Origin of the sequence: Billgrantia sulfidoxydans, assembly GCF_017868775.1 — a bacterium.
Lineage (GTDB): Bacteria > Pseudomonadota > Gammaproteobacteria > Pseudomonadales > Halomonadaceae > Halomonas > Halomonas sulfidoxydans.
Map to the genome: position 1 here is coordinate 3,784,928 of NZ_CP053381.1, position 56,936 is coordinate 3,841,863.

The window sequence follows — 56,936 nt, forward strand, 5'->3', positions numbered from 1 at the left end:
CGCGGGGGGAGTCGCCTCACGCCTGACCCGATACGGTCGCAAGGCGCGGGCCGATGGCGGCGCCTAGGGCTGGAACCTCTCGTCGAGAGCCTCTTCCAGGGCCCGCTCGAGCACCTGGCCGTCGGCACGCGGCGAGAAGCGTTGGATGACCCGACCGTCCCGGGCCACCAGGAACTTGGTGAAGTTCCACTTGATCATGCCAGTGCGCATCACCCCCGGCGCCTTGCGCTTGAGCTCGACGAACAGCGGATGTGCGCCGGCACCGTTGACCTTGACCTTCTCCATCACCGGGAAGGTGACGCCGTACTGGCTCGAGCTGAAGGCGCAGAAATCCAGCGCCGTCTCCGGCGACTGGCGGGCGAACTGATTGCAGGGAAAGGCGAGCACGGTGAAGCCGCGGTCGCGATGGCGGCGGTAGAGGCGCTCCAGCTCACCGAGCTGGGGCGTGAAGCCGCAGCGGCTGGCGACGTTCACGATCAACAGCACCTGCCCCTGCAGGGCGCGCAGGTTGAAGGGCTCGCCGCGAAAGGTGCGGCATTCGTGCTCATGGATGGCCATGTCTTGCCTGCCTCGCTGTCCTCTCACCATGCCACGTTTCACACGTAGCACCCCTCAGCGCACCGAGGCAACCTTGCCTCGGGCCTGCCCAAGCCAGGCGTTCTTTGCACGCTGCCCCCAAGCCTACCGAGAAGCGGCAGCGCCGTCACGTTCGCTGCGCATTGACCGCTCCCGGACGACTGCCCATGCTGGGATGACAGCGACATCGAGGAGCGCTGCCATGCGCGACACTGCCCCCCGCCGCCGCCTGGCGACCCACGAAGTGGTCAACCAGCCCGACACCCCCGGCGACCGCGACCTGCTGGCCAGCGACCTGCCGCTGCGCGAGACGCTGGAGCGCGACGCTCCGGCCTGGGTCGCCGAACGCCTGGCGCCGCTGGGTCGGGGCGCCGGCAGCTCCCACGTACAGGAGCTGGGCGAGGCCGCCAACCGCCACCCGCCGGAGCTGCGCCTGTTCGACCGCCACGGCCGCCGCCTGGACGAGGTGCGCTACCACCCCGCCTACCACGAGCTGATGCGCCTGGCCATGGAGGGCGGCTGGCACGCCGTGGCCTGGCGCGAGGAGGGTCGTGGCGGGCACCAGGCGCATGTCGCCGCGCTCTACCTGTTGACCCAGGCCGAGCCGGGCTTCTGCTGCCCGGTGACCATGACCCATGCCGCCATGCCGGTGCTTCGCCGCAGCCCCGAGATCGAGGCCGAGTGGGCGCCGGGGCTGCTGGCCAGCGCCTACGACCCCCGCGCCCTGCCCGCTCGGGAGAAACGCGGCCTCACCTTCGGCATGGCCATGACCGAGAAGCAGGGCGGCAGCGACGTGCGCCGCAACACCACCCGCGCCGAGCGCGACGGCGAGGGCTGGCGGCTGACCGGCCACAAGTGGTTCTGCAGTGCGCCGATGTCCGACGCCTTCCTCACCCTGGCCCAGACCGACGAGGGGCTGACCTGCTTCCTGGCGCCGCGCTTCACGCCCGACGGCGAGCGCAACGCCATCGAGCTCCAGCGGCTCAAGGAGAAGTGCGGCAATCGCGCCAACGCCTCGGCGGAGGTCGAGTACCGTGGCGCCTGGGCCGTGCGCGTCGGCGAGCCCGGCCGCGGCGTGGCCACCATCATCGACATGGTGCAGCAGACCCGACTGGATGCCGCCACCGCGCCGGTGGGCATGATGCGCCAGGCCCTGGCCGAGGCGTGGCGCCACGTTCGCCAGCGCCACGCCTTCGGCCGGCCGCTCGCGGAGCAGCCGTTGATGCAGGCGGTGATCGCCGACCTGGCGCTGGAGGTTGAGGCCGGCCTGGCGCTGGTCATGCGCAGCGCCCGCGCCTTCGACGGCGACGCCCGCGGCGAGGCCCACGAGACGGCCCTGGCACGGGTGCTGCCGACGCTGGCCAAGTACTGGCACAACAAGCGCGCCCCGGGCTTCATGGCCGAAGCCATGGAGTGCCTCGGCGGCATCGGTTATGTCGAAGAGGCACCGCTGGCTCGGCTCTACCGCGAGGCGCCGGTGAATTCCATCTGGGAGGGCTCGGGCAACGTGATCTGCCTGGACCTGCTGCGAGTGCTGGCGCGTCATCCCGAGTCGATCGCCGCCCTGCGCGCAGAGCTCGGCGCCGCTCAGGGCGTGCAGCAGGACCTCGATCTGGCCCTGGCCGGCCTGGAGCACGACCTGGCGCTACCTGCCGAAGCGCTAGAGCCCCGTGCCCGCTGGCTGACCCAGCGCCTGGCCCAGGGCCTGCAGGCCGCGCTGCTGCTGCGCCATGCCCCCAACGAGGTGGCCGAGACCTTCTGCCGCTCGCGCCTCGGCGTCGAGGCAAGCCCGGCTTACGGCGTGCTGCCGGCCGGTTCGCCGCTGGCGACGATCCTGGCGCGAATCGGCGACTGATCGGAGGCCAGCGCGGGAATCTCGTTGGCCGGCACCGGGCGCGACAGGCCGAACCCCTGCACGTGGGTACAGCCGAAGCGAGCCAGGGTGGGCAGGCAGTCGAGCTCCTCGACGCCCTCGGCCACCACGCGGATCCCCAGGCGACGGCCGAGCAGGGCGATGGCCTCGACGATCGCCGCGTCCTGGCTTTCCTGCTGCAGGTGGCGAACGAAGCTGCGGTCGATCTTGAGCTCGCTGATGGGCAGCATCTGCAATCGCGAGAGCGACGAGAAGCCGACACCGAAGTCGTCCACCGCCACCTCCATCCCGCTCAGGTGCAGCCGCGCGGCGATCTCCGAGCCCAGCAGCTCGTCGTCCATGGCCGCCGTCTCGGTGATCTCCAGTATCACCAGCGGTGAACCCTCCGGCGCCAGTTGGCGGCTGAGCGCCGGAAGCTGCGACTCCATCAGATCGTCGGCGGTGACGTTCACCGACAGCGACAGCAGTACGCCCTGCTCGCGCCAGCGCTGGGCATCGATCAGCGCCTGCTCGAGCACGTGGCAGGTCAGGCGCCGGCTCTGCGCGGCAGTGAGCATGGGCAGGAAACTGGCTGGGCCGATCAGGCCGATCTCGGGGTGTGCCCAGCGCACCAGGGCCTCGACCCCGCTCAATCGCCCGCTGGCCAGCTCGAACTGGGGCTGGTAGTGCACGGTGAGCTCGCGCCGCTGGAGCGCCGACTCCAGCTCCTCGGCAGAAAAGAAGGGGCTATCCTCGGGCACGATGGCCGGCTTGCAGCCAGGACGCAGCCGATCGAGGCGCTGGCGGAGCTCGGCCAGTCGCATCGGCTTGTCCAGCGAGCCGAGCATCTGCAGCCCCAGGGTACGGCCGACCCGCTCGGCGATGCGCGAGATCTTGCGCTCGACGCCGCCCAACAGCAGCACCCAGCCGGAAAACTCCCGCTCGGCCAGCAGCCGCAGCAGCTCGATGCCATCCGGGTCGCCGAACTCGAGCCCCATGATCACCAGCTGTGGAGAACACTGCTCGAGCTCTGCCAGCAGCGCATCGGCGCGCCGATAGCAGCGGCTCTCCAGCCCCAGCACATGCAGCTGCAGCGATAGAATCGCCACCACATCGGGATCCTCGTCGAGCACCAGGGCCAGGGCTCGCTCTTCTTCTTCGTCGTATTCCGCCAAAAGGTTCATCCAGGGATCCCGCTCACGAATTATTCTGAGGCTACCATCATCCCTGACGACCAGCCGGCTCAGCTGTCAACGCTCGCCCCTCAGCCGAGAGGACCGACCACCACGCGCAGCGCAAGCGCCAGCAGCATCACGCCGGTAACGCGATGGATCCAGTGCGCCCGCGCCTGCAGCCAGGGCAGCACGCGCGAATGGGTCAAGGATACCGCCACCAGCACGTACCAGCCGCCGTCGATGATCATCGCCGTGGCGACGATGATCGCCTTGGCCGCCAGGCTCATCTCCGGCGTGACGAACTGGCTGAGCAGGGCGATGAAGAACAGGATCAGCTTGGGATTGCCCAATGCCACCAGCATGCCCTCGCGGGCCGCCTGGCCGCGGGTAGTCGCAACGCCGGCCGCTTCCAGCGCCGCCGCCCTGCCGGCACGCAGCGCCTTGATGCCAAGCCAGGCCAGGTAGGCTGCCCCGCACCAGGTAATCACCTGGAACAGCGCGGGAAAGCGCACGATCAGCGCCCCCAGCCCGAGCACCGTGAGCAGGGCATAGAACCCCACGCCCAACGCATGGGACAGCGCCGCCACGATGCCGGGCGCACGCCCGCCGCCCAGCGTGTGGCGCAGTATCAGGGCCAGGCTCGGCCCCGGTGACATCGCGCCCATGGCGCACACCGCCACCAGCGACATCCAGAGTGAAAGCGGCATCTCCGTTCCTCTTCGGTTCTACGCCCGTGCCTCGGTTCAACGGTGGAACTGTCCTTCCCGTTCGGGCTGCCACAGGATCGCATCGATGCGCAGGCGCGCCTCCCCACCGCCAGGTAGCGGCCAGTCGATCTCGTCGCCAATGCGCAGCCCGATGAGCCCGGCCCCGATGGGTGCCATCACCGAGATGCCGTCCTCGGTCGCCGCCAGCGCGTGGGGATAGACCAGCGTACGTATCATCTGGCGGCTGCGTGTCAGGTCGGTGAACTGCACCTGGCTGTTCATGCTGACCACGTCCGCCGGGATCTCCTCGGGATCGATCACCTCGCCGCGCTCGAGCTCCTCTTCCAGGCAGTCGGCGACGAATCGATCCTTCTCGTCCGCCTGGTCGATCAGGCGCTGCAGTCGCTCCGCATCCAGGCGGTTGATGATGATGGGGGGACGAGACGACATACGACCTCCTTGGCGCCGACAGCAGGCAACATGCTGGCGGCCATGCAACGAAAACAGCCCTTCGCCCCGGAGGGGAGAAGGACTGTGACTGTCACTATCATAAGCCCAAGCCTGAAGAATGTCAGGCCCGCCCGTGCTTCCCGGCGGCCTAGCGTTCGGGCCGGTGCCGTGCCGTCGCCAGCAGCACGCCGGCCAGGGCGACCAGCGCGACGCCGACGAATGCACCCGGGCTTTGCTGCTGCCAGCCGAACAGCGCCAGCACCACTCCCAGGACGCCGAGCCCCCAGGCAAACCGCTTCACACCCATACCGCCTCCTCGCATGCGTTTATCGGTCAGCATGCAGCGGCCCGGCAGGCACATCAAGACGCTTGACGTGGCACGGCGCTTGCGCAACGGCGAACGTGGCGACGTGCCATGCTGTCAAAGCGACAGACATGACACCACAGGGTCTCGCATGAAGACACACGACTTCGAACGCGGCGGCGCCGAGCCGAACGCCATCGAGGGCACCCTCGAGGCGAATGCGGCGCACTACTCCGAAGAGAGCTTCTGGGACAAGGTGTCCCATAGCGCCCGGCAGGCGGGCAGAAAGACCCTCGAGCCCGCCCTGAAGATGTACTACTCGGCTCAGGACCCCAGCACCCCGCTGTGGGCCAAGACCGCCATCTATGGCGCGCTGGGCTACTTCATCTCGCCCATCGATGCCATTCCCGACCTTACGCCGCTGCTCGGCTACACCGACGACATGGGCGTACTGGCCGGTGCGCTGGCCATCGTCGCGGCCAAGATCAACGACAAGCACCGCGAGCAGGCCAGGGCCACGCTGGCCAGGTGGTTCGGTTAGGAACGCCAGACGAGGCATACCAGAAACGCAAAACAGCCGCTTATAAGCGCTGTTTTCAGTATTTCTCAAGCTGGTACCGGCGGTCGGACTCGAACCGACAAGCACTTGCGTGCGGCGGATTTTGAATCCGTTTTTCGACAACCACAGGCCGCGCTTGCTACGGGCTTTTGTAGATAAAACAATAACTTGAAATTTTCCATTGGTTACATACAACACGGGGATTCGCTACGATCTGCGACCAAACTGCGACCACTTTGGCCAACCACTGCAGAGGACGAGGGTCCGCTGCGTAGGTGGCAGCGCGAAATCATGGGAGGACACCTACACGCCCCTCCCGAACCAACCTCGACGCGAGAGCCTCAGCAGGCCTGCTCGGCCCAAGGCCAGCGGATACGGCAAGGCTAGGGCGGGTGGAGCCGGTTGGCTTATTTGGATCCGAGGCGTGCGGTCACTCTCAACGTCAATGTGGAGTTCCATCTGCATGAGCTATGGCGAGCTATAATCTAGACGAGATGAGCGAAAAGGCTAGCGTGCGAGTCGACCACGTAGTGTGGTGTGCTTGTCTCATTCTCAAAACCAGCAAAAGATTTCGAAAAAAAGAACCAGAAAAATATACAAAAACGGAAGGTTAACTCGTATGTTCCAAGGCGAAACCGAAAAATTAGAAAACGAAATTTTTACTTCTCAGGAAATCAGAGTAATAGAGCAACATGGAAAGGCCCTGATAAAGCTTGCATTAGGGTTACTTCCACCCACCACAAAAGAGCAAGAAGATTTCGTTAGAATTTTTCAAAACAGAGCATTGCCAACCACTGTCTATGAAAAGGCAATGTTTAAATATTTCAAGAACTGCTCAGAGATTGCCTCTAAGCTCCTGCTATTAAATGATGAAAATGAAAAACTCACAAAGGAAATCAGAAACTTAAAAGAAAGAGTAGGCCATGCTGAAGACAAAAAAAACGAGAATATTGCCGAGTCGGCAGAAGTGATTAAAAAACTACGCGAAGAAAAACGTCGGGCAATAAATAAAAACGAAGCACTAGAGGAAAGAATTTCACAACTGGAAACTGCCATAGATAAAATGAAAAAAAAGCTATCCTTAATTCCTGAAGAGGAAATGTCAAGAATCCTTACAAAAGAAAAAGAAAGCAAGAAAAATGAAAGAAATAAGAAAAAAGAAGAAAGGGTGAAAATTGACTGTCCGTGCTTGGGCGAAGTGGAGAATTGCTCAAGATGTTATGGCTCAGGCTCTTATGAAGCGGATGGCTATGGCAACCCAGTCTAACCATCTTGGATATGGAAAAATATTAGCGAAGATAAAATAGTTGTATGTATTAAAACGAAACCAGGATGCGTATATAAATGAATGCGACTACCGGAACATGCTCAACTTCGGGGGCTTCCCCGAAAGGCCCTCGGCGTCGAGGATACACCAGCAATCCTCAGGCGTCGTACCCGGGCAAAAAAAGAAAAGGCAGCATCAAGTCTCGATTAACGAGTACGAGGCTGTCGGGCGTTTCGGTTTGTTCACCCTTGAGAAACTGTTGCGCGAGACTTCATAAGGCGCTCTAATTGACTCACAAAGAGAGCCGCGTGTGTCCTGCCTACGCCGTCGCAAGCCTTAACTCACTCATGTTAGTTGCCCCTTAGCACTAGGATAAAAAGCAGGGGGCTGATGACTAACTTCATGAGACCGGACGGTCGGCAAATGTTTTATTAAGTAGCTCAACACGGTTTTCATAGTAAGGCCACCCTTCCGACTCGCTTATAACTGCAATATCATCGAAGTAGTCTAGACAACCTGTCAGCTCATCGTAAGCAGCTTTATCTATGAGGCTCAAACGTTCGAGCAGTCTGGCTTCAAGCTGTTCTTTTGTAAACCTTTTCGAGAAATCTACTTCTAAACAGGAGCTGATGATTTCATACCCATCTTGTGAAACATTGTCTGATTCACACTCAATCTTCGCTCCCCTCTTGAGCCATTTTTTCCAGGGTGTTTCTCTTCGCCATTGAGGACTCTTACCCTCACTGGGCTCAGGCCATATGAGTATCGTTTCTTCACCCAATGGGTGTAAACCTCCGGTCAGCATTTCAAAAAGAATCACCCCAACTGCAAAGACGTCTACCTTGGAAAAATCAGGAGAGCCGTCTTCTAGAGATTTCACATATTGCTCCGGAGCCATATACGGTCTACTGCCATAAGGGCGACCAAGAACCAAATAGGCATTGGCTAGCTCGAAGTCAGCGACGAATGATCTCATTTTTATCGGGTAGCCATCACCCGCATCAAAATGCTTAGAAATATAGTCCAAAAAAACATTCTCAGGCTTGAGATCTTGGTGACACAACAGCCCTTTTTTTTCACAATAATTCAAAGCATGTACGATCTGAATAGAAATCGATAATGCCTCAGGCTCAGAAACAGGCCCTTCACATATGAAATCCCGCAATGTAGTGTCACGCTTCCTAGACAATAAAAAGGGAACGCCTGAAATTATATCAATATCAAAAAATCTCTGTATGGATGGATGATGGCAAACCACATGAGCATTATTCACTTCATACAAAGCTTGTGAAAAAAAACTGTGCCTATCAACCAAAGACATGGCTCCTTCGGTTTTGATACCTTTTGCAATGACATAGTTGGTATCACCCCCCTTGAAGGTATAAATCATGGAATGAGGTGTAGACATCTCACCTATTAAATCACCATGCTTGCAAAGTTTGCTCTCAATAACCAATTTCTGAACATCTTCTGGAAATTCCCACAGCATTTTCATATACAAACTCACATTGACTTATAAGTTTTTACTTAGCCAGGAAACCAAACCACTCAGCATTTTCTCCCAGACAAATGTCTTTGCATAAAAATAAGTTTATATAAGAATTGCTTTTTCTTGTTCAGTCATAATTCTTCGACCACGCCGGTACTCACCATTGATTCCAGGTAATCTGCCAACTTCCTAGGATGCTCGTCGCCCCTCAACAACACGCCAGCCTCCATGTTTCTCTCCATGGCATAACCGGTCAGGTTGGCACTGGTGATGAAGGCGAGGCGATCGTCGGCCACGGCGACCTTGGCATGGACACTGCCCCCAGTGAACTCTTCAGACCGTTTCTGCCAGGCGAAGAAGCGTGCTCTGGGAAGGACTTCTCTCATCAGTGAGACCGAGTCCACCGAGAGGTTTCCGCCCTTCCCTTCGGGCGACTCCAGCAGAATCTTGACGTCGACTCCGTGATCGGCAGCCTGATTCAGCGCGGTGACGATGCGATCGACCCTGTAAGCCACGAAGCTGGTCAGGAAGAGGCGCTCCCGGGCACCGCGGATTACCTCGAGCATGACCTGCTCCGTCTGCCGTGTGGCGGTACCAGCGGGAGCTGGCCCCGTCCAGACCAGCTCGGGGCTCAGCTCCTGATAGTGCTCGACGACATAGGAAGCCCCTTCGAGCATCCCGGCAAGTCGAAGAGCCGATATGTGGTGAGCTGCCGCCTCCCGCAGGAGCCGCAAAAGCAGCTCCTTCGAGTGGTGGTGCGTCACGCGACGCTCCAAAACGAAGGCATCGATCTCGCCTTGCTCGATCAACGTATCGACGACGCTGCGCAAGGCGCCCTTGGAGACGGCCGTGGCGAACTCGACCACACCTCGTTGCAGCCCATTCATCCTTTCCACCAGAAGAAGGCGGCATCGCGTGTCTCCAGCGTGGGCATCAGCAGGGCTCGATCCAGATACCTGTTGCCGGCTTCACATGAAGTCTCGGCGACGAACGAGCACGCATGACAGGATGCGCCATGTAGAGACTGGTCTGTGGTGGGGTCGTGCTCCGCACACAGCGGATCGGAGGAGCACACCTCGGCCCGATCCAAGGCTTGGGTCATCAACCTCTCCAGGTTCGCCGGCTTGCCGAGCTCGACGAGACCACCCAGCGTGCCGTCGGAATCCGCCGCGGCGGTGTAGATCAGCACACCGGCTTGATTCTGGTCACCCTCGACATCGGCGTAGATGCGCTCGCGGATGCTTGCGGCATTGTAGCCACACTCCAGAGCCATCTCTCGGATCAGGGTATGAGCCAGTGTGTGGAGCATGGCATAACGAATGCCCGGATAGCCGACTTCTGGATCCAGCTTCCGTTTCCTACGCCAGCCACGGTGGGCCGCTCGCAGCTTCTTGTCCAGCCTATCGACGGCCTCTCGACCGTGCCACTCTTCCAGGTGGTTCAGGTTGAACTCGATGAAGATACCTTCACCGTGCACCTCGGTTGCCGGCACCCACTCAGGCGCTCGCGAGGTAAGCGGTGCGCGCTTCACCGAGCCCTCGCCCGCTTCTTCTTCCGGGGACTCGATTCGCGTGAAGCCGATCAGTGCGTTGACCTCCTTTAGACGCTCCAGGAGGACCACTCGCTTGATCTCATCCCGGAACTGATTCGGGGCGGAGAAGACCTTGCTCTTGAAGCTCGGGTAGTCGTTGGGTGGCTCATCGGCAGTGAGCACCTCCCATTCTGGTGTCTTGATGTCACGATCGTGGACTTCGTCCCCCCCGCCCTGGTGCGCCTGAATGGCGGCCCATATTTCGCCGACCTCATACGCCTCGATGCCTGGCAGCTGGCCGGACTTCTTGAGGGTCTTGACGATCGCCTTCACTTCCGGCTCGTCTTCGGCATCCTCGAAGAAGGTCCAGCCATCCTGGACCAGCTGGCTCAAGGGGGTCGACGACTTGGGCGGAATCGCCAGCACGGAGAGGGTCGACGGAAACCAGCCGTTGGTGGCCCCGAGCAGGACCGTGCGTGCCTCCTGGTCGCACTCCTCGAAACGGGTGAGATGTGGATGTCGGCCTCGACAGCCTGGCAGATTTTCCTTGCTCGCCTTTCCGAATGCGTGGGCCATGTTCCGTGATGCCTCACACTCGTCGCACTTCACCCACAGATTCTCCGTCTGCAAGGAGGCCCCGTTCTCATAGAAGCGCAGACTTCCTTTGCAATCACTCGGTCCACGGTGGACGAACCAGTGCCAAGGAAAGTCGTCCAGGTGCCCTGACTTGCAGGCGATCAGGAAGCGGGCAGGCACGGCATCGGCATCGGTGGCCTTCTTGGTGCCATCCGAGCCCTTACACCCCTTGTGTACGTAACGCGCTCTCTCGATCCTGAACCGATCCTTCAACTCGAACAACCCCGCCTCGACGGGCGAGAGGAGCCCGCATTTCACACATCTGAGCCAGCGGGGAAACGGCTTTACCGGGACACCGATCAGCGCCTCTGAAGAAGTGTTGTCCTTCACCTCCTCCTCGTTGATCGGCGGCATGCGCAGGGACTCGATCTGAGGCCCGAGTACCCGCCTGACGTTCGCCAGTAGACGTGCCTCGTGTATGGTGCGGCATCTGGGCTCGTCCCATCGCTCGGAGGACATGGTGACGACGGACATGTTGGGTAGGTCGATCAAGGCACCGGGCCCATACGACCATAGCAACTGACTGGGGCGGATCTCACCGATTCGCGTCCTGCTCATGACTCTTCCCCCTCTTCACCTGATGTCGCAGGCCGCGCCTGCCAGTCGGGCGCATCACGCATCCAGGCGTCGTCCATGACGATGCCCACGCCGGGCTCCACTTCACGCATCGACATCGGCACCGTCCATTTCGACCATGGATCTGCCCCTGGCTTCCTGAGCAACTCGACGGAGGTGTCCGTCGAGTTCCGCATTTTCTGATACACCAGCGTGCGGCCACCCAAGCTCGCCTCCTTGGCCCAATCGTCGGCTCGTGACTTGAGCTGGTCCATCGCCCACTGCCGCTTCTCCTTGGACTCGGTGACGTTCGCAGCGCGATCTACGATCCGGCTGGTGACGTCTCGTACCTCGCCACGGTCCGGCCGGTCCAGCTCATCGGCGCCCTGGTTGGCGCCGAACGCCTGATATTCGTTTCGAAGCAGGCTGACGAATGTGCCAGTCAGGCCACGATCCAGCGCTCGGGGCGAGAACGGGGTGACCGACTGCGCCTCCACGTGCTGGTAGAAGGTTGCGTGGTAATGCTCGTAGGTCTCGTAATGCGACAGGTCACGAGGCTTCGACCAGGTGAGCACGCTGGCCACCAGACCAGGGAACGCACGCCCCACTCGGGAAGTGGCCTGGATGTACTCGGCCGTCCCCTTGGGCTGGCCATTGACGACCATCAGCCCGAGCCGGTTGACGTCGACCCCCACGGAGAGCATGTTCGTCGCCAGCACCACGTCGAGCGCGCGATGGTCGCGTTCGCCATAGTCGACCACCCACTTACCCGCCTGGTCGTCGTAGCGGCCCTGGAAGCCAATCTCCATCTGATCAAGGTACTTCGGGATCTCGTCGTTACGCACTCGCGAGGTGAGCTCTACCACATCGATCTTGCGGCGCTGAGCCAACCCCGGGCGTTCGACCAGACTCATAGCGACCCGGTAACAGCGCGTGTTGACGTCGTCTTCTGCCAAACGCTTCATGCCACCGAGCTCGCGGAGGGAATTGAAGTAACCGACCAGCGTCATGTAGGGGTCCGCTGCCTTGCCGAAATGATCGAACAGGGCCTGGGCTGCGGTCAGGAAGGCCGTGTAGGTGCGAATCAGGACCGCGGGGCGAGAGCTGCCCGGTGCGCAGATACCCAGATAGCGACGCCCCGATATCACTTCGGTCGGGCGCTGGACGGAAAAGTAGTTGTCCTCAACGTCCAACCCCGAAGGAGGGAAGACGGCAAGTCGCCGCATGAAGACGTTGCGCACCTGATCGGCCGCCTTTCTAACCGTCGCCGTGGAGGCAACGACCTTGGGCCGAATTTTGGTGTCTCCATCATGCCAGCTACAGAGTTCGTCCACGGCCGTCTCGTAGAGACCGACCATGGTGCCCAGCGGTCCGCTTATTAGGTGAAACTCGTCCTGAATGATCAGGTCCGGCGGCCGAATCGCGGGAATGCTCTTCACCTTGGATGCGGGATGCATACCCTGCTTGCGATGCCGTTGACCACAGTCGTGGCCTGGCCAAAGCAAGCCATGGCGTTCACACTCCTGATCTACTTTTCCGAAGAGGGCCCGCACTTCGGGCCGCCAAGCCATCTGAGCGAATTTGTCGACCGTAGCGATCATCATGCTGGGCGGACGGTGATAGATCTCTTCGTCTACCACTTTCACGGGCAGCCCAGGATGCGCGAGACGTGACGACTGGCCTTCGGAGAACTCGCAGTTCCCGTAGGGGTCGCTGCAGAAGAGCGTCGTGCGCAGTGCCGTCTTGTCGACCTTGATGTTTCGCTTGGGATCGATCTCAGAGCCACACCACGGACAGCCGGTGAGCTGGGCCGGTGACGCCAGGCTCGAGGTGTTACGATCGTCGTTGCGCGTCGCCTCGATGGCTTCGTGTGCCTTGGCCGTGGTGCCTGGGGTCACCTTGTTGCCGACCCACAGCCCGATCGTGAACGGCTCCTCCCCCCAAAGAGCTGGCTCACTGCGGCGTATCACCTCCATGGCACAGATCAAAGCGGTGGCACGTTGGAACTGCTGCAACGTGAGCAGGCGCAGGGTATAGCGCATGATGACGGTGAGCCCTCGGGAACCATCCAGCCCCCCTTGCATGCCCATCAGGCGACGTATCCCCATGGCGAAGGCGGCGACACCCAGATAGGCCTCCGTCTTGCCGCCCCCGGTGGGGAACCACAGCAGGTCGGCATGCGCCTCGACGGGATGGGTCCTGTCCTGATGGTGTGGATTCGCAAGAGAGGGAATCGAGAGCAGCAGGAAGGCGAGCTGGAAGGGGCGCCAAGAACGGTTCTTCCGTTCATCCAGTGACTCGGGAGTCACATCGGCACCGCGTCGTGTCTGGAGTGAGTAGATGCTACGGATCCGTTGATCCGCCATCGCCTGGTTGGCGAAGCGAAATGCCTGAAGTGCCTTCGGGTCTTCAGCCAGGGTCGACACCCCCTCGCGAAGCCGGCCGAGGATGGAACGGCAGTCGCCGAGGATGCTCTTCGCTGCCTCCTCGTGCTCGGTGATCTCGTCACCGATCCTGTTCTCCTGCTCCCCGATCCAGGCGGCATAATCCTCGGTGAGGGTGGTCAAGGCCTCTCGCAGCTCTTCGACCTCCATCGCCGCCAGCTCCTTCATGTCCAGCCAGCCACGCTCGATCATGTGCCGTTGCGCCGGGCGGTCATCGGGAGACGAGCCGGGGGTCTCCGTGACGGGGATCTCATGGTGGGGCATGACCTGGGTGCGCACCTCGGTCGCCAACGTCGGCTCCGTCTCGGAGATCGTGGCATGCACCGACACCCCGTGACCGACGGCGAACTCGAGCTTGCGCCTATAGACCAAGGCCAGACGTTCGCGCTCCTCGTCGTCGACGGAGTCGCTACCGGGGCGGCGATGGAAGATCGCCTTGCCGTCGGCCGCTTCCACCGCCGTGACGCGAATCTCGGGCTGGAATACCCAGGCGGCATCCTTGTTCTGTTCTGGCTCCACCTGTCCGTTCACGAGGAAGAGCGTGACCAGCCGCTCCCCCTTGCCATTGGTTCGAATCGTCCCTTGGAGACGCACCTGATCGTCGCTGGGACTGGGGGCCGCGGGAGAGATGGGACCATCCTCGAGGGGCAGACGGACGGAACCGCCACAGGGCACCCGCTTCCACACCTTTATCTTTTTTTCTTCAGTTTCTCCCGTCTTCTTGTTCCTGACGGTACGGGTGAAGTCGTGCTCCCTGCCGGGAAGTTTTTCGTAGCGCCCCCAGGCGGCGGCCACCTCGACGCTGTCGACGTCCGGCGCCACGCAGAACGTCATTCCGATGCTGGAGGGCACCAGCGACTGGTTGTCGGTGGTGTCGATCTCGTCGAGAGCATCGTCGTCGGGATCGACTCGCCCGGTGACCTTGCTGAAGTCCTGGCCCGGCTGGTGGAGCGAGGCATCCTGAGGTTCGTCCGGCTCGTCATCCTCATCCATACCCGCCGCCGGTTCGACCCTGGCGGTGTCGCCATCCGCAGGCTTTCGAGGGGCGAGCTTGCCGACGAGGTAACGATCCTGGACGCTCATGTCCTTGATCAGCTCCTCCGGCCCACCAGCGGGGCCGAGAAGGTCGTCGACGACCGCCAACTGCAACAGCTCACGGATGTACGCATGGGCATGGGGTTTGTGCTCGGGATGCTCGGGGTCGACGAGCGGCACTGCCGTCAGCGAGATCCCCACCCCCTTCGAGACGGACTCCGCGAACTTGGTCCATTCGAGGCGACCGATGCTGCCCGAACAAGGTGGCAGGCCTAGGCTGCCGAGTGACACAGGCTGCTCGATGGGCTTCACGCGGTCCAGGTAGTACGTCGTGGCATCGGCCTGCCAGCGCGCCTTGAGCACACGGCCCACACGGGTGACACGGCCGGCTCGATCGACGATGAGCAGCCAGTCACCATCACGGACTCCCTTGAGGAGCTCCGCGTTGGCCGTGATTCGCAGCGTGAATGGTGACAGCCTCGGATCGGTGACGGCACCCTGGTCGACGGCCATCCATGCGTTGGGAGTTCGACCTTCCATCTTCTCAGCCATCCTTTCCCCCTCAGTTCCCGAATTCGTTGTTCAACAAAGACTCGACCCTGCTTCTCGAATTGTATCCGTTCTTGATCAATATCTCGGCGATGTCCCGGCCCGAGATGAAGATGATGGGATGCCGGTCTTCACGGACCTCTTCATAGGCCTGCTTCGACACCACCGACGTGGTGACCAGCACACCGAACTGCCTGTGTCGAATGCGCGAGATGAGACGAGCGACGTCCTTCACGCCCACCGTGACGGGTGAACTGTCTCCAACGACGGGTGGGCGATAGCACTTCGCCTCCAGTGAGAACTCGGCGTGGACCGGGTCGGACATCAAACCCAGCGAGTAGCGGCCCACGGCATCACGACCCCCATCCACCACACCACGGGTGATCTCGTCGACGACGACGCGCGTGTCGGTCATCTGATAGACACGAGCGGCGAATGCCTCGAAGGCGTGTGGAGTGGCATTGAAGTGGCCCCAGACAGCCGTAAGGATGTCTGCCTTGATCTTGGTGTCGACCGTCTGCTGGGCAACTGAGCGAATGGTCGTGGTGGGCTCGGCGGTGAGGGGCAGATAGTGGCCCTTCGTCACCCACTCCCGCCACGCGTGGGGAGCGTGCTCCGTCAACGCGTCGCCGGTTGCGAGGTCGTTGAGCCAACGACGCTCCACCATAGGCACGTCGAGGATGGTGAAGTGGGCACGGTAATTCTGGAAACGCTGACCCTCGGCCGACTTCCAGATGCCCAAGAGATCCTCAGTGGCGGACAAGCCAGGAAAGCCCGGCACGGCCAAGCCCCGGAACTGCACGGAGCGGGCACCGTGCTCGGTGGGGTGCTTGCGAAACACGAAGAACGGTGGAACGCCAGCGCGCGGTGCCTGGTCGCCGTGTACGAGATCGAAAGCATGCCGCAGCAGCGCATTTCCGCCCTTTCGGGTGTCGTGGAGCTCGTGCCCGGGCCGCTTGTTGTCACCGTAATAGGTGAAGAGCCCGGTACTCGGATCAAGGGTGTCGGGCCAGTCGGAGTCATGCCCCGTGGTGTACAGAACCACCCAATTTCTGACCTGGCCACGCCCCGCCATCCGAAAGCCACCCATGTTGCCCGTGCCGGGTAGCAGCTTGCTGATCGGCTCACCAGCCAGCTGGCCATCGTGGGTGCTTTCGTATACGGCATCCACGATCAAGTCACAGCTCGATAGAACGCCATGAGGAACGACCCGGCTCATGATCCGTTTCTCGCGGCACGGTAACGAGCACCACGGCGCTCCCCATGCCTCTCGACGAGCCCTCGGTCAACGAGGTCTCGTATCGTAGAATTCCAGTGTTTTTCTGCAAGACCGACCGCGGTCAAGATATTTGACTTGGCATGCCAGCCTTCATGAGCACGCAGAAAATCGAGAATGGCTCCACCAGTGTTGTCAAATTGTGGGTCACTACCAACAGAAACATTGAAACCAAGAGCTGACTGAGCTGAGCTCTTCCTTTGCTCTTGATGCCTAACCGTTGCATCCTTTGATGCAGGACTAACTTTATCGTTGCCTTCCACCTCAGCAGCTTTATCCTCGCAATGCTCACGATTCAGCTCTAAAAGCCTATTCAAAATCTCGATCCGGAGCTCCTCAGACAAAGCCCAGCGAGAAGGATACCTGCTTGAACTCTCAGAAGCCTCCCTGAAACCATACTCTATTTCCAGGTCATCCCATTCATATGCTGCCAAGACTTCAGCATCAATCGTGACCATCAGATGTCGCAACTGCTCAACATCTGCACCAGAAACGTCCGGAGAATTAATAGCATTCATAACATCGGTAAGGCCACACTCATTCTTGGCACTGAAAGCAACAACCATATCGTTAAAATGATCGGCAGCGTCAATGCCTTCCTGGGAAACCTCAAACTCTGGAACGGGGTACTTTGCAACAGATTCACTGATGGAAAGAGAAAGCGTCTCTCCAAGATTACCTCCACAAAAGCGCTCTAGCCAGGCACGAAAACCTGTGCTAAGAGAAATGGAGTAAAGATCCTCTCGCTCCATACCAACAAGAAGCACCTTGTTTGTGTAAATCCATTCGGTTGGCGCAATCATGCCTATGGGATACTTTGTATTCTTAGAGTAACCAATAAACTTCTCACGCATCCTTAACCGTCGCATCAAGTCAGCACGATGATTCCAAAACTGCCACCATCGATCAATCAGCCCTTTGTAACTTTTTAACGCTTTTTCCGTGCGAGTAGGCTTCACTTCCTCAATGAGAAACCGGTAAGCGATGGGCCAGTGCTTTTCTACCTGTTCCAAACTAAGGTCACCAATATCCAATGCCCAGCGGTTGATGCAATTCAGAGCAGAGCTCGTGATGTCATCTCCCGTAATATATGGGCGAAGCAGGCTATTGCTTTCTTTTTTTAACGACTCGAACCAAGGACTATCCGGCGTTACAACAAACGACATACCCTTGCTATTGTTAACCCCTTCAAAAGCGAAAGGTGCACTTAATAATTTTTTCGGCACCCACGTATTCGCCACCTCCGGCTCCAGCCGAGGGCCTATCCTCTCGCATTCTCTTCCATCGATTTTACAGCCTCCTCGCCAGTCTCCTTTCATAAAACCTACGACGGCGACAACGACCGCAGCCGTTCCTGGCCAAGGCATGCCTTTATTGGCGAAAAAGATGTCTCCATTGTTGACTATGGCCCCAAGACCGACCTTGAGAGCACTGCCTTCAGCGATATTGCTAGTCGCAAGCAGCCCGTAACAGCCATGATCTCGAAGCAAGTCCACAGCACGGCGATGGAAGACGACGCACAAGTCAATCTTTCCAGGCGAAGCGCCAAGAACCATTTGGCACTGCCATTGTAGCTTTTCCCCCATAGCCCCCTTCCAGAGACGATTCCCTAGAAAAGGTGGATTACCGACAACTGCGTCGAACCCCGGCGCCTCCCTGACAAATACTTCAGGGTACTCTAGAGGCCAATGAAAAGGGTGCTGATCAGACCTCCCTCGGGCAGCATTTGCCAGCGCCTCGCCTGATCTGCAAGTAATAGAACGCAGGGCATCATAGTCTCCAGATACTGCCTCATCGGCTTCAACCGCCAGTGAACCAATGGCATACTCAAGGTCAATTGAACGCCCACCAGATAGCAATACTTCACCAATGAAGGCATCAGCAATGCAATCTGCGACTTCAAGCTTTCGCCGCGCGTCTGCATCCAGCCGTGCCATAGCTTGAATGTCATTGATGTCCCGGATCGGTATATCACGCAGCCGTTGCCGCAACTCGACCGCCTCGTGAACTGCCCGCTCAATGTTCTGCCCAAACAAGCGTTGTTGGCCTTTTCCGGTGGGCCTCATCGAGAGTTCAGTGAGTTGGTCCAACCTATGAATCCCCAGCAAGCTGTCGCCACAGCGCAGGTTGTGGTCCAGGAAACCGAAGGGACGCCCCTCGGCCAGCGTCACCAGCCAGATCGACAGTTTGGCCAGCTCCACCGCCAACGGATTCATGTCCACGCCATAGAGGCAGCGCTCGACTACGATCCGGCGAGCGATCACTGTTCGCTCATCGGTATCCCGTGGCAGCAGCTCACTCTCTCCGGCGCTCGTCAGCACCTCGCCGTCGACGCTGACGACCCCGCCCGAGGCTTCGGCCTGGCTCCAGGCTTCGACGAGCCGCTCACCCAGCCAGCGGCAGGCTTGAACGAGGAAGGCTCCCGACCCCATGGCCGGATCGCAGATCTTCAGGTCCAGCAGCTCTGCCGGGGACTTCAGCCGCCATTCCTCTTTTGGTTTGCCCTCCGCCGGACCGACGTAGGCGACCGGCGTCAGTGTCTCGTGGACGATCTTCTCGGTGAGGCTCTTCGGCGTGTAGTGTGTCCCTGTCTCGCGCCGGTCACTGCCCAACACCACGGCATAAGCCCTCGGGTGATAGAGCCTGGGGTGGTCCCAGGGATCCAGGGCCATCAGGTGCATGTAGGGTTCGACCCGATCATGCAGATCCACCTCTCCTCGACAGGCGGTCATCAGTGCGGCGGACAGGCGATCGTCCCAGGAACGTTGCAGATCATTTCTCAGTGCCGAAATACTGCGACCAGTCCGCTCCTTGAGGAGCTCGATCAGAGCCTCCTGGCCGTCCAGCCCGGCCTCGGCGAGCTCACGTAGCGTCACCTTCGGCGACTTGATCTTGGAGGAACCCCGAAGCTCGAGCGTGACCTCATCGATTTGTCTGACGGTACGCTCAAGCAAGCCCTCGTAGACGTGCCCGATCTGTTCGACGTCTAGGGCGCGATAGGAGAGCGTGCGTCCCTCGAAGCTCTGGATGGCATCGAGCATGAGCAGCACGGTACGATCGTCGATGGGCAGCGGATCCGCGGCGTCGGTGAGCCAGCTGGAGCCCTTGGCTCGGCCCTCGAGAAACGGGTAACGATCGGGATCGAAGAGGGACCCCCCCATGGCGGGCAGCCGGAGGTCCGAGTGTTCGATGCCACCGTAGATGGCCCGGAACAGTGCCAACAGCCGCGACCAGCCGGCGTGTCGCCGTTCCAGGAGCTCGTGGGCATTAGACGACACTCGGCGCAGGCGCTGCCGGAAGGTCGACAGGGCGTAGTTGTTGTCGTAGGTGGTGTTGCCCAGCATGAGAAGTCCTCGCTCCTCCGCCGAGAGGATGAACACCAGCCGCATCATGACGGTGAGGCCGCCTTCGTAGAGCTCCTGCGGCGTCACCCCCTCCAGCAGCTCCCCATTGCGATCCTGGTTGGCCTTGTCGATGGCCTGGATCAGCACCTCGATCGCCGTACGCACCTGGTCCCCCAGGGCCTCGGTGACTTCGTCCTGATGCTTTTCGGACCTGGCAAAGAGGCTGGGCAATTGCCCTTCCTCGGGACCATAGAAACGAGGTACGGCCAGCAGCGAGACGAAGGCACGCAGGGTCTCGGTCTCCTGACTCCAGAGGCGCGCGTACCAGCTGACGAAGCTCGTCACCTGGCCGGCCGGGGCATGGACGAGCATCCAGCGCTCACCGTTGGTGACGAGGCCGATGGGGCAGTCGACACCGCGGAGGTAGTGCACCATGCGCTCGGCCGGGGAGGCCGCCCAACCATCTCGATGGACGACCTCGTCGAGCGGCGCATTGGGGGCCTGGACGAAGATCGGCAGGAGGGGCTTGTCCGGGTCGTTCACATTCACGAGCAGGATGTCCGGCGTCAGGGTCACGCCATGCTCCGGCAGCGACACGTGCAGAGCGTCACCGACCTGGTATCCGCGGCGAAGGTCCCGGTCACCCATCTGTAGCGCCGTCGCCAGCACCTCGTCCACCCAGGCGCGGTGGAGCTCGTCCAGGCTCGGGTCGTCGAGGTCGACAGCCTCACGCCACTCGTCATACGCCTGGCGAAGACGGGCTGCACCGCGCTTGTCGCGTCCTTCCAGCCCCTGTGGGAACGCCTCGTCCAGTACCGGGATGCTCAGGAAGGGGCCGGACACCTCGACCAGGTTCAGCCAATCGTGACGTTCGCTCATGCCTCGACCTCCTTGGCGAGTGACTCGGGGATCAGAAAAACGACGGCGACGGGGAAGGTGCGCTCCGTGGGGTCGGCGTGGTGACGTTTGATGGCTCGGACTTCGTCTTCCAACTCGGAGGGCAGGCGATCGAGGCGCGCCTCCAGCGCAGCGCGGTCGACCTGCAGCTGGCGTTTTTCGGCATCGCTGAAGATGTCCAACTGCTCCGGCTCTCCGTTCCCGTACAGCTCCTTCTCGAGCAACTGGCGGAGCTCGCCCAACACCTGCTGGATGTCGTCGATCTCACGGCGCTTACGCTTCTCAAGGGTATTGGTCAGGTAGCGCAGACGATCGCGAGATCTCGCCTCCACGGTGGCCATCACGGCATCTCGCTGTTGCTCGAAACGCTCCCGGAGGGCCTGGAAGTGATCCTCCGTCACCCTCGCCGGGCGGGACTCATCGAGCCAGGTGCGGATGGTCGTGACCCGCTCCTCGCGTTTGAAGCCATTCGACCTCAGATATCCCCCTGCCTCGGTCAGCTCCTCGTGCAGACGATGGTGCTGCCCTCCGGTGATCACCAGCCGGGACACCACGGCCACGGCGGGAGCCTCGAGGCTATCATCGGGCAGCGCTCGCACTGCCACTCGCTCGAGGCGCTTGACGTCGTCACGCTCCCACACCTGGGCGCGCAGGAGCCGCAACGACAGTTGCACCAGCGGATGGTTGAGGTGCACCAGGACGACGTCGTCACGCCCCTTGGCGAGGTCGTGGTCGAAGGTGATCGGCCGGACCCGTTTGGTGAAGGGGTGCAGCAGACCCTCCAGCCCCTGTGCCCAGCTACCCGAGAGCGGGGGGAGTCTGAACACCTTGCCCTCCGGAACGCCTTCGAGGTACGTCGGTTCCAGATCGGGTTTCTCGGCGATGCGCAGGGCCGTGCGTACCGCTCTCTCGATGTGCTCGGCATCGAAGTGCTGCTCCCGGCGGGTCTCCTCAATGCGTTCGTGCAGCTTGGCGATTCGCTCGCGCAGATCCCGATCCGACTTGATCAGGTGCCGGCTCTTCTTGGCGCGGACCTCGGCCTCTTGGGTGTCGAGTTCATTGATCCGCCCCTCGAGGAGAGCCGGGAGCTGGGGGGCGATGACGGGATTCACACTGCCCATGTCGGCACGCATGGTGTCCAGCTTGTTCAGCGCACGCAGGATGTCGACCCCCACCTCGCCGTTGGCGTCGATCGGGTGCCAGATGCGGACCTCGTCGGCCCTCTGACCATGACGGTCGATGCGCCCGTTGCGCTGCTCCATGACGTTGGGGTTGTAGGGGATCTCGACGTGGATCATCAAGCTGCAGTGATTCTGCAGGTCGATGCCCTCGGATGCGGCGTCCGTGGCCAGAAGGATCCTCAGCGGTGACTCGCTGGGGTGCGCCTGAAACGCTGCCTTGATCTTCTCGCGCTCCTCGGTGTCCATGCCACCGTAGATGAGCTCCATTCGATCGGCGCCGAAGTCGTGACCCGAGAGGATCTGCTGGAGCCAGCGCTGGGTGTCGCGATACTCCGTGAACAGGATGACCCGCTCGTCCGACCAGGCGCCGTCGCGTCGTATGTGACTCTCGAGCCAGTCGATAATGGCCGTCGCCTTGCTGTCCGTGCGGTGGGCGTTGCTCTGAGCCCACTGCATGAGCTCGCGAAGGATCTCCCCCTCCTCGTCATCGAGGGGACGGCTACGACGATCGACCTCGATCAGGGCTTCCGCTTCGGCGGCGTCACGCTGTCCATCATCGGCGTAGTCCTCCTCGGTGCGGGCGATCGCCCGACGGAGGATGCCGACATCCAGCCTGTTCGCACGCTCTTCGCCGGTGCCACCACGCCCCTCCATGGTGTCGACGTGCTTGGCGAGCGTGGAGGCGAAGGCGGCGGTCGACGAGGCGAGACGCTTCTTCAGGAGCTGATGCACGAAGTGCTGCGCAGTGCGATCCTCCGCCTCGCCAGATTCACGACTGGCGATGTAACGGTCCAACAGCTCCCGGATCCGCTGCTCTTCAGGCGTGTAGTGGACCTCCAGTGCCTCGAGACGCCGACGAGCGTAGACGAGACGTCCATCGGGGTGGACGAGTTCCGATTTCAGGCGCCGCACCATGACGCTGGCGAGTCGTGACTCGTCAGGCTCCACGTTGCGGGCGAAGCGCTGGTCGTCCAGCAGTTCGAGCAGCGCGGTGAAGGACTCGGTGAAGCCGTTGTGCGGCGTCGCCGTCAGGAACAGCTTGTGCTGGAAGTGGGGGGTGAGCATGCGCACCAGCCGTGTGCGCAAGCTGTCGACGGCGTAGTGCTTGACCGTGGGAGCCACGTTGTGGGCTTCGTCGACGACGAGAAGGTCGAAGCGGCGCGGGAAGTTGGTGTGTACCGGCAGAACATCACGAAGGTGGCGCAGCCCCTCCCCCTGCTTGACCCAGTCCATGGAGGCGATGAGGCGGGGGAACGAGGTCCAGGGGTTGGCGTGCAGCCCCTGTTCGCGACGCAGCTTCTTGAGGTAGGGCGTGTCGACGATGCGGAACTCGAGTCCGAACTTCTCCTGCATCTCTTGGCGCCACTTCTCCTGAAGCGATGCCGGGCAGAGGACCAGCACGGTCCTGGCACGGTGGCGAAGTAGCAGTTCCTGGATGACGAGACCGGCCTCGATCGTCTTGCCGAGGCCCACGTCGTCGGCGATGAGCAGGTTGACACGCGCCATGTCGATGGCCCGCACCAGGGGATCGAGCTGGAAGTCCTCGATGCTGACGCCGCTTCGGAACGGCGCCTGCAGATAGCCCCTGTCGGCATTGGTCGCAGCTCCCCAGCGGACCGCGTCCAGGAAGGCGTCAAGTGTGTCAGCGTCGTCCAGGCCCGTGATGGACGGCAAACCGGCGCGCTCGATGATGTGGGCCCCGGGCTCGATTTCCCAGATGACCTGGAGCTCGTCACCCAGGGCGTCGTCCTCGATGGACGACAACAGCAACAGATGCTGAGTCCTTTGCTTCCCTGCGATGTCGGAGGGGACGACGTCCGCCACCACCCATTGCCTACGCCTCACCTCCACCAGCTGGCCCGGTTCGGGTACGCCCGCAACCCTCTCGACTTCCTGTGTCGCTTCCACCACTTCCGACATACGAGCTCTCCTCGGTGTCGGGCCCCTGCCCTGTGCACTGAGCAGCTTCGCCCTTCAGTTCGTTCAAAACATGTTCTATTCGATCAGCTGCCTCTCGGGGCGGCTCGTGCTCCCAAATCCTAACCACCGTCCATCCTGCCTCGAGCAAGCGACGGTTTGTGTCGCAGTCCCTGTGACGATTGGCCTCGATCTTGTCCCGCCAGAAATCGGCGTTGTGCTTGGGCCATGTGCCATGCAAAGGGCATCCATGCCAGAAACAGCCGTCGACGAAGACGGCAAGCCGATAACGGGTGAAGACTATATCTGCCACCCGCCTCGGCTTCGATATGACTTTGTATTCAATGCGATAGCGTAAGCCTCTCTGATGAAGCTCACGACGTAAGAGCATCTCCGCCGACGTGTCTTTTCGACGGGTACGCTGCATACGACGCCTGGCTTCAGGAGATGTGGGCTTCGGTATCCCGCGATCCACCATTCCAAACTGCCTTTACCGGTGCCAACCCAAGGGACTCGAGATGTGCCCAAACACTTTTCCCAACTGCTCGACCGAGCTCAACGGGAACGGCATTTCCGATCAGCCTGGCCAACGTCGAGAAACTGACATCCTCATGACAGGCAGCAAATTTGTAGGTTTCGGGGAAGCTCTGCAGGATCGCAGCTTCACGCAGCGAAATGGCTCGATCCTGAGACGGGTGCCCGAATCGGCCGTTGCCATAACCATGGCATTGAGTCGTCATGGTCGGGGCAGGCCTGCCCCACTCCATGCGGCCATACACGCTCGGGTAGGTACTACCTGTCTTAGAGCGATGACAAGCTGCCACCAGATGTTCGGGCCAATCCTTCCAACTCCCACCAGGCTTGGAAGCCCTTATCCTTTTCAGGTTGATGTCGCTAAGGCTGGAAGCGGTGTGCAGTGGGTCGCTCGGCAAGGCCTCTCCCGCCTTGATCCTGGGTAGATGCCCAATGACGTCCTGGACAGTTCGAGGTTCTGGCGTGGTGGGAGGGACCAAACGAATATCACCGTGCCTGGAAGCCAACAGGACAAGGCGTCGACGTGTCTGCGGCACACCATACTTGGAGCAGTCGACGATCTCGTGATGCGTCCGGTAGCCTAGCCGCTCGAGCTCTTCGACGAAGTCCAGGAATACCTTGTTCTTGGCGAGACTCGGCACGTTTTCCATGGTCACGAGATCTGGAGTCGTAGCTTCGGCCAGGCGTGAGAACTCGTACAGCAATCCCCATTTATGGTCGCGCTTGATGTCGTAGCGTTGGGCATAGGTGGAAAAAGGCTGGCATGGAGCGCAGCCTGCCAGTAACCGGACCTCACTTTCACCGAACAAAGAGTTCAGCTCCTCCCCCTCCAGCTCACGCACGTCTCGTTTTAGGAAGCGAGCCCCCTGATTGTTAGTTTCGAATGGATAGCGACAGGCTGGGTCGACGTCGACACCAGCGGTCACGTCTATGCCCTCGAGCACGAGACCATGGGTGAGCCCTCCTGCACCACAGAACAGGTCTATGCAGGCAATGTTAGCCATACAACTTCCTTTTAGATAAAAAACAATAACTTAAGAGCAATAGACGAGACTGGAGCCGGTAAGTGGACTAAACCTATCATACTAGGCGTAGCGCCATGCAATACAGAAGGGGTTTCCAGGCTCGTCAAAGAAGCTCTCTGCCTTGTTTGTTTCACGGAATGATTGGGGTACAGATGCCATCCTGAAAGCTGGCATCTGCGTGCTGAGAGGAAGTCAGACGTATGCCTCCTCTGCAAATGAGACACAGCCTTGACTACCGACCACTATATGGTCGATGACGCGCACCTCGACCAGGCCCAAAGCCTCCTTGAGGCGCTGAGTGATGCGCCGGTCTGCGTCGCTGGGTTCGGGATCGCCACTGGGATGGTTGTGAACGAAGATGACCGCGGCGGCGTTGTGTGCCAGTGCCTGCTTGACAACCTCCCGAGGGTAGACGCTGGCGGAATCGTTGGTACCGCGGAACAGCTCCTCGAAGCAGATCACACGGTGCTGGCTGTCCATGAAGACGGCACTGAACACCTCGTGCTCATAATCCTGCAACAGAACCTGCAGGTACTCGAAGGCCAGCGCTGGCTGGGTGATCTTGCGCCCCCTGGCCAGCCGGCGACGGGCAAAGGCCTTGGCGATGCTTAGCAGCTCTGCTTCGGTCACCGTATCGTTGATCCGGTAGGTGCCGGCGGTTTCGCCGGCACTCAGCTTACGATGGTTCATGATTGTTCACCTCAGGCCGCCATCACTTGCGCCATGCGGCGCTCCATTTCTTCGTAGAACGCCTCTACGCGCTCGGCGATGGTGCGAATCAGCGTCTCGTCCCGATACGCACGCTTCACGAACAGCGGCATGCCAGGCCAATAGCTGACAAAGTCGATCCACTCCCGCTCACTGACCCACAGCCCGCCCTGGCACTGCGCCACGTGCTCCTGGGGCAGCTCGTCGACCAGCAGCAGCTCGATCTGGTACTTGGGCAGCTTGGTCTTGATCTCCACCAGGCCGTTACTGTCCACCAGGCAGTCAGGCGAGTAGCCCACCCCGTGGTTGAGGATGATGCCGACCTGCTCCATGCGAGGCAGGCCGGTGGCCTCGTGATAAAGCTCCCTGGCGATGGGCTCAAGCTCATGACCGCGCTGGGTGTGGGCGTTACCCTGGAAGGCATCCGAGGGCTCGCCGGTTATGCGCTCGCCAATCAGCTGATGCATGTAGCTGATGGCGCCAGTACCGAAGCCTCCCGGCCCCTTGCCCTTGACCAGCAGCGTCTTCAACTCGGACATGGTGACGATACCGAGACGGGCCGCATGCCACTCGGGCGTGCCCTGTTCCAGTGTCAGGATCTGCATGACGAATCTCCTTCGCGACATGACGGCATAGCGGCGAGGGAGAGCCCTCGCCGGTTTATGCAGGTGTCATGGATTGGGTGATGGTAGTAGGGGTGGATGGTTTCGGTGATGGTTCAGTGGCGTTGACGCTGGGGCACGGCGCGTTTCTGCAACGACGCACGCAGCTTGTCGAAGTCGCTGCGCGGCACTTGCGCCACGTCGCCGTACTTGCCGACGAACCACTCCTGGGTAGTGACGGGACAGGCACTGATCAGCTGCAGGAGCTGACTCGCCTGAAAGGGCGTGACCACCTTCATCGGTGGTGCAGCACCCTGGCCGTTGTCATCCTGCCCCCGGGTGGTGATGTTGAGCAGAGCGCACAGCACGTAACGCTTGCCGTAGCTGGTCGATGAGCCGAAGGCCTGCACGGCGTTTTTGCTGCCACTGGTATCGGCTGGCAGCAGCATGCTGGTCTCCTCGCGGTGGCCATCCTTGTGCATCAGCACGCCGGTCACCTGAATACCGCGCTCCTGGGTCTGGATACGGAAGCTCACCGCGAAGCCGTGCTGCTTCATGATCGGACGCACGGTGTCGACGATATCCTCTAGAGTAGCGTAGGCACCGTTGTTGCCCTGGCCACGCTCGGCGATGCTCGGCAGTTCCGTCTGCATCGCCGCCATGGCGGCGCTGTAGGCCATCAGCGCCTGGCGGTCGAGCACGCGCTCCTGCATCTGGAGCAGGCGCTCCATCTTGTCGATGTCGACTTCAGGGTTAAGAGCAGCCCGCTCGATCACCTGAATGATCGCGGTACTCTCCTGAAGCGGCGACGCCGGGACCGGTACCGTCTCAGTGATCGCGGCCTGGCGGGTAGCCGGAGCACGGCCGTTGGTCTTGCTACGCGAGGAATGGCTGGGTGTGGTCATGTGACCTCCTTTTACTGATAGTGCTTGAAGACATCCTGGAGCTGATCGGCAGGGACCGGCTCCAACGACACGACCACGCGAAATACCTGGCCATGAGCCATCACGTGGGTCTGGGTTTGCTTTTGGCCAGCACCAAGCAGTTGGCGGGTCAGCTGCGTCAGCGCCCGACAGGCCTCCAGTGAGAGGGGCAGTGGCATGGGACCTCCAGAATCGAAAACGCCCGACCTGGTGGGGTCGGGCGCTATGCCGTGAAAGGGGAAAAAGTACCTGGTGGACGGGACCGCAAGGGGGACGTCATCTCAGGTGAGACTCAGGCCACCAGGGCCATGGCGGATTCGAGCGCCTTATCCTTGAGGCTCGCCCCCTGGCCGAACCAGGCGGAATCCATGCGGTAGTCATTGCTGCGCGCACGCTTCTCGTGATCTACGTACTCGGTGATGGCGTTGAGCAGGCCCCAGGCGGTGCCCTGCGCCGTGCATAGCTGCGAACCACGCCCTTCATCGTGATAGAGCTTCTGAACGCGGTTCAGTGCCCGGTAGTTGGGCAGCTTGGAAGGGTCGTCCATCGGTACCTCGGCGTTGCAGATCACCGCCTGGAAGTAGGTCTTCACTTCCTCCTGGCTGACCTTGCGCTCGGCCAGGGTCTTCATGCGGTACATGAAGTCGTCCCACTGCGAGACCGAGATGCCTAGCTGTTGCTTGACCCGCTGAGGGTTGAACTCCGTGCTGTGAGGCACCTTTACTCCCTGGCTCATGCCGTCCACGGCGATGGTCAAGGTGTTGTTGCAGACCACCCGCACCGAGGTCGGCATGGCCACCGTGGCCAGCGACCCGTCACAGGACGTGGCCAGCAAGAGGTAGGCGTTGACCTGATCCTGCCCCTTCAGCGCCGTACCCAGGCCACTACGGGCCAGGGCCCAGAACTTGCGCCCGCCCTTGAGCACCCCGGCGGTCTCCAGCTCATAGCCGGCGTACTCGGTCAGGTCGCGGTAGAACTCCAGCACCTCTTCGGGCTGCACCACCTTGTAGCGCTGGGAGACTACCGACAGCGGTGCCCGGTTATCCGAGCGGTAGAGCACTTTCTGCTCGGGGAAGGAGTGGATGCTGCCCCGGTGCCCCGCGCCATCGGCAATGAAGCGCACCGGGGACGATTCGATGTGCCAGTCCATGCCGGCCTGCTGCCGCCAGACCTCCAGCGGTTGATGACGCGATAGCTGCTGCCCCAGGCCGTGCCAGGGGGTCTCTCCGACATAGGCCATGTGTTCGATTTGGTGTGCCATGGGAATGCTCCTTGACGAAAAAAAGCCGGCAGATCGCCGGCGGGTAGAGGAAAGGGTGTACGGGTCAGTCGAGAATGCGGAAAGCGTGGCCGCAGCCCAGGCACAGCCAGGGTGTGCCTTCACCGGGCGGGAAAAGGTACTGCACCATCTGCTGCCCGGCGGCCGCACCGGCAATACCACCCGATGCTGCGGCCACCACTGCTGCAGCGATGCGGGTCATGGGAAAGAAGGAGGATGCTGCCATCAGTCGGCTGGGGGCATAGAGCGAGGTGTAGGCTCCCTTCAGGGAGCCGGCCAGCGCACCAGCAGCAGTACCCAGCTTGCGGGCAGTCTCGAGATTGATGACGCGCTGCGAGGCACAGCGTGAGCAAGGTGGGGTCATATCAGATCTCCTGTGCCGATAAAACGAGCCCGGGGAGGGCTCAGCTCACAGGAGTGATATAGATCTGAAAAATTTTACTGGCCTGCTGAATATTCTGAGCGTGTGCTGAGTCGATTAGACTCGCGACTATCTCATTGAAAAAAATGTGATTATTTTTTTAACTTGTAGATGGGTTTAACCTTCCCCCACCGAGTGACCTCCCGCATGGGAAGCGGGCTCCGCCCTCTGCGACACTATCCTATTCGGGGCTTTTCTTGACGGTTTAGTAATATGCAACAGCAAATAAGTAATAAAATTAAAAAATATAACATAGGGAGGAGGCCACCAAGTCGACGACCGACACCTAGGAGCCAAAAAAAGAATCCACCAGACGAACGAACTGCGAATTTAGTCTGGTTAGTCGGAGACACCACACAAGATGCCTTCCTGAGCCACGCGATAAACCATATGGCTCAATAACGCACCTGAGCGCACGCCGTCATCCGCTTTCCCGCCACTAGGGCAAGTTCCCGCACCGAGACGATGCCCGCGGTTCAAGTGCGCTGCATAGCTTGGCTAAGCCTACCTACATTCCGATTTTCTTTTTCAACAACGACCTGCCCCTGAGGATATCCCCCAGCCTGCGCTCCGTGGGCACACCCTTGGATGGCGGTTAAGGAGAGATGTGATGATCTTGTCTTTCACCGTAGGTAACCGCCTTCGTAAACGCCACCCGAAGTGTCCTGACCTGCTGCTGTACTGGGACAACCATTACCGTAGGATGCCCGTGCAATCCCAGTTAGGACCACTGATTACTAATTATCTGGAAAAGACATACCGCGTCATGACTCAGGCCCGTAACAGCTGCACACGCCTGCTGGCAGTGCGTCTAGACCTGCGCTTCCCCGCCGAAATGCCGGTGGGACCACTCCATGCCGATAACGGCGTCATCAGCCGCTTTCTGTATCTCCTGCGATGCGAGCTTGATGATGCCGGCCTCAAATACCCTCATGACTTGCGATATGTGTGGTGCCGGGAGCAGCACAAGAGCGACAAGCCCCACTACCACTTGCTCCTGCTGCTCAACGGTGATGCGTATTACAGCATCGGCGACATGCGTCCTTCAGCGGGCGGCGGTTATCACGCCCAAAACCTTTTTCACCGGATCGTTCGGGCCTGGTGCCGGGCCATCGGCTGGCCCTCAGATACCATGCAAGGGCTCGTGCATGTGGCCAGGGACACCCTCACCTGCGAACTTTTCGTGCAGCACTTCCATAGTAATGATCACGCGACCTTCGCCGATGTCTTCTATCGGACTAGCTACCTTTCTAAGGCCGCCACCAAACAACTGGGCCAAGGAATACATTGCTTCGATGGCAGTTGCAGGTAACGTCCCCACCATATGAGGTACCAAGTGTCTCGAGCGTGCTGTGTCGTTTGAGATCCCATGCAAATCGATGCTTGCGGCCTATTCGCTTTGTCACTGTGTTGGTAGGGGCCAAGGTTTCCTGCTTCTGGAATCATGTACGTCCTTTGCTCGGCAGGCGAGCAACTCTAGGGGTGTCATTGGCACAACTGCCGGCTGTTAAGAACGTCGCTTCGGTAGCGAGCGTTCCTGCATCGCTATCACAACCGGCGGCTCCGCAGGAGACTCCGAATCATCGTGCTGATCGGCATATCCGCACAATAACCAAAAGTGATTTTCTTTTCCTGATGGTTCCTTTCCTGATGGTCCGGCTTTCGCCGTTGGAGGGGTGAGTGCTGTGAAAGAGTAGGTCAAGCGGCTGGGGTCGATGCCTCGTTTGGATATCAACGTATGGCTGTCGCTCAATTCAATCTGACGGAACCGGGCCAGATCATATGCTAAGGCATACAACAAATTGGCCCAGACAACACGGTAGTCCAATGCTAGGAGAGGTAACCGTGGCTGGTCGTCCTCGGTGGACGTGCTCGTCGTTTCGCCTTGTTCAGCGACCCACTGCGCTTGCAGCGCCTCAGCCCCCAGCGTGATCAAGGGATGATCCAAGGCCTGCTCCAGTTTCTCTATTACTGGAGCCACGGGTGCCTCAGTTGCCGCATGACGGTCCCGGATGTCATCCCATGCCGTATTCAGCAGTTGCGTCATGGCCCAATGCACATGCCCCCGCAGCCAGGCCATGACGCCATAGGTATTGGGCAAAGCGCGAACAACCGCCCACTCTATGGCAGTGTATTGCCGTTCCGGCAGGATGGCTTTGGCCCTTTGATAGCGATCTCGCTGCACAGTATCGCAGTGGGAGTGTGCGGCCAATAACAGGGCCGTCACGGATGCTTCGGTCCGCGACGTATCAGTTTGTATAGGATGCGAAGGCCGAAGAACTACCTGTACCACGGGTTTCGAGGGACGGCTGAGGTATGGGTGACCCAGGTTGAGGTGATGAACCACAGGCAGTGTCTGCCCATTCCATTTAGCAGGGCGTCCGCGTTGGTAGCGTGCCAACATTCCCAGATCATGGAGCTTACGCCGTTGGCTTCTCCACCGATTAGGGCTTAACCCGGTCAGTTTCTGTAAGTGCAGATCGGGCATGTCCATTACCGTGCCATTCTCATTGGCGTGGGCCAACAGCACCATCAGCACCCAGCGATTAGACAGCGTCAGGCGCGAGTGCCGGGTCTCGCCATCGAGAAGGTTGTTGGCAGGTGAGGCGTCATCTTCATTGGCCTCTTGCTCGCCTGCCGGTTCATCGGTCGCTGCGTCATCCATATCGTTCGCAGGATCACCGATACGGTCGATTTCCGCCCCTAGTACTGGCTCGGCATCAGCATTTTCTGCCAGGTATTCAAGCAGCTCGGGTGAAAGGCGGTATTCATAGCTGGGACGCCCCCGCCCGACAGGCTTTGAGTCGCGGATAATAGCGCCTTCCTTATTGAGAAGATTCAGCGCGGGCTGACCTTGCCGTGAGGTCATCGCCAGTCGTTTCAGGAGTTCACGCACTGAGCAATCAACGCTCTGATCAAGACCGATACACCTCGCCCACCGCCAAAGCAGCCAGCGCGCCTCAGGCGTTAGCGTGGAATCTTGGTAACGAAGCAGTGCATACGACATGGCTGCAACCTCTTCGAGCCTCAAATTAATCCCCGATATAACGCAGTTTATATCGGGGATTAATTTGGTGCAACCATCATGCTGCTCCCCTCATGGGTAAGTGCTCAACGGCAACGTTTGGCTGCGCGGGGCCGCAAGACCGTCTCTAACCACCTGCACACCGCTATCATTTGCGTGGCGACATGGTGCACAACGTACCGTCTCCAGACCGATAAGCCACAAGGCAACCATCGACAAGAGCCAGATCAGTCTATACACTTTCGTATAAACGTAGCCATCCCCTAACCCAAAAGGTAACCATGTCTACCCCCACCCCGCTTGGTTCGCGCCTCATTTACTTGATGGCGGCTCATCACCTCTCAGAAAGTGAATTAGCCAGGCGCTCCGGGGTGCCGCAGCCCACGATCCATCGCATTCTCAAAGGCACTAGCCAGTCACCACGCATGAAAAACGTGGAGCAGCTGGCCAGGGCGTTAGGCGTGGATGTGGCATTTCTGGCATATGGGGAGCGTAAATCGACCGACTCTACAGCGCCTCAGGAGCCGCTTGAGGCTCTAAAGAGCGCGTTGACTCATACGCTACAGCAAGCTCAATACCAAAGGCCCGAGTGGGTTTTAGAGCGCATGGAACAGGGCACGGCTTCAACAGCCGCCTCCTCCGTCACCGGGACGGCATGCTCTTTTCCGTTTCTTCAATGGCGTCAGGCGAGCCATCCCGAAACCATTGATTGTGAACTGAGCTGGGAGCCAACGGTTTACTCGGCACAGGGAGCATGCTTTTGGCTTGAGATCAAAGGTGATGCCATGACCGCCCCGCCGGGAAACTCACCAAGCTTGTCTAATGGCACTCGAGTCCTCTTTGATACCGGAAAGCCCTTGGCGAAAGACTGTATCGTATTGATATTGCTACCCAATAGCCAAGATTCGGTTTGCCGTCAACTTGTGGTAGAAGGTAACGACATCTACCTGAAGCCGCTAAACCCCTCGTATCAAGTGACTCCGCTGGAACCAGGTTCTGCTCTCTTGGCTGTGGCCGTGGAGGCCAAGCAAACGCTTTAGCAATACCCAGCTAGTGGCTTACCCATACGAAAACGCATTGACATGCCTATGCGTTTCCGCATACCCTCTCCGCATGCGCTCTTTAAGGCAGTCAGGGAGGCCGATGTGACAAAAGCATTTCTTCGCCCAGATCAGGTGGCCCAGCGACTGGGCATGAGCCCGAGCTGGGTGTACAGCAACAAGCACCGCATCGGCTTCGTCCAGATAGGCACCGCTGTGCGCTTTGAGCAAAGCGTAGTGGAGAGGTACGCTGAGAGCTGCAAGCGCGGCCCTCAGCCTGAGGAACGCGAGACATGGGAATCACAGTCAGATACAGGGAAAAGAGGAACCGGTGGGTGGTCACGGAAACGTACCACGGTCACCGATATCAACGAACGTTTGCGGGGAATCGAGAGGGGGAGCGACAGGCGCGGGAGTACGCAGCGAAGCGTCAGGCAGAGCTGAACGAAGCAGCTTTCCAGGGTGAGGCCATGGGGCGCCAACCGCGGCGCACCTTCATCGAGGGACTCGAACGATGGATCGACGAGTACGACGTGGCCAGTCAGGTGAAGGCCATCCGCCCGGTGGCACGCTACATGGGCGATCGAGTGCTGCTCGGCATGGACAGCGTGGACAAGGCTCGCGAGATGGCCCGAGACCTTCGCAAGCAGGGGCGCGCGCAGAGCACCATCAACAATCATCTGCAGGTGGTCAAACGGGTGCTGAACCTTGCCTATCGGGAATGGGGTTGGCTGGATCGCCCCCTGGGCGACAAGATTCGCAAGAAGATGCCCAAGAACGAACGGCATGTGTACCTGACCATCGAGCAGGTGAGCCAGCTGCTACAAGCCATCCCCGATCACTCGATTGTCGAGAAGCGGGTGATCGCCCTGGCAGCGCTCACCGGGCTACGCCAGGGCGAGCTGCTGGCTCTGGACCCTCAGAACGTCCAAGGTGGTCGCATTCTGCTGCGACCAGACCAGACGAAGAGCGGCAAGTCCCGGGTGGTGCCGGTACCGGAGGACGCCCGGGCATGGCTGGAGGAGCTACCGTTCGCTACGACCTATCATCGGCTGCGAACGGTGTGGGAACATGCTCGCCAGTCCGTGGGGCGGCCCGATCTGCGCTTTCACGACCTGCGCCACAGCTATGCCAGCATGCTGGCCCAGGCCGGCGAGAGCATGACCACGGTGCGCGATCTGCTGGGGCATTCCAGCCTGATCGTCACCAGCCGCTACGCGCACATGTTCGATGCGGGTCTGGATGATATCGGCTCTCGCCTGCCGAGTTTGAGCGGGGCCTTCTGCGACCAAACTGCGACCACGCACTAGAAAGAGGGAGGGTAGAAACACAAACAGCCGCTCGTAAGCGACTGTTTTCCAAGTGGTACCGGCGGTCGGACTCGAACCGACAAGGGCTTGCACCCGGCGGATTTTGAATCCGCTGCGTCTACCAATTCCGCCACGCCGGCAGCGCCGAGCATTATACGTGGCCGGTGCGGCAGGTCAATTGGCGGGCCTGACGCGCAGGGCGATTTTCGGTATCCTTGCCGGCTGTTTGCGGCTGCCCGGCAGCCGCCCGTTTCGACCCTATTCGCGGACCCGACCTGCATGCAGCGCGCCGACTTTCACTATGAGCTTCCCGAGGAGCTGATCGCCCGCTACCCCTCCGAGCGGCGCAGCGACTGTCGCCTGCTGTGCGTGAATGGCGAGAGCGGGGAGCTGGCCCACCGCCGCTTCACCGACCTGCTGGACCTGCTCGAGCCCGGCGACCTGCTGGTGTTCAACGACACCCGGGTGATCCCGGCGCGACTGCACGGCCACAAGGCCAGCGGCGGCAAGGTGGAGATGCTGCTGGAGCGCCCGCTGGATGCCCACCGCGGGCTGGCGCACCTTCGCTCCAGCAAGTCGCCCAAACCCGGCACCGAGCTGATCTTCGAAGGCGATGTTCGCGCCGTGGTCGAGGGCCGCCGCGAGGCACTGTTCGAACTGCGTTTTCTCGGCGAAACGCCGCTGATCGAGCTGCTGGAGCGCCACGGCCACATGCCGCTGCCGCCCTATATCGACCGCGCCGACGAGCTCGCCGACCGCGACCGCTACCAGACCGTCTATGCCCGCCGCGACGGCGCCGTGGCCGCCCCCACCGCCGGGCTGCACTTCGACGAGCCGCTGCTGGAACGCCTGGCGGCGAAGGGCGTCGAGAGTGCCTTCGTCACCCTGCACGTGGGCGCCGGCACCTTCCAGCCGGTGCGCGCCGACGACATTCGCGAGCACCAGATGCACAGCGAATGGATCGAGGTGAACGAAGCGGCCTGCGCCAAGGTGCGCGCCGCCCAGGCCGCCGGCCGCCGGGTGATCGCGGTGGGCACCACCAGCGTGCGCTGCCTGGAGAGCGCCTGTGCCAAGAGCGCCGACGGCGAGATCGCCCCGTTCAGCGGCGAGACCGACATCTTCATCTACCCCGGCTACGAGTGGCGCTGCGTGGAGGCGCTGATCACCAACTTCCACCTGCCCGAGTCGACCCTGCTGATGCTGGTCGCCTCCTTTGCCGGCTACGCGACGACCATGGCGGCTTATCGCGACGCCGTGGCCGAGCGCTACGCCTTCTTCAGCTACGGCGATGCCATGTTCCTGACCCGCCGGAACCCCTGACCTGACCGGCCCGGCGCGCCGACCGGCTCGGCACGCCCCGTCACCGATCGAGACCGATATCCATGCGTAACGAATGCTTCATGTCCTTCGAGCGGCTGGCCAGCGACGGCCGCGCGCGCCGCGGCCGCCTCACCTTCCCCCGGGGCACCGTGGAGACACCGGCCTTCATGCCGGTGGGCACCTACGGCACGGTCAAGGGCATGACGCCCGCCTCGGTGCAGGAGATCGGCGCCGAGATCATCCTCGGCAACACCTTCCACCTGTGGCTGCGCCCCGGCACCGAGGTGATCGAGGCCCACGGCGACCTGCACGACTTCTCCCAGTGGCAAGGTCCCATCCTCACCGACTCCGGCGGCTTCCAGGTCTTCTCGCTGGGCGAGATGCGCAAGATCACCGAGGAGGGCGTGCACTTCCGCTCGCCGGTGGACGGCGCCAAGGTGTTCATGGGCCCCGAGGAGTCGATGGCGGTGCAGCGCTCGCTGGGCTCCGACGTGGTGATGATCTTCGACGAGTGCACCCCCTACCCGGCCACCGAGAAGGAGGCCGAACTCTCCATGGAGCGCTCGCTGCGCTGGGCCCGGCGTTCCCGCGAGGCTCACGGCGATTCGCCCTCGGCGCTGTTCGGCATCATCCAGGGCGGCATGTATCCCGAGCTTCGTCGTCGTTCGCTGGAGGGCCTGCTGGAGATCGGCTTCGACGGCCTGGCCATCGGCGGTCTCTCCGTGGGCGAACCCAAGGAGGAGATGATCCAGGTGCTCGACTACCTGCCGACCTGGATGCCCGAGGACAAGCCGCGCTACCTGATGGGGGTGGGCAAGCCCGAGGATCTGGTCGAAGGCGTGCGCCGCGGGGTCGACATGTTCGACTGCGTGATGCCCACGCGCAACGCCCGCAACGGTCACCTCTTCACCGCCGAAGGCACGATCAAGATCCGCAACGCCAGGCATCGCCACGACACCCGTCCGCTGGAACCGGATTGCGACTGCTACACCTGCCGGCACTTCTCCCGCGGCTACCTGCACCACCTGGATCGCTGCGGCGAAATGCTCGGCTCAATGCTCAATACGATCCACAACTTGCGCTATTATCAGCGCCTGATGGCCGGTTTGCGCGGTGCCATCGAAGCGGGTACATTGGCTGACTTCGTGGCAGGCTACTATGCGCGGCGGGGGCTGCCGGTACCTGACGCACCAGATTGACAGCCGGCCGCTGGCGTCAGACCAGGCGCCGGCGGCCGCATCGGCTCGTTCATTCGCGACCCAACTTACCTTCTCAGGAGATACGTTTCTCATGCTGGACTTCTTCATCTCCCCGGCCATGGCCCAGGACGCCGGCGCCGCGGGCGGCGGCATTGCCCAGATCGTCATGCTGGTCGGCTTCGTGCTGATCTTCTACTTCCTGCTGTGGCGCCCTCAGTCCAAGCGCGCCAAGCAGCATCGCGAGCTGGTCGGCGGCCTGTCCAAGGGCGACGAGGTCGTGATCGGCGGCGGCCTGGTGGGCCGCATCACCAAGGTGGGCGACGAGTTCCTCACCCTGGAGATCGCCGACAACACCGAGGTCAACGTACAGAAGAACGCCGTGGCCAACGTGCTGCCCAAGGGCACCATCAAGTCCATCTGACGTCGATGCTCCTCGCCCTTGCCGGCGGCTCCTCCCCGAGCCGGGTAACGGCGAGGGTCGCATGGCGGCCGGGCGCCCCTTCCCATGCGGATCGGGCACCTGGCCGCACTGCCGTCCCGTAGCCTTCTTTACGCAACCTAGGCAGGGCTCCCATGCTCAACCGTTATCCCTTGTGGAAGTATCTGCTGATACTCATCGTGCTGCTCGTCGGCCTGCTCTACTCGCTGCCCAACCTCTACCCCGAGGACCCGGCGGTCCAGATCAGCAGCGCCCAGGGCGATTCCACCCTCGATGAGGCTCAGCTCGAACGCGTCCAGCAGTCCCTCCGCGATGCCGGCATCGACATCAAGGCCATCGAGCGCGACCAGGCCAGCGTGCTGATTCGCCTCGACGACGCCGACCATCAGCTGCGTACCCGCGACCTGGTCGCCGAGCAGCTCGGCGACGACTACGTCGTCGCGCTCAACCTCGCCGAATCGACCCCCGCCTGGCTGCAGGGCCTGGCCGCTTCGCCCATGACCCTGGGCCTGGACCTGCGCGGCGGCGTGCACTTCCTGCTCGAGGTCGACATGGAGGCAGCGTTGACCCAACGCCTGGAGGTCAACGCCAGCGCCATGCGCGAACAGCTGCGCAGCGAGCGCATCCGCTACCGGGGCACCGACATCGATGGCCGTACGCTGACCATCACCTTCGCCAGCGAAGAGGATCGAGACAGCGCGCGTCGGCTGATCAGCCGCGAGTTCCGCGACTTCGACTACGCCAGTGAGCAGGAGGGTCGCGCCTCGCTGTTGCGCATGACCCTGACCGAGCAGGCGGTGGCGGAGATCCAGGACTACGCCATCAACCAGAACCTCACCACCCTGCGCAACCGCGTCGATGAGCTGGGCGTGGCGGAACCGCTGGTGCAGCGCCAGGGCCCGGATCGCATCGTGGTCGAACTGCCCGGTGTGCAGGATACCGTGGCCGCCAAGCGCGTGGTGGGCGCGACCGCCAACCTCGAGTTCCGCCTCGAGGCGCGCCCCGACACCCCGGACGCCGAGACCGAGACCTTCGCCTTCCGCAACGACCCCAGTCGCACCGCCGACCTGATGCGCGACGTCATCATCACGGGCGACAGCGTCTCCAGCGCCAGCCGCAGCTTCGACGAGAACGGTCGCCCCCAGGTCAACATCAACCTGGACGGCACCGGCGGCACGCTGATGAACCGCGCCACGCGCACCAACATCGGGCGCAACATGGCGGTACTGTTCATCGAGCACAAGACCCGCGACCGCACGGTGATGGAGGACGGCGAGGAGGTCACGGTTCGCGAGCCCTACACCGAGCGCGGCCTGATCAGCCTGGCCACCATCCAGAGCGCGCTAGGCAACAGCTTCCGCATCACCGGGCTCGATTCGCCCACCGAGGCGGCCGAGCTGGCCCTGCTGCTGCGCTCCGGTTCGCTGGCGGCGCCGATCTACTTCGTCCAGGAGCGCACCATCGGCCCCAGCCTCGGCGCCGAGAACATCGAACGCGGCTTGATGTCGGTGCAGATCGGCCTGCTGCTGGTGGTGCTGTTCATGCTGATCCGCTACAAGGTGTTCGGCATCTTCGCCAATCTCGCCCTGGCGCTGAACCTGACCCTGCTGGTCGCCGCCATGTCGCTGCTCGGCGCCACCCTCACGCTGCCCGGCATCGCCGGCATCGTGCTGACGCTGGGCATGGCGGTGGACGCCAACGTGCTGATCTTCGAGCGCATACGCGAGGAGCTGCGCGGCGGCCTCTCGGTGCAGCAGGCGATCCACGCCGGCTACGAGCGTGCCTTCAGCTCGATCGTCGACGCCAACATCACCACCCTGCTGGTGGCGATCATCCTGTTCTCGATCGGCACCGGACCGGTCAAGGGCTTCGCCGTGACCCTGTCGCTGGGGATCCTCACCTCGCTGTTCACCGCCCTGATGGTGACGCGCGCGATGGTGAACCTGACCTTCGGCGGCAAGCCGATCAAGAAGCTCTGGATCTAAGGCTCACCAACTTGAGGTGGTTATGAAGACCCTCGTCAACCGACAGTTCGACTTCATGGGCAAGCGCCGGATCGCCTTCGCGCTCTCCGGCCTGATGATCCTGGTGTCGATCGCCTCGCTGCTGTTCCAGCAGCTCAATCTGGGGCTCGACTTCACCGGCGGTACCCTGGTCGAGGTCCGCTACGCCGTGGCCCCGTCGCTGGACGCGGTGCGCCAGACCCTCGAGGCCGCCGAGTTCCGCGACGTCTCGGTGCAGACCTTCGGCGCCTCGAACGAGGTACTGATCCGCCTGCAGCAGGCCTTCGACGCCGAAGTGGGCGACCGCGTGGTCGAGCTGCTGCGCGCGGAGGGCGACGCCGTGGAACTGGTACGCGCCGAATTCGTCGGCGCCCAGGTCGGCGAGCAGCTGCGCGACCAGAGCGGCCTGGGATTGCTGGTGGCCCTGGGCATCGTGATGCTCTACGTGGCCTTCCGCTTCCAGTACAAGTTCGCCATCGGCGCGCTGCTGGCACTGATGCACGACGTGATCGTCGTGGTCGGCGTCTTCTCGCTGTTCCAGCTGGAGTTCGATCTCACCGTGCTGGCGGCGCTGCTGGCGGTGATCGGCTATTCGCTCAACGACACCATCGTCGTCTACGACCGCATCCGCGAGACCATCCGCACCTCGCGCATCGACGACATGCCGGCGATCTTCAACGAGGCGATCAACCTCACCCTGTCGCGCACGTTGGCAACGTCCGGCACCACCCTGCTGGTGCTCTTCGCGCTGTTTTTCCTCGGCGGCGACATGATCCACTACTTCTCGATCGCCCTGATCCTCGGCATCGTGGTCGGCACCTTCTCCTCCATCTACGTGGCGGCCGCCCTGCTGCTGACCGTGCATCTGGAGCGCAAGGACCTGATTCCGCCGAAGAAGGAGGCGGACGCGGAAGAGGAGCAGCTGCCCTAGGAAAGGCACCATGACTTGCCGCGCTCGATAGCTTGGGCGCAGCGATGCTCTGACACGACACCGCCCCCGCAGCATGGCTGCGGGGGCGGTGTCGTTTCGGGCGGGCTGGCGCTTAGAAGTGCGGCTTGAGCTGCTGCACCAGCGCCTTGTACAGGCGCGGGCCGGCGGCCATCAGCTGGCCTTCCGCTTCCACGCTGGGCTGGCCGTCGGGGGTGCCCATCAGCGCCCCGGCCTCCTTGAGCAGCAGGCTGCCGACCAGGCGGTCCTGCTCCTCCAGCCCCAGCACGAAGGCGGCATCGACGCGGCCCGCCGCCAGCTCGGCCATGTCGAGCAGGCCGCTGCCGGTGGCCAGTTGGGTCTCGACCTGGGGGCCGAGCTGCTGGATCAGGGTCAGGTAGGCGGGCAGGTGGCGCGAGCGCTGCCAGCTCTCGGGCAGGCTCATCGCCACACGAGCGCCGACGATGGCGCTGGCCTTGGGCACGCGAATGCGCTTGCCGTTGTGCTGGGCACCGCGGCCGCGGCTGGTCAGGTATTCGTCGTCGCTGAAGGGGCAGATCACCACCGCATGCTCCGGGCGACCCTTCACCAGGCATACCGCCGACAGGGCGAAGCCGCTGCCGGCCACGCCGAGGCTGGAGTAGCCGTGGAAGGGCTCGATGCGCCATTCGATGTCGCGACCTTCGCCTTCGCCGGCACGGTGGGGCGTGAAGCGACCGGCGACCCCGTGCTGGGGGTAACCGCGGTTGAGCTGACGCACGATCAGCGTTTCGGCGTTGCGAGCAGTGTCCTCGAGCAGGCGCTCGAGATTGTGTTCCTCGTGAGCGTTCTCGATGCGCTCACGAATACGCAGGAACTGTTCGGCGGCGCTGCGCGTGGCGCGCAGGGCGAATTGGACCATCGGATGCATGATCGGGCCTTGGAGCGTCGGTGATGTTAAAGAACGGGCGTGTTCGAGCGAAGTCCGGCTCGAACGTGGCGTACGCGGTCGCACGCATGGCGCGCATCCTAGCAGAGTCGCCGCCCCGGCGCCATTGGCGCGGAGCGACATGGTAGACTGACCCCTTCCTGGTTTTTCATGCATATCACGGCAGAGGCAGTCCCCCGCATGCTCGACCGCATTCGCATCGTGCTGATCGGCACCAGCCACCCCGGCAACATCGGCGCCACCGCCCGCGCCATGCACAACATGGGGCTCGCCGACCTGGCCCTGGTCGCGCCGCGCTGCGAGCCGTTGACCAGCGAGAGCATCTCGCGCGCCTCCGGGGCCGATCACATCGTGCATGCCGCCCGCGTCGTCGATACCCTCGAGGAGGCCGTGGCCGACTGCACGCTGGCCGTAGGCGCCAGTGCACGCTCGCGCACCCTGCCGTGGCCGATGATCACCCCCCGCGAGCTGGGCGAACGCCTGCCGCGGGAACTCGCCGGCCCCGGGTCGCGGCTGGCACTGGTGTTCGGCCGCGAGGACAGCGGGCTCTCCAACGCCGAGCTGCAGCGCTGCCACGCCCACGTGCACATCCCCACCAACCCCGAGTTCAGCTCGCTCAACCTGGCCGCTGCGGTGCAGGTGCTGGCCTACGAGTGCCGCCTGGCGTCGCTCGAAGCCGACGGCGACGCAGCCGGCGAGGACGACGAGCCGCAGCAGCCGCTGGCCAGCCACGCGGAGCTGGAGCACTACTTCGCCCATCTCGAGCGCACCCTGGTCACCATCGGCTTCCACGACCCCGCCACGCCGCGCCAGCTGATGGCCCGGCTGCGCCGCTTCACCCTGCGCGCCCGCCCCGAGCGCATGGAGCTCAACATCCTGCGCGGAATCCTCTCGGCCACGGAAAAGGGCGCCGCCACGCCAGCGGCGGATCGCATCGAGGCGAATGCCGAGGAACAGACGTGTCGCCACGGTGGCGCGGACGACGGGGCCAGCCGCTCAGGGCCCGAACGGTAGACGTCTTGAACGTTGCCCGCTGCGTCCCCATATGATCAAACTGTTGCAAGAGTCTTTTCCCGCCGCCCCGGCCGCATCTCCTTGATCAAGGACCGCTGCATGTTTCAACGATTGCGCGAGGACATCAACAGCGTATTCGCCCGCGACCCGGCGGCACGCAATTTCCTGGAAGTGCTGACCAACTATCCGGGGCTGCACGCCCTGCTGCTCCATCGCCTCGCCCACTGGCTGTGGCAGAGGCAGCTCAAGTGGCTGGCCCGCACGCTGTCGACCTTCTCGCGCTGGCTCACCGGCATCGAGATCCACCCCGGGGCAAGGATCGGCCGGCGCTTCTTCATCGACCACGGCATGGGCGTGGTGATCGGCGAAACCGCCGAGGTCGGCGACGACGTCACGCTCTACCAGGGCGTGACCCTGGGCGGCACCAGCTGGCACAAGGGCAAGCGTCACCCGACGCTGGAAGATGGCGTCATCGTCGGTGCCGGGGCCAAGATCCTCGGCCCGTTCACCGTCGGCGCCGGGGCCAAGGTCGGCTCCAATGCAGTGGTGACCAAGGAGGTGCCCGCCGGCGCCACGGTGGTCGGCATCCCCGGCAAGATCGTCAAGCGCGCCGACCCGGACGCCGCCGAGGCACTCGAGGTCGACCCCGAGCGTCGCGAGGCCATGCGGCGCAAGTTCGGCTTCGATGCCTACGGCGTGAGCGAGGACATGCCCGACCCGGTGGCACGCTCGATCCAGGCCATGCTCGACCACATGCACGCCGTGGACGAGCGTATCGAGCGCATGTGCGGCACCCTACGCAAGCTCGACGCCAGCTACCGCGAGGGCAAGCTGCCGGAGCTGCGCGATGAGGACTTCGCCGACATCCTGTCCGACGTCGACGCCTGCTGCGGCCCCACCTCCAGCGGCGCCGGCAGCGAACATGACCGGGATCAAGGCGGCCCGGATCGCCCGCGGGGGAATGGTTGACCTTGGCACTCAGGCTTTACCATAATGGCGAATCGATCCACGGCTCGCCGCCAGCGGCGAGCGCTCGCTGACCTCGCGCCCCCGTTCACGGGCCTGAGGCACGCTTCCCGATGCGCCTGAAGAGCCCGCCATGCGTTTGACTACCAAGGGACGCTACGCCGTCACCGCCATGCTCGACCTGGCCCTGCACGCGGACAAGGGACCCACCTGCCTGGCCGATATCTCGCGCCGTCAGGAGATCTCGCTGCCGTACCTGGAGCAACTCTTCGCCCGCCTGCGTCGCGCCGGGCTGGTCAACAGCGTGCGCGGCCCGGGAGGCGGCTACCTGCTGGCGCTGCCGGCGGCCGAGATCTCGGTATCCCGGGTGATCGACGCCGTCGACGAATCGGTCGACGCCACCCGCTGCCAGGGGCTGTCGGACTGTCAGCAGGGCGATACCTGCCTGACCCACCACCTGTGGTGCGACCTCTCCGAGCAGATTCGCGGCTTCCTTGACGGCATCACCCTCGGTCAGCTGGTCGAGCACGGCGACGTACGCCGCATCGCCGCGCGCCAGCGCAGCCGCCACGACAACACCATTCTGACCTCCTCGCCCTGAGCACGGGGTCGAGGAACGGACCGGAGACCCCCGCGAGACCATGAGCGCCCTCGTCTATCTCGACTATGCCGCCACCACCCCGGTCGACCCCCGCGTCGCCGAGGTGATGAGCCGCCACCTCACCCTGGACGGCACCTTTGCCAACCCCGCCTCGCGCAGCCACATGCTCGGCTGGCAGGCGGAGCAGGCGGTGGAGAGCGCGCGCCGCCAGGTCGCCGACCTGATCGCCGCCGACCCGCGCGAGATCGTCTGGACCAGCGGCGCCACCGAGGCCGACAATCTCGCCCTGATCGGCTTCCTGCGCGCCAACCGCGAGCGCGGCCGCCACCTGGTGACCTCCGTCATCGAACACAAGGCGGTAGTGGACACCGCCGCGGCACTCGAGCAGGAGGGTTTCGAGGTAACCTGGCTGACGCCGGGCCGTGACGGTCGCGTCACGCCCGAGCAGCTGCGCGAGGCGATGCGCCCCGACACCGTGCTGGTGTCGCTGATGGCGGTCAACAACGAGCTGGGCTGCATCCACGACCTCGCGACGCTGGCCGAGGTGGCCCATGCCGGCGGCGCGGCTTTCCATGTCGATGCCGCCCAGGGCGTGGGTCGCATCGACCTCGACGTGGGCCGCCTGGGCGTCGACCTGATGTCGCTCTCGGGCCACAAGGCCTACGGCCCCAAGGGTATCGGCGCCCTCTACGTGCGGCGCAGCCCGGACATTCGCCTCGAACCCTTGATCCACGGCGGCGGTCACGAGCGCGGCATGCGCTCCGGCACCCTGGCCACCCACCAGATCGTCGGCATGGGCGAGGCCTTCCGCCTGGCCGCGGCCGAGGGCGAAGCCGACCAGGCACGCATCCTGGCACTGCGGAACCGACTGCTCGACGGTCTGTCCGACCTGGACGGCATCCACTGCAATACCGCCATCGAGGTGGCGGTGCCCAACATTCTCAACCTGGCCTTCGAGGGCGTGGACGGCGAATCGCTGCTGATGGCGCTGCGCAGCATTGCCCTGTCGACCGGCTCGGCATGCAACTCCGCCAGCGTCGAGCCATCCTATGTATTGAAGGGTATCGGCGTACCGCGCTCGCTGGCGCTGGCTTCGCTGCGTTTCAGCTTCGGCCGCTTCACTACCGAGGCCGATATCGACGCTGCCCTCGAAGCCTTGCATCATGCCCTTCCGGGCCTACGCCGCTAGCCACATTCGCTGCAGGAGAAACCAACATGGCGCAACTGTCGATTACCACCGCCGCCGCCGAGCAGATCCAGCGCGTGCTGGAGGAGCGTGGGCAAGGACTGGGCCTGCGCGTCTCGGTCAAGCCCAGCGGCTGCTCCGGCTACAGCTACGTGCTCGACTTCGCCGACGAGGCCGCCAATGACGACGCGGTGTTCGAAGAGCACGGCGTCACCGTCTTCGTCGCTCCCGAGGCGCTGCCGATGCTCGACGGCAGCGAGGTCGACTATGTCTCGGAGGGGCTCAACCGCTTCTTCCGTTTCAACAACCCCAACGTCAAGGACCAGTGTGGGTGCGGCGAGAGCTTCACCGTCTGAGGGCACCCCGCCCATGAGCCGACTTGGGCGACGATTGTTCAATGACCGCCGTCGGCGGTATACTCTGCGCCCTCAGTTTTCTCGCGCCGACTCGCCGCGTGCAGCACTCTCGGCACGCGAAGAGGAACGCATCTAGATCCGTAGCGCCGCGCCGTGCCGACCCGCTCCCGGGTGGGTACGGCGTGGCGCTATCCCTCTACGAACGTCAATGGAGACAGGCCACATGGCAACCGAACGTACCCTTTCCATCATCAAGCCCGATGCCGTCGCCAAGAACGCCATCGGCGAGATCATCGCCCGCTTCGAGAAGGCCGGCCTCAAGGTCGTCGCCGCCAAGATGCTGCACCTCTCCGACGAGCAGGCCGGCGGCTTCTACGCCGAGCACAAGGAGCGTCCCTTCTTCAAGGATCTGGTGGGCTTCATGACCTCGGGTCCGGTGGTGGTGCAGGTACTGGAGGGCGACGATGCCATTGCCAAGAACCGTGACCTGATGGGGGCCACCAACCCCAAGGAAGCCGCACCGGGCACCATCCGCGCCGATTTCGCCGAGACCATCGACGCCAACGCCGTGCACGGCTCCGATTCGCCGGCCTCTGCCGAGCGCGAAGTGGCCTACTTCTTCAGCGCCGACGAGATCCATTCACGCTGAGAAAACGCGGATTCATTGCTGCGCTCGATATCTTGGTCGCCGGCGGTGCTGGTACGCCAGCCCGGTCGAAATCCCCACCGGATACCGCATAGGCTCCGGTTTCTGTGCTCCGGCGGCGACCAACCTCTCTTCGCTCGCGACATACATCAGTCGTTTTCTTTAGCACAAACTCGAGCGGGCCTTGTCCCGATCTACGTGATGCCATGACCGCCACCACCGCCCAACGTACCAATCTGCTCGGCATGACCCGCGAGGAGATGGAAGCCTTCTTTCTTTCCATCGGCGAGAAGAAGTTCCGTGCCGCCCAGGTGATGAAGTGGATTCATCACGAGGGCTGCGACGACTTCGAGGCCATGACCAACCTCTCCAAGGGGCTGCGCCAGCGGCTCGCCGAGGTGGCCGAGATACGCGGCCCCGGGGTGGTCTACGAGGGCACCTCCGGCGACGGCACGCGCAAGTGGGTGCTGGAGGTGGAAGATGGCAGCTACGTCGAGACGGTGCTGATCCCCGCCGACAACGGCAAGCGCCGCACCCTGTGCGTGTCGTCCCAGGTGGGCTGCTCGCTCGACTGCAGCTTCTGTTCCACCGGCAAGCAGGGCTTCCAGCGCAACCTCACCGCCGCCGAGATCATCGGCCAGGTGTGGGTCGCCCAGCGCAGCGTGGGCCCGCGCAAGGATACCGCCAACCGCCCGGTGACCAACGTGGTCATGATGGGCATGGGCGAGCCGCTGATGAACTACGACAACGTCGTGCCGGCGATGAAGCTGATGCTCGACGACAACGGCTACGGGCTCTCCAAGCGCCGCGTCACCCTGTCCACCTCCGGGGTGGTGCCGATGCTCGACCGGCTCGGCGACGAGCTCGACGTGAGCCTGGCCATCTCGCTGCATGCCGCCACCGACGAGCTGCGCAGCCAACTGGTGCCGCTCAACCGCAAGTACAACATCCGCACGCTGCTCGACGCCTGCCAGCGCTACCTGGCCAAGTGCGACGACACGCGCATGGTCACCATCGAGTACACGGTGATCAAGGACGTCAACGACCAGCAGGAGCACGCGACGCAGCTGGCCGAGCTGCTGCGCGAACTGCCGTGCAAGATCAACCTGATCCCGTTCAACCCGTTCCCCCACTCCGGCTACGAGAAGCCGTCGCGCAACCAGGTCATGCGCTTCCAGCAGTGGCTCTACGAGCTGGGCTACACGGCACCGATCCGCAGCACCCGCGGCGACGACATCGATGCCGCCTGCGGCCAGCTGGTCGGCCGGGTGAAGGACCGGACCCGGCGTCACGAGCGCTACATCCGCTCGATCCAGATCGACGCCGACTGAAGCGGGGCCCGCCTTGACTTCAACCCGTCACGGCGCTTTGATGGACAGGCTTTTTTTGTCCCTGGCCAGCGCCACTCGGGCGCCAGGCATGCAATACAACGACAGCCCGACAGGCCCGACCATGAGGATGCCATGACGCGCTTCCCCCATCTGCCAAGCCGACGCCTGCCGCTGGTCGCGATGGCGGTCGTGTCGTTGTGGCTCTCCGGTTGCGCCAGCCAGTCTGGGCAGCAGGCCGATGCGGACCCGGCCGAGGCGTTCACCGAGCTGGGCATGGCCTACCTGGAGCGCGGCAACCTGCCGCGCGCCATGGCGGCGCTCAACCGCGCCCTGGAGCGCGACCCCGAGGACCCCGAGGCGCTGCAGGCCATGGCCATCGTCTACCAGCGCCAGGGCGAACGGGAGCAGGCCGACGAAATGTTCCGGCAGGCCATCGCGGCCGACCCGGGCAGCAGCCGCGCGCGCAACAACTACGCCGCGTTTCTCTACGAACACGGCCAGACACGGCGCGCCTGCGAGCAGCTCGAGATCGCCTCCCGGGACACCCGTTACGCCAACCGCGCCCAGCTGTTCGCCAACCTGGGACAGTGCCGCTGGGAACTCGGCGAGATCGAGCAGGCTCGCCACAGCCTGGAGCGTGCCCGCAGCCTCGACCCGCGCAACCCGAGGAGCTACTTCACCCTCGCCGCGCTGGAGCTCGAGCAGGGCGACCCGGAGCGCGCCAGGCAACAGCTGGAGATCTTCGTCGGGCTTGCCGGCATGACGCCCGACGCTCGGGCGCTGGCCCAGCAGATCGCCGACCGTACCACGAACATGACCGTCACCCCCGGCGCCGATACCCAACGTGACGCACCCTGATCAACGACTCTAGACGAAGGATGCTCAGCCATGAGCGACAATCAAGACATCGATGCCGTCGGCTTCACGTCCCCGGCCTCTCCCGGGGAGCTGCTGCGTCGTGAGCGTGAAACGCAGGGGCTGAGCCGCGAGGAAGTCGCCACGGCATTGAACCTCCGCCCCGCCGTCGTCACCGGCATGGAGGAGGACAGCTACGAACAGGTACCGGTGGCCGCCTATCGGCGTGGCTATCTGCGCGCCTATGCCCGCCTGCTGGGCATGGACGACCGTCCCGTGCTGCAGGCCTATGCGGACCGCTTCGGCAGCCAGGAGAACGAGCAGCGGGTGACGCCGGTTCAGGTGACCAAGCCACCGTCGCGCCTCGGCGCCTGGCTGTTCAAGCTGGTGACCCTGCTGGTCATCGCCGGCCTGATCGGCCTGACCCTGGTGTGGTGGCAGAGCCGCGACGGCAACGAGCCGCCCGAGGTCGACGCCAGCGGTCCGGTCTCGGTCGAGACGCTGGACGGCACCACCACCATCGAGGAGGAACCGGCCCCCGAAGTCGAGGAAGCCCTGCCGCCGCTGCCCGAGGAGGGTGTCGACCCGCTCGGCGACGCGACCACGGCGCCGCCCAGCGAAGTCGACCCCACCGGTGCCGAGCTGGTCGCGGGCATGCGCGAGCAAGCGCCGGTCGTCGAGGACGAGGCCGGCGTCGAGTCGTCCGTCGAGCAGCCGATCGTCGCCGAGGAGGCGCCGGAGCCGGCCGAGGTCGCCACGACCGCCGACCGCCGCGAGCTGCAGTTGACCTTCAACGAGCAGTCCTGGACCGAGATCTTCGACGCCAACAACCGGCGGGTTTTCGTCGGTCTTCAGGAACCCGGCACCACCGCGACCGTCGAAGGAGAGCCGCCGTTCCGCCTGACCATCGGCAATGCCACCGGCGTCGAGCTGAGCTGGGCCGGCGAGCGCGTCGACCTGGGCGCCCGCGCCGGAGCCAACAACGTCGCCCGTTTCACCCTGGGAGAGTGATGCCTATGCATTCCCCTTCGCCCATCGTGCGCCGCCAGTCGCGCCAGATTCACGTCGGCAAGGTACCGGTCGGGGGCGACGCCCCGATCTCGGTGCAGAGCATGACCAACACCGACACCCTGGATGTCGCCGCCACCGTGGCCCAGATCGAGCGCCTGGAGGCCGCCGGCGCCGATATCGTGCGCGTCTCGGTGCCGACCATGGACGCCGCCGAGGCCTTCGGCCGCATCAGGCGGCAGGTGAACGTGCCGCTGGTGGCCGACATCCACTTCGACTACAAGATCGCCCTGCGCGTCGCCGAGCTCGGCGTCGACTGCCTGCGCATCAACCCCGGCAACATCGGCAAGGAGGAGCGCGTGCGCGCCGTGGTCGGCGCCGCCCGCGACAACGGCATCCCGATCCGCATCGGCGTCAACGCCGGCTCGCTGGAGAAGGAGCTGCAGCGCAAGTACGGCGAACCCACCCCGGAAGCGCTGGTGGAGTCGGCCATGCGTCACATCGACCACCTCGACCGCCTCGATTTCCAGGAGTACAAGGTCAGCGTCAAGGCCAGCGACGTGTTCATGGCCGTGGCCGCCTACCGCCAGCTGGCCAGGCTGATCGAGCAGCCGCTGCACCTCGGCATCACCGAGGCCGGCGGGCTGCGTTCGGGCACCGTCAAGTCCTCCATCGGCCTGGGCATGCTGCTGATGGACGGCATCGGCGACACCATCCGCGTCTCGCTCGCCGCCGACCCGGTGGAGGAGATCAAGGTCGGCTACGACATGCTCAAGAGCCTGCGCCTGCGCAGCAAGGGCATCAACTTCATCGCCTGCCCCAGCTGCTCGCGCCAGAACTTCGACGTCATCGGCACCATGAACGCCCTCGAGGAGCGCCTCGAGGACATCATGACGCCGCTCGACGTCTCGGTGATCGGCTGTGTCGTCAACGGCCCCGGCGAAGCCAAGGAGAGCGACATCGGCCTGACCGGCGGCAGTCCCGCCAACCTCGTCTACATCGACGGCAAGCCGGCGTCCAAGCTGCGCAACGAACATCTGGTCGACGATCTCGAGGCGCTGATCCGCGAGAAGGTGCGCGAGAAGGAAGCCGCCGAGCAGAACGTGATCGCCCGCGAGGCCTGAGCGGCCGTCGACCATCAAGGAGCCCCCGTTGAGCAAGTCCCCATCGAGCACCAAAGCGTCCGGCCAGAAGAAGATCCAGGCCATCCGTGGCATGAACGACCTGCTGCCGGGCCAGTCGGCCCTGTGGCAGTATTTCGAAGGTACCGTCGAGGCGCTGATGAAGCGCTACGGTTACGCCGAGATCCGCACGCCCATCGTCGAGCAGACCGCCCTGTTCGCGCGCTCCATCGGCGAGGTCACCGACATCGTCGAGAAGGAGATGTACACCTTCGAGGATCGCAACGGCGACAGCCTGACCCTGCGCCCCGAGGGCACGGCGAGCTGCGTGCGTGCCGCCATGGAGCACGGCCTGCTGCACAACCAGGCCCAGCGGCTGTGGTACCAGGGGGCGATGTTTCGCCACGAGCGCCCGCAGAAGGGACGCTACCGTCAGTTCCACCAGGTCGGCCTGGAGGCCTTCGGCCTGGAGGGGCCGGACATCGACGCCGAGGTGATCCTGCTCTCCGCCCGCCTGTGGCAGGAGCTCGGCCTCATCGAGCACGTCACCCTGGAGCTCAACTCGCTGGGCTCCAACGAGGCCCGCGCCGCCTATCGCGACAAGCTGGTGGCCTACTTCGAGCAGCATCGCGACCAGCTCGACGAGGACTCGCTGCGCCGCCTGTCGAGCAACCCGCTGCGCATCCTCGACTCGAAGAACCCCGACATGGCGCCGATGCTGGCCGACGCGCCGCGGCTGATGGATCATCTCGACGACGCCTCGCGCGAGCACTTCGAGGGCCTCACCGCCCTGCTCGAGGCCGCCGGCATCGACTACGTGATCAACCCGCGCCTGGTGCGCGGCCTCGACTACTACTGCCGTACGGTGTTCGAGTGGACCACCACCGCACTGGGCAGCCAGGGCACCGTGTGCGCCGGCGGCCGCTACGACGGCCTGGTCGAGCAGCTCGGCGGCAAGCCGACTCCCGCGGTGGGCTTCGCCATGGGCATCGAGCGCCTGATCCTGCTGCTCGAGACCCTCGACCTGGTGCCCGACGCCGCCCTCGACGAGCTGGACCTCTACGTGCTGCCCATGGATGATGGCGCCACCGCCCGGGCCATGCTGCTCGCCGAGCGGCTCAGAAGCGAACTGCCCGCCCTGCGCCTGCAGCTGCACTGCGGGGGCGGCAGTTTCAAGAGTCGCATCAAGAAGGCCGACCGCAGCGGCGCCCGCCTGGCCCTGCTGCTGGGCGAGGATGAACTGGCCCAGGGCCGCGCCACGCTGAAGTTCCTGCGCGAGGAGCGCGACCAGCTGAGCCTGTCCCAGGATGCCCTGGCCGAGACCCTGGCCGCCCTGGTGAGCGGCGAACGCGCCTGACCGAACCGCATGTTGCTGGATAAAGGAGACCGCCCGTGGCGGAGCTGAGAACCGAAGAAGAGCAGCTGGAAGCCATCAAGCGCTGGTGGAAGGAGAACGGCACCTCGCTGATCGCCGGCGTGGCTATCGCCATCGCCGGCGTGCTGGGCTGGAACGCCTGGCAGAACTATCAGGACAGCCAGGCGCAGGCAGCCTCGATGCGCTACCAGGAGCTGGTCAACCTGGCCGACAGCGGCGAGGCCGACCAGGCCCGCAGCCTGGTCGAGGAGATTACCGACAACCACGGCCGCACCCTCTACGCCGACCTGGCACGCCTGATCGACGCCAGCCTCGCCGTGGAGAGCGGTGACCTGGGCGAAGCGCGGGGCATCCTCGAGGCCGTGATCGAATCCAGCGGTCGCGCCTACGTTCAAGGCCTGGCACGCCTCCGCCTGGCACGGCTGCAGGTGGCCGACGGCGACGCCGAGGCTGCGCTCGACACCCTGGCGCGTGACGTGCCTGCCGCCCTGGCCGCCCAGCAGGCCGACGTGCGCGGCGACGCCCTGCGCGCCCTCGGCCGCGACGACGAGGCCCGCCAGGCCTGGCAGGAGGCCCTCGCGGTCGCCGAACAACGTAACCAGCCGATCTATGGCGTCCAGCTGAAGCTCGACGACCTGGGTGCCGAAGAGGCCACGCTATGAAGACGACGCTCACCCGCAAGTTTCACCTCGCCCTGGCGGCGACCCTCGCCCTTGGCCTGCTGGCCGGCTGCGCCAACAAGGCCGAGCCGCGCTACAGCCCCAAGGAACTCAAGCGCTTCGACGCCCGCGCCGAGCTCGACGCCGAATGGCGCCAGCAGGTCGGCAAGGGACTCGGCCGGGCCACCTATCCCATCGCACCGTCGCTCGACAACGGCGTGATCTATGCCGCCGACGAACGCGGCCGGGTCATGGCCATGGACGCCCGGAGCGGGGAGCGCCGCTGGCAAACCGACCTCGAGGTCGGCGTCTCCAGCGGCCTGACCGCCGTGGCCGGACAGGTCTATCTCGGTACCCGCAATGGAGAAGTGCTGGCGCTGAGCCAGTCCGACGGCGAGGTCAGCTGGCGCGCTCGCGTCTCCAGCGAGGTGCTCGCGCCGCCGCAGCCCAACCAGCAGTTGCTGATCGTGCAGAGCGTGGATGGCACCATCACCGCCCTGGACCGGCTCACCGGTCGTGAGCGCTGGGTGCACACCACCACCGAACCCGCCCTCACCCTGCGCGGCACCGGCACGCCCACGGTCATCGATCCGGTCACCTTCGCCGGCTTCGCCAACGGCCGCCTGGTCACGCTGGACAACCGCAACGGCCAGCCGCTGTGGGAGCGACGCATCGCCGTGCCGCGCGGGCGCAGCGAGATCGACCGCATGGTCGACCTCGGCGGCCAGCCGGTGCTGACCCCTGACGGACGGCTGTTCGTGACCAGCTACAACGGCCGCCTGGTGGCGCTGGAGGCGCCCAGCGGCGAGGTCCTGTGGGAGCGCGAGCACTCCGGTTACCACACCCCGGTACTGGTGGGCGACCGCCTGTTCGCGGTCAACGAAGCCAGCCACGTGATCGCCTTCGATGCGCGCAGCGGTGAAGAGGTGTGGCGCAACCGCGACCTCGAGGGCCGCTGGCTGACCGCCCCGGCCTTCGCCGGCGGCAACCTGGTGCTGGGCGACTTCGAGGGCTACCTGCACCTGATCGACATCCAGGACGGCCGCTTCACGGCGCGGACGAAGGTCGACGGCTCCGGCATCAGCGTGCGCCCGGTCACCGACTCCCGCCGCATCTACGTGCTGGCCAACGACGGCCGCCTCGAGGCCCTGGAAATCCGATGACACCCGTGATCGCCCTGGTCGGCCGCCCCAACGTGGGCAAGTCGACCCTGTTCAACCGCCTGACCCGCACGCGCGACGCGCTGGTGGCGGACTTCCCCGGGCTCACCCGCGACCGCAAGTACGGTAACGGCGTGCTCGGCGGCAAGGCCTACACGGTGATCGACACCGGCGGCATCAGCGGCGACGAGGAGGGTATCGACGCCGCCATGGCCGAGCAGTCGCTGGCGGCCATCGACGAGGCCGACATCGTGCTGTTCCTGGTCGATGCCCGGGCCGGTCTGCACATGGCCGACGAAGCCATCGCCAACCACCTGCGGGTCAACCAGAAGAAGACCTGGCTGGTGGTCAACAAGACCGACGGCCTGGAAGAGCACTCGGCCATGGCCGACTTCTGGCAGCTGGGCATGGGCGACCCGCTGCCCATCGCCGCCGCCCACGGTCGCAACGTCACCGCGCTGATCGAGGAGGTGCTCGCCCCCTTCCCCGAGCGCGACCTGAGCGTGCCCGTGGATACCGGCACCAAGGGCATTCGCATCGGCGTCATCGGCCGCCCCAACGTCGGCAAGTCGACGCTGGTCAACCGCCTGCTCGGCGAGGAGCGGGTGGTGGTCTTCGACGAGGCCGGCACCACCCGCGACGCCGTCGAGATTCCCTTCGAGCGGCGCGGCAAGCCCTACGTGCTGGTCGATACCGCCGGCGTGCGGCGGCGCAAGAACGTCAGCGAGATCGCCGAGAAGTTCTCGATCATCAAGACGCTGGAGGCGATCAAGGAGTGCCACGTCGCGGTCATGGTGCTCGATGCGCGCAGCGGCCTGGTGGAGCAGGACCTTCATCTGCTCGACTACGTGCTGACCACCGGCCGCGCGCTGGTGCTGGCGGTGAACAAATGGGACGGCCTGGAGCAGGAAGCCAAGGAGAAGATGCGCGCCGAGATCAAGCGCCGCCTGGGCTTCGCCGACTACGCCGACCTGCACTTCATCTCGGCGCTGCACGGCACCGGCGTGGGCGACCTCTATCCCTCCATCGAGCGCGCCTTCGCCTCGGCCAACAGCCACTGGTCGACCAACCGGCTCACCACCCTGCTGCAGGATGCCGTCAGCCAACATCCGCCGCCGCTGGTGCACGGACGCCGGATCAAGCTGCGCATGGCCCACCAGGGCGGCAGCAATCCGCCGATCATCGTCGTCCACGGCAACCAGACCGAGGCCCTGCCCGAGGCCTACAAGCGCTTCTTGACCAACACCTTCCGCAAGGTGCTCAAGGTCAAGGGCACGCCGATCCGCTTCGAGTTCCGCTCCGGCAAGAACCCGTTCGATCCGCTGGCCGGCGCCAGCGACCGGGAGAAAGCCAAGCAGCGCGAACTGGGGCGCACCCGCGCCGCCCGCAACAAACGTCGCTGACCCTTGTCCAACACACCCGGTCGCCAAGGCCGGGCCGTACCCCACCGGCAGGCCGTCCTGGCCGAACCTGTGATCCACCCCGATGACCGACCCGCTTCGTCCCGCAGGAGGACCGATGTCCCTGAGTCGCGTACTGTCCTTCGTCGTCCCGCGCCGCTGGCGCCTGCTTGCCCCGCTGAGCCTGGTCATGCTGCTCGGCGGCTGTTTGGCCCTGCCCCAGACCGGGCTGTTCGCCTTTCGCCTCGCGGTGACCTCGCTCGGCATCGAGGATGTGCGTATCGGCCCCTACTCGGTCCAGGCCGGCCTCGACACCAGCGATATTGCCTCCTTGGTGGCCTCGAGCCTGGGCATGGGCAGCCTGCCGGTGCAGGCGACCCTGGCCATGGGCCTGTCGCTGCCCTTCGGCATGCCGCCGGTGGAGATGTCGGGCTTCCGCTGGACCCTGGACGTGCCCGGCACCGAGCCGGTCAGCGGCGACTACCGGCAGGACGTGACGCTGACCTCGGGCGACGACACCAAGCTGCGCCTGCCCGTCGCCTTCGACGTGCTGGCCAGCGACAGCCGGCGCCTGGCGCCCATGGTGGAACTCGCCACCCAGCTGGCCAGCCAGGGTGAGCTGCCCGCCGGCAGCGAACTGGCCATCACCCCGGGCAGCCTGCGCGGCCTCGGCGTGACCCTGCCGGCCGGGCTGTGGACCCCGACCCTGCGCTTCGCCGTGGGCCAGGACGGCGAGCTGACCCCGCAGCGTTAAGTGCCTTGCCCGGCCTCGTGCAGCCGGCGGCGGCCGACCCACTGGCAGGCGAACTGCCAGGCGCCGCGGCCGCTGCGGCCGCCGCGCAGGGTGGCGTAGCGGATCGCCTCGGCGCGGGCCTCGGCGTTCCAGTCCCGCTCGCTGCCGAGCTGCGTGACCCAGTGGCAGCAGGCCTCGAGGTAGGTGTCCTGGTTGAAGGGATAGAAGCCCAGCCACAGGCCGAAGCGGTCGGAGAGCGAGATCTTCTCCTCCACCGCGTCGCCATGGTGCAACTCCTCCCCCACCAGGTGCGAGCCCTCGTTGTCGGCCATGGACTCCGGCAGCAGGTGGCGACGGTTCGAGGTGGCATAGAGCAGCACGTTCTCCGGCGGGCCGGTCAGCGCCCCGTCGAGCACGCTCTTGAGCGCCTTGTAGGCGTCGTCGTGGCCCTCGAAGGAGAGATCGTCGCAGTAGACCACGAAGCGATGCGGCTGCCGACGCAGCTGCTCGACCAGCATCGGCAGCCCGGCCAGGTCATGGCGGTCGACCTGCACCAGGCGCAGCCCCTCCGGCGCCAGGCTGTTGAGCAGGGCCCGGATCAGCGACGACTTGCCGCTGCCGCGCGAGCCCCACAGCAGGGCATGGTTGGCCGGCAGCCCCTGCAGGAAAGCCCGGGTGTTGTCGACCAGCGCCAGCTTCTGGCGCTCGATGCCCAGCAGGTCGTCGAGCGTCAGGGCGTCGCGGGGCGGCACCGGCAGCAACCGGCCGCCCAGGACATGGCGCTGCCACAGGGCGGCCACGTCGCGCGTCCAGTCGACCTCCTGCGGCGCGGGCGGCAGCCAGTGCTCCACGTGGTCCAGCAGGCGGTTAAGGCGGCGGCTCAGCTCGGCATCCATCGGCATCTCCTCGGGGCTTCCATGGTTGGCAGTTGACCTTGTGACGGTTCAGGGTATCTTGTGGCGAACCGTCACCCCCGTCCAGGGTCTCAAGGGATCTGACCGAACGAGGAATCGAACATGCGCTGGATTTGCCGTGCTGCCGTGGCCACGCTGGCCCTGACCCTTACCGCCTGTACCACGTCGCCGACCGGACGTCAG

At 63.4% G+C, this 56,936-nt stretch carries 52 protein-coding genes and 2 tRNA genes (2 of these 54 running past the window's edge); 29 read left to right on the top strand and 25 right to left on the bottom strand.

Annotated elements, in window-relative coordinates; genetic code table 11:
* A protein-coding gene (locus HNO51_RS17455) for a DUF7079 family protein (RefSeq protein WP_197448514.1) crosses the window boundary here: on the top strand, positions 1-26 show its 3' end. 367 nt of this gene lie to the left of the window's left edge; only the last 26 of its 393 coding nucleotides appear in the window; the start codon falls outside the window, past its left edge; its stop codon occupies positions 24-26.
* Between the two features lie 37 nt (positions 27-63).
* On the opposite strand, the gene HNO51_RS17460 is transcribed toward HNO51_RS17455, so the two are convergent.
* Complete coding sequence (locus tag HNO51_RS17460) at positions 64-558, bottom strand: glutathione peroxidase (protein WP_197448515.1); 495 nt, start codon at positions 556-558, stop codon at positions 64-66.
* Between the two features lie 220 nt (positions 559-778).
* Here HNO51_RS17460 and HNO51_RS17465 point away from each other — a divergent pair, with 220 nt between their 5' ends.
* Positions 779-2,431: an acyl-CoA dehydrogenase family protein gene (locus HNO51_RS17465; RefSeq protein WP_209538002.1), complete on the top strand. Its 1,653-nt coding sequence runs from the start codon at positions 779-781 to the stop codon at positions 2,429-2,431.
* Here the strand turns inward: HNO51_RS17465 and HNO51_RS17470 are convergent.
* The 4 genes from HNO51_RS17470 to HNO51_RS17485 form a co-directional block, all read right to left on the bottom strand.
* Positions 2,371-3,612 (bottom strand): EAL domain-containing response regulator, encoded by a 1,242-nt coding sequence (locus tag HNO51_RS17470; protein ID WP_197448517.1) that lies wholly within the window; start codon positions 3,610-3,612, stop codon positions 2,371-2,373. The two genes, HNO51_RS17465 and HNO51_RS17470, sit on opposite strands and share 61 nt — an antisense overlap.
* Before the next feature lie 80 nt (positions 3,613-3,692).
* Positions 3,693-4,310: a LysE family translocator gene (locus HNO51_RS17475; protein ID WP_209538003.1), complete on the bottom strand. Its 618-nt coding sequence runs from the start codon at positions 4,308-4,310 to the stop codon at positions 3,693-3,695.
* Positions 4,311-4,346: 36 nt separating this feature from the next.
* Complete coding sequence (gene rnk / locus HNO51_RS17480) at positions 4,347-4,760, bottom strand: nucleoside diphosphate kinase regulator (protein WP_197448519.1); 414 nt, start codon at positions 4,758-4,760, stop codon at positions 4,347-4,349.
* A gap of 148 nt (positions 4,761-4,908) precedes the next feature.
* Positions 4,909-5,067 carry a hypothetical protein gene (locus HNO51_RS17485; protein ID WP_197448520.1) on the bottom strand — a complete coding sequence of 53 codons (159 nt, stop codon included), beginning with the start codon at positions 5,065-5,067 and terminating at the stop codon, positions 4,909-4,911.
* Between the two features lie 148 nt (positions 5,068-5,215).
* Here HNO51_RS17485 and HNO51_RS17490 point away from each other — a divergent pair, with 148 nt between their 5' ends.
* Positions 5,216-5,605, top strand: coding sequence for a YkvA family protein (locus tag HNO51_RS17490; protein WP_197448521.1), 390 nt, complete (start codon positions 5,216-5,218; stop codon positions 5,603-5,605).
* A 71-nt stretch (positions 5,606-5,676) separates the two neighbouring features.
* Here HNO51_RS17490 and HNO51_RS17495 read toward each other — a convergent pair.
* Positions 5,677-5,759, bottom strand: a tRNA-OTHER gene (locus HNO51_RS17495).
* A gap of 483 nt (positions 5,760-6,242) precedes the next feature.
* Here HNO51_RS17495 and maoP point away from each other — a divergent pair.
* Positions 6,243-6,890: a DUF413 domain-containing protein gene (gene maoP / locus HNO51_RS17500; protein WP_209538004.1), complete on the top strand. Its 648-nt coding sequence runs from the start codon at positions 6,243-6,245 to the stop codon at positions 6,888-6,890.
* Positions 6,891-7,290: 400 nt separating this feature from the next.
* On the opposite strand, the gene HNO51_RS17505 is transcribed toward maoP, so the two are convergent.
* The 15 genes from HNO51_RS17505 to HNO51_RS17575 form a co-directional block, all read right to left on the bottom strand.
* Entirely contained in the window at positions 7,291-8,385 is a 1,095-nt protein-coding gene (locus HNO51_RS17505; RefSeq protein ID WP_209538005.1) for a protein kinase domain-containing protein, read from the bottom strand.
* A 125-nt stretch (positions 8,386-8,510) separates the two neighbouring features.
* Positions 8,511-9,266 carry a DISARM system phospholipase D-like protein DrmC gene (gene drmC, locus HNO51_RS17510; RefSeq protein ID WP_209538006.1) on the bottom strand — a complete coding sequence of 252 codons (756 nt, stop codon included), beginning with the start codon at positions 9,264-9,266 and terminating at the stop codon, positions 8,511-8,513.
* Positions 9,263-11,104, bottom strand: coding sequence for a DUF1998 domain-containing protein (drmB, locus tag HNO51_RS17515; RefSeq protein WP_209538007.1), 1,842 nt, complete (start codon positions 11,102-11,104; stop codon positions 9,263-9,265). The genes drmC and drmB overlap by 4 nt, the downstream gene beginning before the upstream one ends.
* The gene (drmA, locus tag HNO51_RS17520) at positions 11,101-15,132 is read right to left on the bottom strand and encodes a DISARM system helicase DrmA (RefSeq protein WP_209538008.1); all 4,032 of its coding nucleotides are present in this window, start codon (positions 15,130-15,132) and stop codon (positions 11,101-11,103) included. The genes drmB and drmA overlap by 4 nt, the downstream gene beginning before the upstream one ends.
* Positions 15,133-15,142: 10 nt before the next feature.
* Positions 15,143-16,348 (bottom strand): restriction endonuclease, encoded by a 1,206-nt coding sequence (locus tag HNO51_RS17525; protein WP_209538009.1) that lies wholly within the window; start codon positions 16,346-16,348, stop codon positions 15,143-15,145.
* Positions 16,345-20,628 carry an Eco57I restriction-modification methylase domain-containing protein gene (locus tag HNO51_RS17530; protein ID WP_209538010.1) on the bottom strand — a complete coding sequence of 1,428 codons (4,284 nt, stop codon included), beginning with the start codon at positions 20,626-20,628 and terminating at the stop codon, positions 16,345-16,347. Before HNO51_RS17530 ends, HNO51_RS17525 begins: the two co-directional genes overlap by 4 nt.
* Positions 20,625-23,747 carry a DISARM system SNF2-like helicase DrmD gene (gene drmD / locus HNO51_RS17535; RefSeq protein ID WP_209538011.1) on the bottom strand — a complete coding sequence of 1,041 codons (3,123 nt, stop codon included), beginning with the start codon at positions 23,745-23,747 and terminating at the stop codon, positions 20,625-20,627. The genes HNO51_RS17530 and drmD overlap by 4 nt, the downstream gene beginning before the upstream one ends.
* The gene (locus HNO51_RS17540; protein WP_209538012.1) at positions 23,662-24,222 is read right to left on the bottom strand and encodes a very short patch repair endonuclease; all 561 of its coding nucleotides are present in this window, start codon (positions 24,220-24,222) and stop codon (positions 23,662-23,664) included. Before HNO51_RS17540 ends, drmD begins: the two co-directional genes overlap by 86 nt.
* Positions 24,185-25,282, bottom strand: a complete 1,098-nt coding sequence (locus HNO51_RS17545; RefSeq protein WP_209538013.1) for a DNA cytosine methyltransferase — start codon at positions 25,280-25,282, stop codon at positions 24,185-24,187. The genes HNO51_RS17540 and HNO51_RS17545 overlap by 38 nt, the downstream gene beginning before the upstream one ends.
* 213 nt (positions 25,283-25,495) lie before the next feature.
* Entirely contained in the window at positions 25,496-25,993 is a 498-nt protein-coding gene (radC, locus tag HNO51_RS17550) for a RadC family protein (RefSeq protein ID WP_209538014.1), read from the bottom strand.
* An 11-nt stretch (positions 25,994-26,004) separates the two neighbouring features.
* Positions 26,005-26,616, bottom strand: coding sequence for a lambda exonuclease family protein (locus HNO51_RS17555; protein WP_209538015.1), 612 nt, complete (start codon positions 26,614-26,616; stop codon positions 26,005-26,007).
* A 113-nt stretch (positions 26,617-26,729) separates the two neighbouring features.
* Positions 26,730-27,518, bottom strand: a complete 789-nt coding sequence (locus HNO51_RS17560; protein ID WP_209538016.1) for an ERF family protein — start codon at positions 27,516-27,518, stop codon at positions 26,730-26,732.
* An 11-nt stretch (positions 27,519-27,529) separates the two neighbouring features.
* On the bottom strand, positions 27,530-27,715 hold the full coding sequence (locus tag HNO51_RS17565) for a hypothetical protein (RefSeq protein WP_209537746.1): 186 nt from the start codon (positions 27,713-27,715) through the stop codon (positions 27,530-27,532).
* Between the two features lie 113 nt (positions 27,716-27,828).
* Complete coding sequence (locus HNO51_RS17570) at positions 27,829-28,797, bottom strand: DUF932 domain-containing protein (RefSeq protein WP_209538017.1); 969 nt, start codon at positions 28,795-28,797, stop codon at positions 27,829-27,831.
* 64 nt (positions 28,798-28,861) lie between these two features.
* Entirely contained in the window at positions 28,862-29,179 is a 318-nt protein-coding gene (locus HNO51_RS17575) for a hypothetical protein (RefSeq protein WP_209538018.1), read from the bottom strand.
* A gap of 667 nt (positions 29,180-29,846) precedes the next feature.
* Between HNO51_RS17575 and HNO51_RS17580 the strand changes: the two genes are divergently transcribed.
* Positions 29,847-30,548, top strand: coding sequence for a YagK/YfjJ domain-containing protein (locus HNO51_RS17580; RefSeq protein ID WP_209538019.1), 702 nt, complete (start codon positions 29,847-29,849; stop codon positions 30,546-30,548).
* 195 nt (positions 30,549-30,743) lie between these two features.
* Here HNO51_RS17580 and HNO51_RS17585 read toward each other — a convergent pair whose 3' ends face one another.
* Positions 30,744-32,243 carry a hypothetical protein gene (locus tag HNO51_RS17585; protein ID WP_209538020.1) on the bottom strand — a complete coding sequence of 500 codons (1,500 nt, stop codon included), beginning with the start codon at positions 32,241-32,243 and terminating at the stop codon, positions 30,744-30,746.
* 299 nt (positions 32,244-32,542) lie between these two features.
* Between HNO51_RS17585 and HNO51_RS17590 the strand changes: the two genes are divergently transcribed.
* Genes HNO51_RS17590 through HNO51_RS17595 form a run of 3 tightly spaced genes read left to right on the top strand, consistent with a single transcriptional unit; the run spans position 32,543 to position 34,611 of the window.
* Positions 32,543-33,301 carry a helix-turn-helix domain-containing protein gene (locus HNO51_RS17590; protein ID WP_209538021.1) on the top strand — a complete coding sequence of 253 codons (759 nt, stop codon included), beginning with the start codon at positions 32,543-32,545 and terminating at the stop codon, positions 33,299-33,301.
* 48 nt (positions 33,302-33,349) lie between these two features.
* A complete protein-coding gene (locus HNO51_RS21305; protein WP_422674273.1) occupies positions 33,350-33,745 on the top strand; it encodes a helix-turn-helix domain-containing protein in 396 nt (131 codons plus the stop codon).
* A 26-nt stretch (positions 33,746-33,771) separates the two neighbouring features.
* Positions 33,772-34,611 carry a tyrosine-type recombinase/integrase gene (locus tag HNO51_RS17595; protein WP_209538022.1) on the top strand — a complete coding sequence of 280 codons (840 nt, stop codon included), beginning with the start codon at positions 33,772-33,774 and terminating at the stop codon, positions 34,609-34,611.
* A gap of 53 nt (positions 34,612-34,664) precedes the next feature.
* On the opposite strand, the gene HNO51_RS17600 is transcribed toward HNO51_RS17595, so the two are convergent.
* Positions 34,665-34,751 (bottom strand) — tRNA-Leu (locus HNO51_RS17600).
* 139 nt (positions 34,752-34,890) lie between these two features.
* On the opposite strand from HNO51_RS17600, the gene queA reads away from it, so the two are divergent.
* The 5 genes from queA (at position 34,891) to secF (ending at position 40,503) form a co-directional block, all read left to right on the top strand.
* A complete protein-coding gene (queA, locus tag HNO51_RS17605; RefSeq protein WP_209538023.1) occupies positions 34,891-35,931 on the top strand; it encodes a tRNA preQ1(34) S-adenosylmethionine ribosyltransferase-isomerase QueA in 1,041 nt (346 codons plus the stop codon).
* A gap of 80 nt (positions 35,932-36,011) precedes the next feature.
* The gene (gene tgt / locus HNO51_RS17610) at positions 36,012-37,130 is read left to right on the top strand and encodes a tRNA guanosine(34) transglycosylase Tgt (RefSeq protein WP_209539261.1); all 1,119 of its coding nucleotides are present in this window, start codon (positions 36,012-36,014) and stop codon (positions 37,128-37,130) included.
* 91 nt (positions 37,131-37,221) lie between these two features.
* On the top strand, positions 37,222-37,551 hold the full coding sequence (gene yajC, locus HNO51_RS17615; protein ID WP_197448524.1) for a preprotein translocase subunit YajC: 330 nt from the start codon (positions 37,222-37,224) through the stop codon (positions 37,549-37,551).
* Between the two features lie 152 nt (positions 37,552-37,703).
* Positions 37,704-39,554 carry a protein translocase subunit SecD gene (secD, locus tag HNO51_RS17620; protein WP_197448525.1) on the top strand — a complete coding sequence of 617 codons (1,851 nt, stop codon included), beginning with the start codon at positions 37,704-37,706 and terminating at the stop codon, positions 39,552-39,554.
* Positions 39,555-39,576: 22 nt separating this feature from the next.
* Positions 39,577-40,503: a protein translocase subunit SecF gene (secF, locus tag HNO51_RS17625; protein ID WP_197448526.1), complete on the top strand. Its 927-nt coding sequence runs from the start codon at positions 39,577-39,579 to the stop codon at positions 40,501-40,503.
* A gap of 112 nt (positions 40,504-40,615) precedes the next feature.
* Here the strand turns inward: secF and HNO51_RS17630 are convergent, their stop codons facing one another.
* Entirely contained in the window at positions 40,616-41,410 is a 795-nt protein-coding gene (locus HNO51_RS17630) for an inositol monophosphatase family protein (RefSeq protein ID WP_197448527.1), read from the bottom strand.
* A 198-nt stretch (positions 41,411-41,608) separates the two neighbouring features.
* On the opposite strand from HNO51_RS17630, the gene trmJ reads away from it, so the two are divergent.
* The 15 genes from trmJ (at position 41,609) to HNO51_RS17705 (ending at position 55,860) form a co-directional block, all read left to right on the top strand.
* Entirely contained in the window at positions 41,609-42,442 is an 834-nt protein-coding gene (gene trmJ / locus HNO51_RS17635) for a tRNA (cytosine(32)/uridine(32)-2'-O)-methyltransferase TrmJ (RefSeq protein ID WP_197448528.1), read from the top strand.
* Positions 42,443-42,541: 99 nt separating this feature from the next.
* Positions 42,542-43,411 carry a serine O-acetyltransferase gene (cysE, locus tag HNO51_RS17640; RefSeq protein WP_197448529.1) on the top strand — a complete coding sequence of 290 codons (870 nt, stop codon included), beginning with the start codon at positions 42,542-42,544 and terminating at the stop codon, positions 43,409-43,411.
* Positions 43,412-43,541: 130 nt separating this feature from the next.
* Entirely contained in the window at positions 43,542-44,009 is a 468-nt protein-coding gene (gene iscR / locus HNO51_RS17645; RefSeq protein WP_197448530.1) for a Fe-S cluster assembly transcriptional regulator IscR, read from the top strand.
* A gap of 40 nt (positions 44,010-44,049) precedes the next feature.
* Entirely contained in the window at positions 44,050-45,198 is a 1,149-nt protein-coding gene (locus tag HNO51_RS17650) for an aminotransferase class V-fold PLP-dependent enzyme (protein ID WP_197448531.1), read from the top strand.
* A 26-nt stretch (positions 45,199-45,224) separates the two neighbouring features.
* A complete protein-coding gene (locus tag HNO51_RS17655) occupies positions 45,225-45,551 on the top strand; it encodes a HesB/IscA family protein (RefSeq protein WP_197448532.1) in 327 nt (108 codons plus the stop codon).
* A gap of 223 nt (positions 45,552-45,774) precedes the next feature.
* Complete coding sequence (gene ndk / locus HNO51_RS17660) at positions 45,775-46,200, top strand: nucleoside-diphosphate kinase (protein WP_197448533.1); 426 nt, start codon at positions 45,775-45,777, stop codon at positions 46,198-46,200.
* A 203-nt stretch (positions 46,201-46,403) separates the two neighbouring features.
* The gene (rlmN, locus tag HNO51_RS17665; protein WP_197448534.1) at positions 46,404-47,528 is read left to right on the top strand and encodes a dual-specificity RNA methyltransferase RlmN; all 1,125 of its coding nucleotides are present in this window, start codon (positions 46,404-46,406) and stop codon (positions 47,526-47,528) included.
* A gap of 132 nt (positions 47,529-47,660) precedes the next feature.
* Positions 47,661-48,386, top strand: coding sequence for a type IV pilus biogenesis/stability protein PilW (pilW, locus tag HNO51_RS17670; RefSeq protein WP_197448535.1), 726 nt, complete (start codon positions 47,661-47,663; stop codon positions 48,384-48,386).
* A 30-nt stretch (positions 48,387-48,416) separates the two neighbouring features.
* Positions 48,417-49,394, top strand: a complete 978-nt coding sequence (locus tag HNO51_RS17675) for a RodZ domain-containing protein (protein WP_197448536.1) — start codon at positions 48,417-48,419, stop codon at positions 49,392-49,394.
* 5 nt (positions 49,395-49,399) lie between these two features.
* Positions 49,400-50,515 carry a flavodoxin-dependent (E)-4-hydroxy-3-methylbut-2-enyl-diphosphate synthase gene (ispG, locus tag HNO51_RS17680; protein ID WP_197448537.1) on the top strand — a complete coding sequence of 372 codons (1,116 nt, stop codon included), beginning with the start codon at positions 49,400-49,402 and terminating at the stop codon, positions 50,513-50,515.
* Between the two features lie 28 nt (positions 50,516-50,543).
* Complete coding sequence (gene hisS, locus HNO51_RS17685) at positions 50,544-51,869, top strand: histidine--tRNA ligase (protein ID WP_267956663.1); 1,326 nt, start codon at positions 50,544-50,546, stop codon at positions 51,867-51,869.
* 35 nt (positions 51,870-51,904) lie between these two features.
* Positions 51,905-52,549: a YfgM family protein gene (locus HNO51_RS17690; protein WP_197448538.1), complete on the top strand. Its 645-nt coding sequence runs from the start codon at positions 51,905-51,907 to the stop codon at positions 52,547-52,549.
* Positions 52,546-53,709 (top strand): outer membrane protein assembly factor BamB, encoded by a 1,164-nt coding sequence (gene bamB, locus HNO51_RS17695; RefSeq protein WP_197448539.1) that lies wholly within the window; start codon positions 52,546-52,548, stop codon positions 53,707-53,709. The genes HNO51_RS17690 and bamB overlap by 4 nt, the downstream gene beginning before the upstream one ends.
* A complete protein-coding gene (gene der, locus HNO51_RS17700; RefSeq protein WP_197448540.1) occupies positions 53,706-55,109 on the top strand; it encodes a ribosome biogenesis GTPase Der in 1,404 nt (467 codons plus the stop codon). Before bamB ends, der begins: the two co-directional genes overlap by 4 nt.
* Positions 55,110-55,224: 115 nt before the next feature.
* Positions 55,225-55,860, top strand: coding sequence for a hypothetical protein (locus HNO51_RS17705; RefSeq protein WP_234283717.1), 636 nt, complete (start codon positions 55,225-55,227; stop codon positions 55,858-55,860).
* Here the strand turns inward: HNO51_RS17705 and HNO51_RS17710 are convergent.
* Positions 55,857-56,735 (bottom strand): ATP-binding protein, encoded by an 879-nt coding sequence (locus HNO51_RS17710; RefSeq protein ID WP_197448541.1) that lies wholly within the window; start codon positions 56,733-56,735, stop codon positions 55,857-55,859. The two genes, HNO51_RS17705 and HNO51_RS17710, sit on opposite strands and share 4 nt — an antisense overlap.
* A 120-nt stretch (positions 56,736-56,855) precedes the next feature.
* On the opposite strand from HNO51_RS17710, the gene HNO51_RS17715 reads away from it, so the two are divergent.
* A protein-coding gene (locus HNO51_RS17715) for a M48 family metallopeptidase (protein ID WP_197448542.1) crosses the window boundary here: on the top strand, positions 56,856-56,936 show its 5' end (the start). Its footprint extends 720 nt past the window's final position; only the first 81 of its 801 coding nucleotides appear in the window; the start codon lies at positions 56,856-56,858; the stop codon falls past the right edge of the window.

Coding starts and splice junctions, on each gene's coding strand:
- HNO51_RS17460 (WP_197448515.1), bottom strand. CDS start 558: ATGGCCATCCATGAGCACGAATGCCGCACCTTTCGCGGCGAGCCCTTC.
- HNO51_RS17465 (WP_209538002.1), top strand. CDS start 779: ATGCGCGACACTGCCCCCCGCCGCCGCCTGGCGACCCACGAAGTGGTC.
- HNO51_RS17470 (WP_197448517.1), bottom strand. CDS start 3,612: ATGAACCTTTTGGCGGAATACGACGAAGAAGAAGAGCGAGCCCTGGCC.
- HNO51_RS17475 (WP_209538003.1), bottom strand. CDS start 4,310: ATGCCGCTTTCACTCTGGATGTCGCTGGTGGCGGTGTGCGCCATGGGC.
- rnk (WP_197448519.1), bottom strand. CDS start 4,760: ATGTCGTCTCGTCCCCCCATCATCATCAACCGCCTGGATGCGGAGCGA.
- HNO51_RS17485 (WP_197448520.1), bottom strand. CDS start 5,067: ATGGGTGTGAAGCGGTTTGCCTGGGGGCTCGGCGTCCTGGGAGTGGTG.
- HNO51_RS17490 (WP_197448521.1), top strand. CDS start 5,216: ATGAAGACACACGACTTCGAACGCGGCGGCGCCGAGCCGAACGCCATC.
- maoP (WP_209538004.1), top strand. CDS start 6,243: ATGTTCCAAGGCGAAACCGAAAAATTAGAAAACGAAATTTTTACTTCT.
- HNO51_RS17505 (WP_209538005.1), bottom strand. CDS start 8,385: ATGAAAATGCTGTGGGAATTTCCAGAAGATGTTCAGAAATTGGTTATT.
- drmC (WP_209538006.1), bottom strand. CDS start 9,266: ATGAATGGGCTGCAACGAGGTGTGGTCGAGTTCGCCACGGCCGTCTCC.
- drmB (WP_209538007.1), bottom strand. CDS start 11,104: ATGAGCAGGACGCGAATCGGTGAGATCCGCCCCAGTCAGTTGCTATGG.
- drmA (WP_209538008.1), bottom strand. CDS start 15,132: ATGGCTGAGAAGATGGAAGGTCGAACTCCCAACGCATGGATGGCCGTC.
- HNO51_RS17525 (WP_209538009.1), bottom strand. CDS start 16,348: ATGAGCCGGGTCGTTCCTCATGGCGTTCTATCGAGCTGTGACTTGATC.
- HNO51_RS17530 (WP_209538010.1), bottom strand. CDS start 20,628: ATGAGCGAACGTCACGATTGGCTGAACCTGGTCGAGGTGTCCGGCCCC.
- drmD (WP_209538011.1), bottom strand. CDS start 23,747: ATGTCGGAAGTGGTGGAAGCGACACAGGAAGTCGAGAGGGTTGCGGGC.
- HNO51_RS17540 (WP_209538012.1), bottom strand. CDS start 24,222: ATGGTGGATCGCGGGATACCGAAGCCCACATCTCCTGAAGCCAGGCGT.
- HNO51_RS17545 (WP_209538013.1), bottom strand. CDS start 25,282: ATGGCTAACATTGCCTGCATAGACCTGTTCTGTGGTGCAGGAGGGCTC.
- radC (WP_209538014.1), bottom strand. CDS start 25,993: ATGAACCATCGTAAGCTGAGTGCCGGCGAAACCGCCGGCACCTACCGG.
- HNO51_RS17555 (WP_209538015.1), bottom strand. CDS start 26,616: ATGCAGATCCTGACACTGGAACAGGGCACGCCCGAGTGGCATGCGGCC.
- HNO51_RS17560 (WP_209538016.1), bottom strand. CDS start 27,518: ATGACCACACCCAGCCATTCCTCGCGTAGCAAGACCAACGGCCGTGCT.
- HNO51_RS17565 (WP_209537746.1), bottom strand. CDS start 27,715: ATGCCACTGCCCCTCTCACTGGAGGCCTGTCGGGCGCTGACGCAGCTG.
- HNO51_RS17570 (WP_209538017.1), bottom strand. CDS start 28,797: ATGGCACACCAAATCGAACACATGGCCTATGTCGGAGAGACCCCCTGG.
- HNO51_RS17575 (WP_209538018.1), bottom strand. CDS start 29,179: ATGACCCCACCTTGCTCACGCTGTGCCTCGCAGCGCGTCATCAATCTC.
- HNO51_RS17580 (WP_209538019.1), top strand. CDS start 29,847: ATGATCTTGTCTTTCACCGTAGGTAACCGCCTTCGTAAACGCCACCCG.
- HNO51_RS17585 (WP_209538020.1), bottom strand. CDS start 32,243: ATGTCGTATGCACTGCTTCGTTACCAAGATTCCACGCTAACGCCTGAG.
- HNO51_RS17590 (WP_209538021.1), top strand. CDS start 32,543: ATGTCTACCCCCACCCCGCTTGGTTCGCGCCTCATTTACTTGATGGCG.
- HNO51_RS21305 (WP_422674273.1), top strand. CDS start 33,350: ATGCGTTTCCGCATACCCTCTCCGCATGCGCTCTTTAAGGCAGTCAGG.
- HNO51_RS17595 (WP_209538022.1), top strand. CDS start 33,772: ATGGGGCGCCAACCGCGGCGCACCTTCATCGAGGGACTCGAACGATGG.
- queA (WP_209538023.1), top strand. CDS start 34,891: ATGCAGCGCGCCGACTTTCACTATGAGCTTCCCGAGGAGCTGATCGCC.
- tgt (WP_209539261.1), top strand. CDS start 36,012: ATGTCCTTCGAGCGGCTGGCCAGCGACGGCCGCGCGCGCCGCGGCCGC.
- yajC (WP_197448524.1), top strand. CDS start 37,222: ATGCTGGACTTCTTCATCTCCCCGGCCATGGCCCAGGACGCCGGCGCC.
- secD (WP_197448525.1), top strand. CDS start 37,704: ATGCTCAACCGTTATCCCTTGTGGAAGTATCTGCTGATACTCATCGTG.
- secF (WP_197448526.1), top strand. CDS start 39,577: ATGAAGACCCTCGTCAACCGACAGTTCGACTTCATGGGCAAGCGCCGG.
- HNO51_RS17630 (WP_197448527.1), bottom strand. CDS start 41,410: ATGCATCCGATGGTCCAATTCGCCCTGCGCGCCACGCGCAGCGCCGCC.
- trmJ (WP_197448528.1), top strand. CDS start 41,609: ATGCTCGACCGCATTCGCATCGTGCTGATCGGCACCAGCCACCCCGGC.
- cysE (WP_197448529.1), top strand. CDS start 42,542: ATGTTTCAACGATTGCGCGAGGACATCAACAGCGTATTCGCCCGCGAC.
- iscR (WP_197448530.1), top strand. CDS start 43,542: ATGCGTTTGACTACCAAGGGACGCTACGCCGTCACCGCCATGCTCGAC.
- HNO51_RS17650 (WP_197448531.1), top strand. CDS start 44,050: ATGAGCGCCCTCGTCTATCTCGACTATGCCGCCACCACCCCGGTCGAC.
- HNO51_RS17655 (WP_197448532.1), top strand. CDS start 45,225: ATGGCGCAACTGTCGATTACCACCGCCGCCGCCGAGCAGATCCAGCGC.
- ndk (WP_197448533.1), top strand. CDS start 45,775: ATGGCAACCGAACGTACCCTTTCCATCATCAAGCCCGATGCCGTCGCC.
- rlmN (WP_197448534.1), top strand. CDS start 46,404: ATGACCGCCACCACCGCCCAACGTACCAATCTGCTCGGCATGACCCGC.
- pilW (WP_197448535.1), top strand. CDS start 47,661: ATGACGCGCTTCCCCCATCTGCCAAGCCGACGCCTGCCGCTGGTCGCG.
- HNO51_RS17675 (WP_197448536.1), top strand. CDS start 48,417: ATGAGCGACAATCAAGACATCGATGCCGTCGGCTTCACGTCCCCGGCC.
- ispG (WP_197448537.1), top strand. CDS start 49,400: ATGCATTCCCCTTCGCCCATCGTGCGCCGCCAGTCGCGCCAGATTCAC.
- bamB (WP_197448539.1), top strand. CDS start 52,546: ATGAAGACGACGCTCACCCGCAAGTTTCACCTCGCCCTGGCGGCGACC.
- der (WP_197448540.1), top strand. CDS start 53,706: ATGACACCCGTGATCGCCCTGGTCGGCCGCCCCAACGTGGGCAAGTCG.
- HNO51_RS17705 (WP_234283717.1), top strand. CDS start 55,225: ATGTCCCTGAGTCGCGTACTGTCCTTCGTCGTCCCGCGCCGCTGGCGC.
- HNO51_RS17710 (WP_197448541.1), bottom strand. CDS start 56,735: ATGGATGCCGAGCTGAGCCGCCGCCTTAACCGCCTGCTGGACCACGTG.